The 55405-nt window shown below is 52.0% G+C and carries 65 protein-coding genes and 3 tRNA genes (1 of these 68 cut by a window edge); 43 read left to right on the top strand and 25 right to left on the bottom strand.

Annotation, left to right across the window (positions count from 1 at the left end; all coding sequences use genetic code 11):
- Both purM and BLP47_RS00335 read left to right on the top strand, forming a co-directional pair.
- Positions 1–981 carry the 3' portion of a phosphoribosylformylglycinamidine cyclo-ligase gene (gene purM, locus BLP47_RS00340; RefSeq protein WP_091849268.1) on the top strand. 126 nt of this gene lie to the left of the window's left edge, so only the last 981 of its 1107 coding nucleotides appear in the window; the start codon falls outside the window, past its left edge; the stop codon is at positions 979–981.
- The gene (locus BLP47_RS00335) at positions 971–1342 is read left to right on the top strand and encodes a hypothetical protein (RefSeq protein ID WP_091849267.1); all 372 of its coding nucleotides are present in this window, start codon (positions 971–973) and stop codon (positions 1340–1342) included. The genes purM and BLP47_RS00335 overlap by 11 nt, the downstream gene beginning before the upstream one ends.
- Before the next feature lie 274 nt (positions 1343–1616).
- On the opposite strand, the gene BLP47_RS00330 is transcribed toward BLP47_RS00335, so the two are convergent.
- From BLP47_RS00330 to BLP47_RS00295, 8 genes are all read right to left on the bottom strand, one after another.
- On the bottom strand, positions 1617–1841 hold the full coding sequence (locus BLP47_RS00330; RefSeq protein ID WP_091852741.1) for a DUF3073 domain-containing protein: 225 nt from the start codon (positions 1839–1841) through the stop codon (positions 1617–1619).
- Between the two features lie 72 nt (positions 1842–1913).
- Complete coding sequence (locus BLP47_RS00325; protein ID WP_091849266.1) at positions 1914–2264, bottom strand: CrcB family protein; 351 nt, start codon at positions 2262–2264, stop codon at positions 1914–1916.
- A complete protein-coding gene (locus BLP47_RS00320; RefSeq protein ID WP_091849265.1) occupies positions 2261–2644 on the bottom strand; it encodes a CrcB family protein in 384 nt (127 codons plus the stop codon). Before BLP47_RS00320 ends, BLP47_RS00325 begins: the two co-directional genes overlap by 4 nt.
- Before the next feature lie 64 nt (positions 2645–2708).
- Positions 2709–4355 carry an MFS transporter gene (locus BLP47_RS00315; protein ID WP_091849264.1) on the bottom strand — a complete coding sequence of 549 codons (1647 nt, stop codon included), beginning with the start codon at positions 4353–4355 and terminating at the stop codon, positions 2709–2711.
- Between the two features lie 24 nt (positions 4356–4379).
- Complete coding sequence (locus BLP47_RS00310) at positions 4380–5240, bottom strand: DMT family transporter (protein WP_091849263.1); 861 nt, start codon at positions 5238–5240, stop codon at positions 4380–4382.
- Between the two features lie 18 nt (positions 5241–5258).
- Positions 5259–5331: transfer RNA gene (locus BLP47_RS00305), tRNA-Phe, on the bottom strand.
- A gap of 39 nt (positions 5332–5370) precedes the next feature.
- Positions 5371–5444, bottom strand: a tRNA-Asp gene (locus tag BLP47_RS00300).
- A gap of 26 nt (positions 5445–5470) precedes the next feature.
- A tRNA-Glu gene (locus BLP47_RS00295) sits at positions 5471–5543 on the bottom strand.
- Between the two features lie 130 nt (positions 5544–5673).
- On the opposite strand from BLP47_RS00295, the gene BLP47_RS00290 reads away from it, so the two are divergent.
- Complete coding sequence (locus BLP47_RS00290) at positions 5674–6870, top strand: NlpC/P60 family protein (RefSeq protein WP_091849262.1); 1197 nt, start codon at positions 5674–5676, stop codon at positions 6868–6870.
- Between the two features lie 24 nt (positions 6871–6894).
- Here the strand turns inward: BLP47_RS00290 and BLP47_RS00285 are convergent, their stop codons facing one another.
- The 8 genes from BLP47_RS00285 to BLP47_RS00250 form a co-directional block, all read right to left on the bottom strand.
- Positions 6895–8118: a bifunctional alpha/beta hydrolase/OsmC family protein gene (locus tag BLP47_RS00285; protein WP_197672377.1), complete on the bottom strand. Its 1224-nt coding sequence runs from the start codon at positions 8116–8118 to the stop codon at positions 6895–6897.
- A gap of 8 nt (positions 8119–8126) precedes the next feature.
- On the bottom strand, positions 8127–8819 hold the full coding sequence (locus BLP47_RS00280) for a flavodoxin family protein (protein WP_091849260.1): 693 nt from the start codon (positions 8817–8819) through the stop codon (positions 8127–8129).
- A 136-nt stretch (positions 8820–8955) separates the two neighbouring features.
- A complete protein-coding gene (locus tag BLP47_RS00275; protein ID WP_091849258.1) occupies positions 8956–9489 on the bottom strand; it encodes a hypothetical protein in 534 nt (177 codons plus the stop codon).
- A gap of 84 nt (positions 9490–9573) precedes the next feature.
- Complete coding sequence (locus BLP47_RS00270; protein WP_091849256.1) at positions 9574–10428, bottom strand: cytochrome c biogenesis CcdA family protein; 855 nt, start codon at positions 10426–10428, stop codon at positions 9574–9576.
- On the bottom strand, positions 10429–10917 hold the full coding sequence (locus tag BLP47_RS00265; protein WP_157671246.1) for a redoxin domain-containing protein: 489 nt from the start codon (positions 10915–10917) through the stop codon (positions 10429–10431).
- Positions 10918–10924: 7 nt separating this feature from the next.
- Entirely contained in the window at positions 10925–12154 is a 1230-nt protein-coding gene (locus BLP47_RS00260; protein ID WP_091849249.1) for a YeeE/YedE family protein, read from the bottom strand.
- Positions 12154–13137: a sulfurtransferase gene (locus tag BLP47_RS00255; protein WP_091849248.1), complete on the bottom strand. Its 984-nt coding sequence runs from the start codon at positions 13135–13137 to the stop codon at positions 12154–12156. The genes BLP47_RS00260 and BLP47_RS00255 overlap by 1 nt, the downstream gene beginning before the upstream one ends.
- Positions 13138–13706: 569 nt before the next feature.
- Positions 13707–14186 carry an inorganic diphosphatase gene (locus tag BLP47_RS00250; RefSeq protein ID WP_091849247.1) on the bottom strand — a complete coding sequence of 160 codons (480 nt, stop codon included), beginning with the start codon at positions 14184–14186 and terminating at the stop codon, positions 13707–13709.
- A gap of 51 nt (positions 14187–14237) precedes the next feature.
- On the opposite strand from BLP47_RS00250, the gene tilS reads away from it, so the two are divergent.
- Genes tilS through BLP47_RS00170 form a run of 16 tightly spaced genes read left to right on the top strand, consistent with a single transcriptional unit; the run spans position 14238 to position 27849 of the window.
- A complete protein-coding gene (gene tilS / locus BLP47_RS00245; protein WP_091849246.1) occupies positions 14238–15242 on the top strand; it encodes a tRNA lysidine(34) synthetase TilS in 1005 nt (334 codons plus the stop codon).
- 1 nt (position 15243) lies between these two features.
- Positions 15244–15789 carry a hypoxanthine phosphoribosyltransferase gene (hpt, locus tag BLP47_RS00240; protein WP_091849245.1) on the top strand — a complete coding sequence of 182 codons (546 nt, stop codon included), beginning with the start codon at positions 15244–15246 and terminating at the stop codon, positions 15787–15789.
- Between the two features lie 30 nt (positions 15790–15819).
- Positions 15820–17802: an ATP-dependent zinc metalloprotease FtsH gene (ftsH, locus tag BLP47_RS00235; RefSeq protein WP_091852738.1), complete on the top strand. Its 1983-nt coding sequence runs from the start codon at positions 15820–15822 to the stop codon at positions 17800–17802.
- Positions 17792–18343 (top strand): GTP cyclohydrolase I FolE, encoded by a 552-nt coding sequence (folE, locus tag BLP47_RS00230; protein ID WP_091849244.1) that lies wholly within the window; start codon positions 17792–17794, stop codon positions 18341–18343. Before ftsH ends, folE begins: the two co-directional genes overlap by 11 nt.
- Before the next feature lie 2 nt (positions 18344–18345).
- A complete protein-coding gene (gene folP, locus BLP47_RS00225; RefSeq protein WP_091849238.1) occupies positions 18346–19182 on the top strand; it encodes a dihydropteroate synthase in 837 nt (278 codons plus the stop codon).
- Positions 19179–19541, top strand: a complete 363-nt coding sequence (gene folB / locus BLP47_RS00220) for a dihydroneopterin aldolase (protein WP_091849236.1) — start codon at positions 19179–19181, stop codon at positions 19539–19541. The genes folP and folB overlap by 4 nt, the downstream gene beginning before the upstream one ends.
- The gene (folK, locus tag BLP47_RS00215) at positions 19534–20022 is read left to right on the top strand and encodes a 2-amino-4-hydroxy-6-hydroxymethyldihydropteridine diphosphokinase (protein WP_249883341.1); all 489 of its coding nucleotides are present in this window, start codon (positions 19534–19536) and stop codon (positions 20020–20022) included. Before folB ends, folK begins: the two co-directional genes overlap by 8 nt.
- Positions 20019–20483 (top strand): DUF3180 domain-containing protein, encoded by a 465-nt coding sequence (locus tag BLP47_RS00210; RefSeq protein ID WP_091849232.1) that lies wholly within the window; start codon positions 20019–20021, stop codon positions 20481–20483. Before folK ends, BLP47_RS00210 begins: the two co-directional genes overlap by 4 nt.
- Positions 20480–21169, top strand: a complete 690-nt coding sequence (locus tag BLP47_RS00205) for a DUF2520 domain-containing protein (protein ID WP_091849230.1) — start codon at positions 20480–20482, stop codon at positions 21167–21169. The genes BLP47_RS00210 and BLP47_RS00205 overlap by 4 nt, the downstream gene beginning before the upstream one ends.
- Entirely contained in the window at positions 21169–22023 is an 855-nt protein-coding gene (gene panC / locus BLP47_RS00200; RefSeq protein ID WP_091849228.1) for a pantoate--beta-alanine ligase, read from the top strand. Before BLP47_RS00205 ends, panC begins: the two co-directional genes overlap by 1 nt.
- Positions 22020–23504: a lysine--tRNA ligase gene (gene lysS, locus BLP47_RS00195; RefSeq protein ID WP_091849226.1), complete on the top strand. Its 1485-nt coding sequence runs from the start codon at positions 22020–22022 to the stop codon at positions 23502–23504. Before panC ends, lysS begins: the two co-directional genes overlap by 4 nt.
- A gap of 10 nt (positions 23505–23514) precedes the next feature.
- Positions 23515–23700, top strand: coding sequence for a hypothetical protein (locus tag BLP47_RS00190; RefSeq protein WP_091849224.1), 186 nt, complete (start codon positions 23515–23517; stop codon positions 23698–23700).
- Positions 23701–23756: 56 nt separating this feature from the next.
- On the top strand, positions 23757–26213 hold the full coding sequence (locus tag BLP47_RS00185) for an ATP-dependent Clp protease ATP-binding subunit (RefSeq protein WP_091849222.1): 2457 nt from the start codon (positions 23757–23759) through the stop codon (positions 26211–26213).
- A gap of 3 nt (positions 26214–26216) precedes the next feature.
- Positions 26217–26726 carry a heme-binding protein gene (locus BLP47_RS00180; protein ID WP_091849220.1) on the top strand — a complete coding sequence of 170 codons (510 nt, stop codon included), beginning with the start codon at positions 26217–26219 and terminating at the stop codon, positions 26724–26726.
- Between the two features lie 18 nt (positions 26727–26744).
- Entirely contained in the window at positions 26745–27239 is a 495-nt protein-coding gene (locus tag BLP47_RS00175; RefSeq protein ID WP_091849219.1) for an amino-acid N-acetyltransferase, read from the top strand.
- A 19-nt stretch (positions 27240–27258) separates the two neighbouring features.
- A complete protein-coding gene (locus BLP47_RS00170) occupies positions 27259–27849 on the top strand; it encodes a hypothetical protein (protein ID WP_157671245.1) in 591 nt (196 codons plus the stop codon).
- On the opposite strand, the gene radA is transcribed toward BLP47_RS00170, so the two are convergent.
- Positions 27846–29156 (bottom strand): DNA repair protein RadA, encoded by a 1311-nt coding sequence (gene radA, locus BLP47_RS00165; protein ID WP_091849217.1) that lies wholly within the window; start codon positions 29154–29156, stop codon positions 27846–27848. The genes BLP47_RS00170 and radA overlap by 4 nt on opposite strands.
- A gap of 124 nt (positions 29157–29280) precedes the next feature.
- Between radA and BLP47_RS00160 the strand changes: the two genes are divergently transcribed.
- The 5 genes from BLP47_RS00160 (at position 29281) to BLP47_RS00140 (ending at position 31846) form a co-directional block, all read left to right on the top strand.
- A complete protein-coding gene (locus BLP47_RS00160; RefSeq protein WP_197672376.1) occupies positions 29281–29967 on the top strand; it encodes a CPBP family intramembrane glutamic endopeptidase in 687 nt (228 codons plus the stop codon).
- Between the two features lie 10 nt (positions 29968–29977).
- On the top strand, positions 29978–30802 hold the full coding sequence (gene proC, locus BLP47_RS00155; protein ID WP_157671244.1) for a pyrroline-5-carboxylate reductase: 825 nt from the start codon (positions 29978–29980) through the stop codon (positions 30800–30802).
- 10 nt (positions 30803–30812) lie between these two features.
- Positions 30813–31415: a metalloregulator ArsR/SmtB family transcription factor gene (locus tag BLP47_RS00150; RefSeq protein ID WP_091849213.1), complete on the top strand. Its 603-nt coding sequence runs from the start codon at positions 30813–30815 to the stop codon at positions 31413–31415.
- Positions 31415–31663 carry a 2TM domain-containing protein gene (locus tag BLP47_RS00145; RefSeq protein ID WP_091849212.1) on the top strand — a complete coding sequence of 83 codons (249 nt, stop codon included), beginning with the start codon at positions 31415–31417 and terminating at the stop codon, positions 31661–31663. Before BLP47_RS00150 ends, BLP47_RS00145 begins: the two co-directional genes overlap by 1 nt.
- Before the next feature lie 84 nt (positions 31664–31747).
- Complete coding sequence (locus BLP47_RS00140; protein WP_009882927.1) at positions 31748–31846, top strand: 30S ribosomal protein bS22; 99 nt, start codon at positions 31748–31750, stop codon at positions 31844–31846.
- A 40-nt stretch (positions 31847–31886) separates the two neighbouring features.
- Here BLP47_RS00140 and BLP47_RS00135 read toward each other — a convergent pair whose 3' ends face one another.
- Positions 31887–32594, bottom strand: coding sequence for an HAD family phosphatase (locus BLP47_RS00135; protein WP_091849211.1), 708 nt, complete (start codon positions 32592–32594; stop codon positions 31887–31889).
- Between the two features lie 43 nt (positions 32595–32637).
- Here BLP47_RS00135 and BLP47_RS00130 point away from each other — a divergent pair, with 43 nt between their 5' ends.
- The 3 genes from BLP47_RS00130 (at position 32638) to BLP47_RS00125 (ending at position 33829) form a co-directional block, all read left to right on the top strand.
- Positions 32638–32913, top strand: a complete 276-nt coding sequence (locus BLP47_RS00130) for a glutaredoxin family protein (protein ID WP_091849210.1) — start codon at positions 32638–32640, stop codon at positions 32911–32913.
- A 251-nt stretch (positions 32914–33164) separates the two neighbouring features.
- A complete protein-coding gene (locus tag BLP47_RS08355; RefSeq protein WP_157671243.1) occupies positions 33165–33335 on the top strand; it encodes a hypothetical protein in 171 nt (56 codons plus the stop codon).
- A 38-nt stretch (positions 33336–33373) separates the two neighbouring features.
- Positions 33374–33829, top strand: a complete 456-nt coding sequence (locus BLP47_RS00125; RefSeq protein ID WP_249883340.1) for a small multi-drug export protein — start codon at positions 33374–33376, stop codon at positions 33827–33829.
- A 5-nt stretch (positions 33830–33834) separates the two neighbouring features.
- Here BLP47_RS00125 and aspS read toward each other — a convergent pair whose 3' ends face one another.
- The gene (gene aspS, locus BLP47_RS00120) at positions 33835–35145 is read right to left on the bottom strand and encodes an aspartate--tRNA(Asn) ligase (RefSeq protein WP_091849209.1); all 1311 of its coding nucleotides are present in this window, start codon (positions 35143–35145) and stop codon (positions 33835–33837) included.
- Between the two features lie 57 nt (positions 35146–35202).
- On the opposite strand from aspS, the gene BLP47_RS00115 reads away from it, so the two are divergent.
- The 5 genes from BLP47_RS00115 to ccsB are packed head-to-tail and all read left to right on the top strand — an operon-like array spanning position 35203 to position 39541.
- Entirely contained in the window at positions 35203–35856 is a 654-nt protein-coding gene (locus BLP47_RS00115) for a histidine phosphatase family protein (RefSeq protein ID WP_091849208.1), read from the top strand.
- Positions 35853–36458, top strand: coding sequence for a TlpA disulfide reductase family protein (locus tag BLP47_RS00110; RefSeq protein WP_091849207.1), 606 nt, complete (start codon positions 35853–35855; stop codon positions 36456–36458). Before BLP47_RS00115 ends, BLP47_RS00110 begins: the two co-directional genes overlap by 4 nt.
- Positions 36455–37177, top strand: coding sequence for a cytochrome c biogenesis CcdA family protein (locus BLP47_RS00105; RefSeq protein ID WP_172807157.1), 723 nt, complete (start codon positions 36455–36457; stop codon positions 37175–37177). The genes BLP47_RS00110 and BLP47_RS00105 overlap by 4 nt, the downstream gene beginning before the upstream one ends.
- 43 nt (positions 37178–37220) lie before the next feature.
- Positions 37221–38663, top strand: coding sequence for a cytochrome c biogenesis protein ResB (locus BLP47_RS00100; protein ID WP_091849199.1), 1443 nt, complete (start codon positions 37221–37223; stop codon positions 38661–38663).
- A 2-nt stretch (positions 38664–38665) separates the two neighbouring features.
- Positions 38666–39541 carry a c-type cytochrome biogenesis protein CcsB gene (gene ccsB, locus BLP47_RS00095; protein ID WP_091849198.1) on the top strand — a complete coding sequence of 292 codons (876 nt, stop codon included), beginning with the start codon at positions 38666–38668 and terminating at the stop codon, positions 39539–39541.
- On the opposite strand, the gene BLP47_RS00090 is transcribed toward ccsB, so the two are convergent.
- On the bottom strand, positions 39536–40504 hold the full coding sequence (locus tag BLP47_RS00090) for an o-succinylbenzoate synthase (RefSeq protein WP_091849197.1): 969 nt from the start codon (positions 40502–40504) through the stop codon (positions 39536–39538). The genes ccsB and BLP47_RS00090 overlap by 6 nt on opposite strands.
- 17 nt (positions 40505–40521) lie before the next feature.
- On the opposite strand from BLP47_RS00090, the gene BLP47_RS00085 reads away from it, so the two are divergent.
- Genes BLP47_RS00085 through BLP47_RS00075 form a run of 3 tightly spaced genes read left to right on the top strand, consistent with a single transcriptional unit; the run spans position 40522 to position 43383 of the window.
- Positions 40522–41406: a 1,4-dihydroxy-2-naphthoyl-CoA synthase gene (locus BLP47_RS00085; protein ID WP_091849195.1), complete on the top strand. Its 885-nt coding sequence runs from the start codon at positions 40522–40524 to the stop codon at positions 41404–41406.
- A complete protein-coding gene (locus BLP47_RS00080; protein ID WP_091849194.1) occupies positions 41406–42488 on the top strand; it encodes an AMP-binding protein in 1083 nt (360 codons plus the stop codon). Before BLP47_RS00085 ends, BLP47_RS00080 begins: the two co-directional genes overlap by 1 nt.
- A gap of 10 nt (positions 42489–42498) precedes the next feature.
- On the top strand, positions 42499–43383 hold the full coding sequence (locus tag BLP47_RS00075; protein WP_091849193.1) for a 1,4-dihydroxy-2-naphthoate polyprenyltransferase: 885 nt from the start codon (positions 42499–42501) through the stop codon (positions 43381–43383).
- Here the strand turns inward: BLP47_RS00075 and BLP47_RS00070 are convergent.
- A complete protein-coding gene (locus BLP47_RS00070; RefSeq protein WP_091849192.1) occupies positions 43339–43638 on the bottom strand; it encodes a DUF4229 domain-containing protein in 300 nt (99 codons plus the stop codon). The two genes, BLP47_RS00075 and BLP47_RS00070, sit on opposite strands and share 45 nt — an antisense overlap.
- 41 nt (positions 43639–43679) lie before the next feature.
- On the opposite strand from BLP47_RS00070, the gene BLP47_RS00065 reads away from it, so the two are divergent.
- Both BLP47_RS00065 and menD read left to right on the top strand, forming a co-directional pair.
- On the top strand, positions 43680–43985 hold the full coding sequence (locus tag BLP47_RS00065; protein ID WP_091849191.1) for a PLD nuclease N-terminal domain-containing protein: 306 nt from the start codon (positions 43680–43682) through the stop codon (positions 43983–43985).
- On the top strand, positions 43982–45520 hold the full coding sequence (gene menD / locus BLP47_RS00060) for a 2-succinyl-5-enolpyruvyl-6-hydroxy-3-cyclohexene-1-carboxylic-acid synthase (protein WP_091849187.1): 1539 nt from the start codon (positions 43982–43984) through the stop codon (positions 45518–45520). Before BLP47_RS00065 ends, menD begins: the two co-directional genes overlap by 4 nt.
- On the opposite strand, the gene BLP47_RS00055 is transcribed toward menD, so the two are convergent.
- The gene (locus BLP47_RS00055) at positions 45517–46752 is read right to left on the bottom strand and encodes an isochorismate synthase MenF (protein WP_091849179.1); all 1236 of its coding nucleotides are present in this window, start codon (positions 46750–46752) and stop codon (positions 45517–45519) included. The two genes, menD and BLP47_RS00055, sit on opposite strands and share 4 nt — an antisense overlap.
- Before the next feature lie 57 nt (positions 46753–46809).
- Between BLP47_RS00055 and BLP47_RS00050 the strand changes: the two genes are divergently transcribed.
- The 6 genes from BLP47_RS00050 to manA are packed head-to-tail and all read left to right on the top strand — an operon-like array spanning position 46810 to position 52522.
- Positions 46810–47103 (top strand): hypothetical protein, encoded by a 294-nt coding sequence (locus BLP47_RS00050; protein ID WP_157671242.1) that lies wholly within the window; start codon positions 46810–46812, stop codon positions 47101–47103.
- A 9-nt stretch (positions 47104–47112) separates the two neighbouring features.
- On the top strand, positions 47113–47802 hold the full coding sequence (locus tag BLP47_RS00045; protein WP_091849168.1) for a class I SAM-dependent methyltransferase: 690 nt from the start codon (positions 47113–47115) through the stop codon (positions 47800–47802).
- Complete coding sequence (locus BLP47_RS00040; RefSeq protein WP_091849167.1) at positions 47802–48800, top strand: polyprenyl synthetase family protein; 999 nt, start codon at positions 47802–47804, stop codon at positions 48798–48800. Before BLP47_RS00045 ends, BLP47_RS00040 begins: the two co-directional genes overlap by 1 nt.
- Before the next feature lie 14 nt (positions 48801–48814).
- Positions 48815–50164, top strand: a complete 1350-nt coding sequence (locus tag BLP47_RS00035) for an FAD-dependent oxidoreductase (protein ID WP_091849166.1) — start codon at positions 48815–48817, stop codon at positions 50162–50164.
- 2 nt (positions 50165–50166) lie between these two features.
- Entirely contained in the window at positions 50167–51441 is a 1275-nt protein-coding gene (locus BLP47_RS00030; protein ID WP_091849155.1) for a hypothetical protein, read from the top strand.
- Between the two features lie 10 nt (positions 51442–51451).
- Positions 51452–52522 (top strand): mannose-6-phosphate isomerase, class I, encoded by a 1071-nt coding sequence (gene manA, locus BLP47_RS00025; RefSeq protein ID WP_157671241.1) that lies wholly within the window; start codon positions 51452–51454, stop codon positions 52520–52522.
- Here manA and BLP47_RS00020 read toward each other — a convergent pair.
- The 3 genes from BLP47_RS00020 to BLP47_RS08490 form a co-directional block, all read right to left on the bottom strand.
- The gene (locus BLP47_RS00020; RefSeq protein WP_091849144.1) at positions 52519–53007 is read right to left on the bottom strand and encodes a YajQ family cyclic di-GMP-binding protein; all 489 of its coding nucleotides are present in this window, start codon (positions 53005–53007) and stop codon (positions 52519–52521) included. The genes manA and BLP47_RS00020 overlap by 4 nt on opposite strands.
- A 9-nt stretch (positions 53008–53016) precedes the next feature.
- Positions 53017–54042: a LacI family DNA-binding transcriptional regulator gene (locus BLP47_RS00015; protein ID WP_091849143.1), complete on the bottom strand. Its 1026-nt coding sequence runs from the start codon at positions 54040–54042 to the stop codon at positions 53017–53019.
- Between the two features lie 110 nt (positions 54043–54152).
- The coding region (locus tag BLP47_RS08490) for a hypothetical protein (protein ID WP_197672375.1) at positions 54153–55405 on the bottom strand (1253 nt) is incomplete at its 5' end.

Genomic DNA, 55405 nt, shown 5'->3' with positions numbered 1-55405 from the left:
GGCATGATCGATGCCAAGTTCCTGAAAGATTTTGACCACCCAATTCTTGCTAGTTCAACCGATGGGGTCGGCACCAAGGTGGCTATCGCGCAAGCCATCGATAAGCACGACACCATTGGGCAGGATTTGGTCGGCATGGTGGTAGATGACATTGTGGTTATCGGCGCTCGCAGCTTATTTATGACTGATTACATCGCAACCGGAAAACTTGTGCCACAAAGAATCGCAGACATAGTTCGCGGTATTGCTGAAGCTTGCCAAGCGGTTGACGTGGCACTCATTGGTGGCGAAACAGCCGAGCACCCAGGGCTTTTAGAGCCCGATGAATACGATGTCGCGGGAGCTGCGGTTGGGGTTGTTGAAAAATCTAAACTCCTTGGAGCCGCAAGGGTTCAGGTCGGCGATGTGGTGCTGGGTCTTGAATCAAGCGGCCTGCACTCAAATGGATATTCTTTAGTGCGCAAGATTGTTGCGGATAAAAAATTTAGCTACGCCGATCATATCGATGAGTTTGCTACCACCTTGGGTGAGAAGCTCTTGGAGCCAACAAGGCTCTACACCGGAGTTCTAAACAAGATTCTGGCTGACCCGAGATTTGACAACCAGATCTCGACCATGAGCCACATCACCGGCGGCGGCATTGCCGCAAACCTCTCTCGGGTCCTACCCGATACGGTTTCGCTCGATGTCGATAGGGCCAGCTGGAACCCAGAGAGCGTGTTTCGAGTATTGGCTCAGTGGGGTGGTTATGAGCTCACTCAGCTTGAAGAGACCTGGAACCTAGGTTTAGGATTTGCCGTGGTGGTGCGCAAAGATTTCGCTCAGGAAATTTCAAGTGCGATTGCTAACTTAGGTATTCACACTTGGGAGCTTGGGGTAATCGAGCCAACCCCTAGCGATGCGGAGCTTCCGGGCTACACCTCAGAAGCCAAGGGCGTAAAGGGCGGCGCGGTTCGCTTGGTAGGTAATTATGAAAAATAAGTCCACGGCGGTAGTTGCAATTCTCGGCCTGTTATTAGCCTCGATAGCTTTTGTGTTGGGAGTGATTGGCGGGGCAAATAGCGCCGAGGTGGGTGTGGTTCGTGCCGAACCAAACCCGCTTTGTTTTGAAGACCCGAATCCCGACCAAGAGTCTGAGCAGCATGTTGCCACCAAGTTGGTCGCCTGCCAGGTGGTTGGCATGACCGCTCAGGCCGCCAGGGATTACATCGCCCAAAAAGAAATTACGGTGAGAATCGCTACTGAGGATGGTGAGTCATTCTCCATGACCGAGGACTATCGGTATGACCGCATCAATTTGGATTTATTAATTGGCGTGGTGGTTGGGGCCACTGCTTGGTAAATAGAGATTCCGATAGCCACCAAGTCCCTAGCTTCTTTTCACCCCTTTTGAGTCAAGCCACTCTTCTCGGGGGTTTAGCTTCACCCGCATGATTGCCTACGAAGCCGTTAGGTTTTTGACTCACTAGAGCATCTATCTACATATTTTGGCGGGTAGAAAAGCTGCGCTGGGTTTACCGTGTAGCTGGATTTCGACAGACAACAATCGGGCTTCATAGGCTGATTTTGGTCAGCTGGAAAAAGCGCTAAACGTGATTCTGTTTTGCACAAAAAACCTAGTCGTCCTCGTGTGCGACCTTGTCTTTTTCTACTTCGTCTTTTTCTACTTCTTCAGCTTCGTCATCATAAAGATCCGCCCACTTATCGATGTATTCAACATTGGCATCGGAGGATTTATGGCTCAGTTCAGCTTCGAGCGCAGAGTAATCGGTGGATGGGCTGAAGTACTTCAAATCGCGTGCGACTTTTGTGTTCTTAGCTTTTTGACGGCCACGCCCCATGGCGGACCCCCTTTTTCTCTTCTGGTCCAAGTGCTAACGCTCTCGGGGCAATCAATCTTGGCGCTAATGCTATCAGGCGAATCTAGCAACAACTATCAGTGCGGTCAGTGGAATAAGAAGATTTGTCAATAAAGTCAAAAGCGCCTGAGTTAGTCGCCCGCGATGGTAGAAAATAAAGGCCGCCTTTGAGACCGCTGAAAAGGTAGACAACCCCCCAGCCAGCCCCATTGATAAAGCGGTAAAGGTTTCAAGTGGGATGCTTGGAAGGCTCAAGAGCCAACCCAATAAAGTGGCTGCAAGAGTGTTGGTGAGGATCACGCCAAATGGCAAGGCCCCACCCCACTTTGTCAGCTGGACCCGCAACACGCTCCCCAAACCGCCAGCCAAGCCGACCAGGAGAACAGTAAAGAAGTTTATGTTCAAGCTCTAGCCTGTCTTCTTGAAAACCATTGACCCTGCCTAAAGCCGATGCCGTAGCTCAACAGCCCCGCAAAGAGCATCAGGGCAATCTGCCAGTTCAGCCCCTGGTTGTCGATAAAAAGAGTGATTCCACTCATCGTGGTGAACCCTCCAGAAAAACCCAAGCCCCAAAGATTTCTGCACCAAGGCGCCTGGAGTCCCGGATACCGAGCACTCAATCCTAAAAACCAAGAACCGGTGAGGTTCACAAATGCCAGTGCAAATATTTCTGCTTGAGCGAAGCTAAAGCTCGCTTCCATTGCCTCAAAGATTACATATCTGGCCATCGAACCAAGCGCACCACCCAAAAAGAGGTAGCCGAGCATGCGCACCTTGAATGACATCCTCTAAGAATACTTTGGAACCAAGCTAGCTATTTCGACAAACGATCAAACTGATTCCAGATTCTTAGGCCGGTGGGTTGGGTGGTGTTCGCTTTTTAGCGAGTGGCTTTCTCTCTGATCGCGAACCCAAATTAAACGTTGAAGCAAAGCCCAAGAATAAGAACCCAGCTGCCGCCCAGGCTGCCCACTTGGCACCATCGGTGAAAGCATCACCGGCAGCCTTAGTAACCTGAGCCGCCAGCTCCGCTGAAACCTGCTGCGCTAAGAGACCTTCCTCGAGGCTCGGGATTGCAGAACCGGCAGAATCAACCACTTTTTCAACAACTGAAGTGCTTTGAGATTGTGAAATGTCAATATCAGCTAGTCGGTTCTCCAGCGAGGCTTGAGTTCCGGTGAACAGTAGGGTGCCAAGCACTGCGATACCCAAGGCGGAACCAACCTGCCTTACGGTGGACTGTGATCCGGAGGCTTGACCCATGTTCTGCATTGGCACATCCACCATGATTACCCCGGTGAGCTGCGCGGTTGCGAGACCAATACCCAATCCGTAGACGAACAAGAACGGTGCAAGGACGCCCCAGCCAGTCTCGGCCGATGCGAAGATCGCGATGCCCGCAACACCAATTAGCTCGAGTAGCACTCCCAGCTGAACTGCTCTCGCCGCAGGCAGCTTGCCCGATAGAGCTCCACCGACACCGCTGGCCGCAAAGGCACCACCGGCAAGCCAAAGAAGCACAAGACCGGCAGACACTGGGCTTAGCCCGAGCACATTCTGAAGCCACAGTGGGATTGCGAATAGAATTCCAAATTCACCCATCGAAATAATCAATGCGGCAATCGAGCCGTTTCTAAACGAACCGATTTTAAACAGTGCCAAATCAAGCAGCACGTTCTTTTGTTGCTTTTCGCGGTGACGTTCCCAGAATACGAATATCACTGCGGTTACCAAGAAGATTGCGAGTGCGACTGGCACCGGCGATAGACCAGTCTCCTGCCAAGTGAATGAGCCGATTTGGAACTGGCTGTTCTGCTTCACTTCCCACCAGCCATAGACCCGGCCTTCGATAAGACCAAAAACCAACGTTGAGAACATCACAACAGAGATGGCCGCTCCAACAAGGTCGATTCCGCCCGATCGTTGAGGAGACTTAGATTCTTGAACAAATATCAAAAGCCCGACGAGAATCAGAACGCCAAGTGGCAGATTGATCATAAAAGCCCAACGCCAACTGAAGTCGGTGGCCAGCCAGCCACCCAGAACTGGCCCAACCGCCACCATGCCGCCGATTGTGGCCCCCCAAACAGCAAACGCGATGCCTCGCTCTTTGCCTTGGAATGTCGCGTTCACCAATGAAAGAGTGGTCGGCAGCACCATGGCGCCGCCGATACCTTGAATGACTCGGGCCAAAATCAGGGCCGAAGCTGAATCTGTGAGACCCGCCCAAACCGACGAAGCGATGAAAATCACGATACCGATCATCAATAGTCGTTTGCGACCAACCCGATCGGCAACCGACCCCCAAACCAGTAGCAGGGAGGCAAAGACCAAAACGTAGCTTTCTTGGACCCACTGCACCTCTGTCGAACTTAGTCCAAGGTCATTTATCAGAGCGGGGAAAATGGTGTTGACGATGGTGCCATCGATGATTACCAGTGAGATTGCAAGGGATATAAAAACAAGACCGATCCAGCGGTTTTTAGGGTTTGCCATTTGTGACCTGATTTCTTTTTAGTTTTAGCCAACAGCCAGAAGGACGCATGCCCCCAGGGCGATTCCAATACCAACCGCTTGCGAAAGCGCAATTCGTTCTTTTAAAACGATTCGCGCCAGCAAAATAGTTCCAACCGGATATAACGATGTCAACACTGCCGCGATGGCGAGCGCTCCCTGCCGGGTTGCCACCAAAAAAGCAATGTTTCCAATCACGTCACCAGTTCCAGCTAGAAAGATTAGTCCTATTAGCTTGAGATTTTTGATTTCAGTCTCAATAAACGGTTTTTTTCTGTTTCTAAGCCAAACTGCCACCAGGGCGCAGAACAGCAAAATTACACCCACGCTTCGCATCACCACCAAAGGACCGAGCCCGGAATCCTTAGCTGTGGCATCCAGAATCAAAAATATCCCAGAGAAGCTCAGCCCGGCGGCAACCGAATAGAGGGTCGCCCGAAGCGAGGGCAATCGAACCTTAGACCCCGGCACGAAAGCCACTAATACGACTGCGATCAGAATCAGCGCTATCGCCAATCCCGCAAAGGCGCTTAGCTTTTGACCCAACGAAACATCGACTATCACCGGCACAAGCGCGCTCAAGACGGCGGTGAATGGGCTGACTATTGATATCGGCCCGAGAGCCAGCGCTTGATAAAGACAACTGATGGCGATGGCAGAACAAATTCCCGCCATCACTCCTAGCCGCAGGGTTTCTGAGGAGAAATCAGAGCCGACAAAAAGTGAGGCAATGAGCGCGATTGCGAGACCAACACTGAAGGAGAAGACGGTTACGGTCAGGGCACGTACTTTTTTTGCGGCGAGTGCCCCTACGAAATCCGCATAGCCATAGGAAAAGGCGGATAGTAAACCAAAGATTATGGTCACTATCCGCCTTCCAATCTGTGGCTCCGACCGGCGTCGATCCGGTGACCTAACGATTTTCAGTCGTTCGCTCTACCTACTGAGCTACAGAGCCTGGAGAGTGATCCCCATTCGCAATATAAATAATGCGAAGCGACCCTGACGGGACTTGAACCCGCGACCTCCGCCGTGACAGGGCGGCGCGCTAACCAACTGCGCTACAGGGCCAGAACGGTACAACTAGCATCACCAAGTGACCCCAACGGGATTCGAACCCGTGCTACCGCCGTGAAAGGGCGGCGTCCTAGGCCACTAAACGATGGGGCCGGAAGCTGGCAACTCCAGAAGCACCGATGCAAACACTACTGGATTTTTGGCATGTTGTGCAACACAAACCTGACTCTCAGGTAATACTTGAGACTTTGTGTAGGATTTGGTGAGGAAAGTAGGTGCGCGGTTGTCTTCGGTAAATAAGGTTCTGGTCTCATTGGCCGGCCTTGGCGTCCTGATCAGCACCATCGCTCTATCCCCCGCCTACGGAGTTCCCGACTACCCCACCGCCGCCGAAGTGGCCACCGCCAAGGCCAATGTTCAAACCAAAAAACAGATGGTCACCCGCATTGAGGGAATTCTTGATGAACTGCAATCAGAAGCGGACGCTCTGGAAAAAGTAGCACTGGTAAAAAACGAGCAGTTCAACCAGGCCACTAAGTTAGTGAACGACATGTCTTCAAAGGTAACCGACCTGGAGCAAAAGGTTACTGAGGCTGCAGATGAGGCAACACTGGCCCAAGAACAGCTAGGCCAGATTGTGGCTCGAATGTATCGCCAGGGCACCAGCGGAAATACCTCTCTCGAACTCTTTTTCAACCCGGATAGCTCTGAGCAACTTTTATACCAGCTCGGCACACAGCGCATCATTGCCCAGCGAACCGACTCCATCTACCAGGCAGCTCTTGATAAGCAAGCTCAAGCCAAAGAGTTGGCCAATGAGTTATCGGCCGCTAGAACAGAACTGCAGGACCGAGAAGCGGGGGCCAAGAAGCTTTATCAAGAAGCTCAGGACGCCGCAAACGCGGTAATCTCCAAGGTAAATCAGTCTGAGCGCGAGCGAGCCAGCATGATGAATCAATTGGCCTCTTTGACCGATACCGCCTCGGATTTAGAACGCCAACGGCGCGAAGGTCTAGAGGCTGAGCGCAGACAGAACCTTGTGAAGGCAGCTCCGAGCGCCCCGGAGCTTTACAGCGTTGGAGATCCAGATTTTGCGAAGGTGGAAGCGGCAATCGCTTTTGCTTCTGAGCAGCTCGGAGAGCGCTACGTTCTTGGCGGGGCCGGGCCAAATGTTTGGGACTGCTCGGGTATCACAATGAAGAGCTACGCCTCAACTGGCGTGTATATCGGCTGGCACTCGGCAACTGCGCAATTTAACGTTCTTGCCAGCCAGGAAAAGTTAGTGCCATTCCAGCAGATTCAACGTGGCGATTTGATTTGGTGGACCCAGTCGAGTTCGTTTTCGGGAGATAAGTATCACGTAGCTATCTACTTGGGCGATGGGATGATGCTGGAATCTCCTAACCCGGCGAGAACAGTTCGCATTGTTCCAGTTCGCTACGGTGAAATCGTTCCTTACGCTGGCCGGCCTACCGCTTAGGTAATTCGGAAACTGAGTGCTCAGCTATGACATCGGGGGTCTGGCTTCCAAGCTGACATCGATAGTTTCGATCTGTGAAATGGCTTCAAGAGTCCCTTGAATAGGGCACTTATTTGCGATTGCGATCAGAGACTCTCGCTGTTCGGAAGTCAGCGGGCCGGTGAGCCTTATTTTTCTTAAAAAGTGAGAGTAGGTAGGTATACCTTCCGGGTCAACCTCCGCATGTCTTTTATCTTGAGTGACTTCTACGCTCACGCAAACTAGCGGAATCTTATTGCGCTTTGCATAGATCCGAATCGTGATGGAGGTGCAGGCACCAAGCGCTGCGGCGATCAGCTGATAGGGGGTCGGCCCGGTGTCCAGCCCACCAAAATCAGTGGGATAATCAGCTAACAAAGTGTGCTTTTGACCAAATAATATGTCTTGCTGAAACTTATCCGCTGCCACCTCTGAGACAAGCACAGGTCCGTCGCCCGAATTGGGAGAAGTTTTAGGAGTGCGCAGGTTTAGGTATCTAGAGGACCAGCTTGAAATAATGTCGGCTACATATTCGCTGTCCCTGACTTTTTTCAAAAGGTGGTCTGCGTCATCGAGTGACACAAAACTCTTGGGGTGCTGTGCGGCTCGGAAGATCTCCTCAGCATTTTCAATCCCGACGGTGTTATCCAATGGGGCATGCAGAATCAACAGCGCCGCCTTCATTTTTCGAACGCAGGTCAAAATTTCCGAGTCTTGAATGTCTTTTAGAAACTGCTCTTTTATGACAAATTCGCGATTTGCGAGGCTGACCTTCGCCTCTCCTTCACCCGCAATTTCTGCGATATGTCCCGCCAGCAGTTTTTCGAGATGTTTCGGGTTTGATGGAGCCCCGATTGTCACTACAGCTTGAATTTCAAAAAGCTCGCTAGCGACCTGAAGCACGGCAGCTCCGCCTAGGGAATGTCCAATCAGTAGGGTCGGCGCCATGCCGATGGATTTCAGATGCTCGATGGCTAATTTTAAATCCAGCACATTTGTCGAAAAGTTTGTGTCAGCAAAATTTCCGTGCGAGTGACCCAGGCCCGTGAAGTCGAAGCTCATCACCGCAATCCCATGGTGACTGAGCCGTGAAGTGATTCTTTTGACAGCCGGTATCTCTTTTGAGCAGGTGAAGCAGTGGGCAAAAACCGCAACCGCACTCAACTGACTATCGGGGTGAGAAATTCTTCCCGATAAAGTGCTTTTTGAACCCTGGAACGCAAAGTCCACGGGTCGCATTAGAGCGCAAACCCCGGGCGAATCCCGTTATCCCAATCGACCCGAGAATTGCCAAGTCTTGGGTAAGAATCGTTTGACTTGAGTAGCTGAGCTAGGTGCATTAAGTTCCAGCTCATGAACGTGGTGTTGCGGTTGGCAAATTCATTTTCTGGGCCACCGGAATCCTTGTCCATATAGCTCGGACCGGGCCCAATCCCCCCAATCCAGCCGGCATCTGCCTGGGGAGGGATTGTGTAACCAACGTGCTGCAGAGCGTAAAGGTTGCTCATTGCTGAGTGCTTCAGACCGTCTTCGTTACCTGAGAGCAGGGTCCCAGCAACTTTGCCGTAATAGCGGTACTGGCCTTTTTCGTTTATCTCCCCGCTCATCGCATAGAGCCGCTCAATCAACACTCGCATCGCAGAAGAGTTTTCACCAAGCCAAATTGGGCCTGCGACCACCAAAATATCAGCCTCAAGGAACTTCGGCCATAATTCCAACCAGTCGTCTTTTTCGTGGCCGTACTTTGTCATATCGGGAAATACACCGGCGGGAACCGTGTGGTCCACGAGCCTAAGTGTCTCAACCTGGACACCTTGAGATTCCATCACCCTGGCGCTGAGGTCTATCAAGCCTTGAGTATGAGAAAGCTCTGGCGAGAGCTTTAGAGTGCAATTAACGAATAAAGCCTTCAAATTGGTAAATGTACTCATTACCGCCCCCGGTCTAGTTCCGGCGATTTGTCCCAAAGGTTAGCGGTATTTGAAAATTTTTCTATCTGGCCCACTAACCATTTAGGGGCCGGATTTTTGAATGTAGCACCGAAGTCTGACAATAAGAAACGGCAATCTAGTTGGACAGCTGTCTGTGGGGTTTTTGGGAGCACATGGTGAGTGGCAAACTTCGGGCCAATTGTTGGGCCGGTGCTCGTGCACGCACCAAGTTCGCACAGTTCAAGCTGGCCCAAAGCGGAATTTTTCGTTTCCAAAGAGCCAGCCCTGACCCTATTGACGAAAGAGTCCTGGGCAGATTGGTTTTGTGCACAGGGGTCTTAATCGACTGGATATCTGCATTACCAAGGCCGCTGAGCAAGGCCTCGCGGAGTGATGCTTTGGTAGGCGACCCAACCATCCGCGACCCGTCATGGTAAACACGGCAGGCCAAGTCGATGGTCGGTTCCGCTCCCGGGACAACATCATTACCGTCGATCAGAATGGTGGGCGAACCGGCAAATCGATATTTGGCAGCCTCCTCCGGGGTGCGTATGAGAGTGAAGGTCGGGGTCAGATTGGTGAGTCCTAGCTCCTGGATCAACTCCTTTAAAACCGGACCTACTGATTCCCAATTTGGGCAGTCAGCGATGTGTAGCACTTGAATTTTCATTGTAATAATCCTTCGCTTGTCTTATTTGCCAAGCTGTCTAATGGATCACAAACATTTAGTTAGAGCTCACAACCCAATATTTGATTAGTCAAGAGGCGTTTTATGCTTTCGGCGTTTCAGAAAAGTGACTGTCAGCAAAATAGCTAGAGCGATAACAAGGAATGGCCATGGGCCGGTGGTTCCTGCAAAACTCGCCACCTGGCCCTGCAGCCTAGTCACCGCTTCGATGATCGGATTCTCAAAGTTAAATCCTTGGTAGAGCTGCAATTCATACCAGGCGTAGAGCAAGAAGTAGCTTCCGACGACAACCAAGAGCAAGGCGGTGCCCTTTTCAATTATTGGATAAGCCTGTCGGATTTTTTTGAGCACTGTTTGCTTGGCAGCAGCGGTTATGGTCGCTAAAACAAAGACAGTCGCAGCCATCCCCAGCGAGTAGCTAGTGAAAACGGCGAGAAGTTGGATCAAGTTTTGTTGCTGGACTGCCCCAGTAGTGATTGCCAAAAATGGCCCTATGGTGCAGGAGAGCGAAGCCAAAGCATAGGTAACTCCATATCCAAATTGAGTTACGAATGACCTGCCAGGAGCGATGTTCGGATTTAGAAATTTAGCCATAATGGGACTTTTGCCCCAAAGTAATAGGACTCCAAGAACAATCAGCACGAGCCCCATAAGCCCGGTAACAAAAGGCAGGCATTCCTGAATAGCGTAGGAAATTGGGAAAACCAGCAGTCCAATGGCGGCGAAGATCACAAGCAGCCCGAGGGAAAAAGCAACAGCAAACCTCACGGCCCGAAAATACGGGGCGGTGGCGGTTGCGCCGGGCTCCTCCTTGATAAGGATCATCGAGGTCAGATAGGCCGGTAATAAAGCAAAACCGCACGGGTTGAAGGTGGCAAGAATTCCTGCCGTCAAAGCCAGTGCGAGATTGATTTCGAGCAACTACTTGACCCAGTCAGCTAGCGCTTGCAAATCCCCTGCCGAGGTGGGTCCAATGTTTAGGCGTAATTCGCCTTGGCGATTTACCGCCACTAGGGAAGGTTGAATGGGAACCTGGAATGCAGACCAGAGAGCGCCAGTTTCATCGTTCAGATGGGTCAAGTACGCGGTGTTCGTGCGTTGGGTGAAAGCTGCCATTTCTTCGGAAGATCCATACCCGGCAATCCCAATAACCAATAAATCTGGATTGGCCTCTGTGAGGGCGACAATGTCTGCTGACTCCTGGGCACAAATCGCGCACCAGGGAGTCCAGAACCAAATCAGTGCCCCCCGATCTGCCAATTCAACGCTCGAGTAATTTTCCCCTGAAATAGTCTGAGCTGAAAACTCGGGAAGCTGGCCGCTATCTTTGCCCGGCAGGGTTGCAGCACAGCCTGCAAGTAATAGTGCCAGCGTGCTCATCGCAATCAATCGACTAATGTTTTTTCTCAACACGAGATTAGATCCTATTCAGTTTGAGTTTGACTCCGAGGAAGGTTCCTAAAAAGGCGAAGACCAGAAAGATCCAACCGGATATGGCGAAACTTTGAGTGCCGGTAAGAAGGACTCCCACCGTGCACCCGAGCGCGGTGAAAGATCCCCAGCCGAGCATAACTCCGCCCAGTAGGGCCGTCCCTGAGTTGGCAATCGTGATTGATTCGAAGCCGAATCTATTACTCGCTATCGCCGCCGCGAGTGCCGCGATAAACAGACCTAAAATTAGCCAGCCATTATTAGTGATTATTTCACCCACCACCGCAATACAGCCGGCAAAAGTATCCATTCCTTCCAATGTCTCAGGGCGGATGTTCAGATTGGATGCGAGATTTTGACTCCAGGAGTTGATTTGCCTAGTAGTGCCAAGCGGTTCCACTTGCAGATATGCCGCGACTCCCACCAAGCCCACTATCGATCCAGTGGCCCAGGGTGTCCAGCGTTTTTTCAAAAGGTTATCCCGGAGCTGAGTTGGGGTTGCAGAGGCTTGGGCAATTGCCTTATTTTCTTTGGGGTCTGCCCGTTTTAGCGCTAGGTAAATCAGAATCCCAAGCACTAAAAGAGTCAAAAGCAGTGCCCCACCGTAGCCAAGATAGCTGGGCAACCAAATAGTGGGTGCGGCACTGATAGTGAGGTTATAAAGCGGGTTCCAGCTTTGATAGGCGAGGAAGAATCCGATTACGGTGCCCAATAAGGCAACAATCGCGCGCAGCGACCCTTCGGCCAAGCGATATATGTGGCCAGAGATACAAGCACCAGAAAGCGCCATGCCTAGTCCAAACACGAATGCTGCAACTACCAAGGCGATGCTCACCGGACCAATGTGGGCTCCAGTTGGAAGCCCCCTGGCGGGATCAGCCTGAAAGATTCCGAAAAGCACGGTGTAACCGATTGCTCCGACCCCGATTGCGGTATAGATAGCAAGCAGCCCAGAGTTGTAATTTCTATCTATTGCGTCACGCCAGATACAGAAGAAACAAAAGCGACCACGTTCAAACGCAATTCCCAGTGCAGCCCCTAGAACCAATGAGATCGAGGCCTGGGAACCAAAGTCTTCACTAGCGGCTAACCAGGTGGCCAGCCAGACTAAAAAGCCAATCAGCCCAAGGGCAACTAGTGATCGAACGCTATCGGCTTTGGTCCAAACTGGCCCAGTCCTTTCGGGACTGGCCAGTTCAGCCTGCTGGGTCGCCATTAGGCCCCAGCCGATTCAATTGGGACGTTTTCGGCGTTGCCATATTCGGTCCATGAACCGTCGTAATTCTTCACGTTCTCAAACCCGAGAACCTGGGTCAATGCAAACCAGGAAGCGCTAGCCAGCAGCCCGGTTCCGCAATACAGAATGATTTCTTTGTCTGAGGTGACGCCTATCGCCTCATAGGTTTCGGCTATGTTGGCGGCATCAAGGTAGGTATTTTCTTCGGTGAAGAGGCTGAAACTGAACAGGCTCTCAGCACTAGGAACGTGACCATCGAAAGTGGCACCGGACTCAACCTCGCCCAGGTAAGACTCGAGTGACCGATTGTCAACAATCAGGGTGTTGTCAGAGTCCCCGGTCTTCGCCGCAACAACTACCTCTTCGATAAAGGCCCTCAGGTTCAAATTGGGCTCACCAGGTGAAAAGTCCCCTGAACTAAAAGTTGGAACCTGCAATGAAAGCTCCCCTCCGGTTGCCTCCCAGTTCGCGAGACCGCCATCTAAAAGCCTGACGTTATTGAATCCATAAATCTTAAAGACCCAAACCGCCCAGGTGGCATAGAGCTGGTGGGTCTCCCCATAGACCACAATCTTGGAATTCTGGTTGATACCCAAATCGCGGCCAACAGTTTCGAAACTGGCCCTTCCGACTATTCCTCGATCAGCACCACCGGTGAGTCCAGTGGCCCAATCGAGCTTCCGTGCCGAAGGAATGTGGCCTCTTTCATAGACCCCCTCCTCAGCAGCAATATGCAAAATTACGAGATCGGGGTCCGTTGCATTGGCCTCGAGCCAATCCCGAGAAACCAAGCCTTGATTAGTGATTGTGGTGGTGACTCCCGGCTCATACTCGCTTGCGACCTCCGCAACGCTCGAGCTATTTGGTGCGCTGGTGTTTGAAGTGGCGGCACAGCCCGAAAGTGTGGTGAGGGAAATGACCAAGAGGCCTAGCAGCTTGGAAGAGTTCTTGAAGGTGGTCATTTATTTCGTCTTTCGATTATTGGAAAGTTGATGAGTCACCTGAAGGCTATGAAGGCTGGCACTGGGCCACAAGTTGGCGGGTAACAAAACAACACAGAAGGAAACAATTGGAAACTATTGAACCCTTCAGGCTGCAGCATTAAGTGAGCTCACATCAAATTCATCTAGACACCGGGGATATGAAGCTTTTGAGCCGGGCGCATGTCAGCTGCATCGAAAGTGGCTTTTTCGCTCCTTGAGGCGACTCTAGTTATCTGAGAATTTTTGGTTGGCCATTATTAATTGCCTTGGTGGATCTTTAGGATTCAGCCGCAGTGATAGAAAAAGTGGCAGCCCAAGGAGCATGCCTGCGACGAGACTGCGAGGCCCCAGATCATGAAAAAAGCCGGGCCCCCAAATCCATGGTGGTCTCAGTCGCCTCCGCTAAAAATTGCATGCCCAGCACCAGCCAAAATAATGTCGCAAACGATTTTGAAAGAGACTTAGTCATTTCCGGAAATCGCAGATCATCGGCGGCTAGAAAAGTTCAACGGTAATTGGAGTTTGCCCGCACTCTGGCTGGGTTGGAGCTAGTGCGTATAGCTTGCGTAGGCCGCGTCGATGACCTTTTGAGTCGCCTTTAGCTCTTCCCAGCCTTGAATCTTGACCCACTTATTTGGCTCTAGGTCTTTGTAGTGAGTAAAAAAGTGCTCAATCTCGTTTTTAGTTTGAGCGGGAACGTCGCCTAGGTCTTTGATGTGAGACCAGCGTGGATCTTTGGCGGGAACACAGAGGACTTTTTCATCCACTCCACCATCGTCTTCCATCACCAGCATGCCAACTGCTCGAACCTTGACACCAACCCCCGGGTAGAGGGGGTATTCGAGCAGAACCAAGGCATCTAGAGGGTCGCCATCGCCACCGAGAGTGTTTTCGAAATAGCCGTAATCGGTTGGATAAACAAAGCCAGTGAACAACACTCGGTCTAAAAACACTCTGCCGGTCTCGTGGTCAATTTCGTATTTATTTCTTGAACCGCGCGGTATCTCAATCACTACGTCGTAACTCAATGCAACTCCTCAATAGGCTTATGGGCAACAGATTATCGAATTTGGGACCCAATGGAACTTAGACCTCGCCTGACCCCGGCAATAGCCGATGTCAGGCGCGCTGTTCGTGAGACTCTTTCGAAACTTAATCTTGTCGCTGGCGACACTATTTTAGTTGCGGTTTCTGGTGGTGGTGACTCTCTGGCGCTGGCCAGTGCCACCATATTCGAGGCGAACAAACTAAAACTTAACGTAGCTGCAGCAATAATCGATCACGGTCTGCAGCAGAACTCTGATGTGGTGGCCCAAAATACTAAGCAAGTGTGCAAAGCCCTTGGCCTAGAGCCGGTTCTGGTCTCGAGAGTCTCGGTTACCCAAGCTGGAGCGGGCTTAGAGGCGGCTGCAAGAAATGCTCGGTATCGAGAATTAGAAAATATTCGAGTGCAGCTTTATGCCAGTTACATTTTTTTGGGCCATAACCAGGGGGATCAGGCCGAGACGGTGTTGCTCGGTTTAGTTAGAGGCTCTGGGCTAAGTGCAATCTCTGGGATGCGCGAGATTGATGAGGAGCGGAAACTGATTCGGCCGCTTCTGGGTTTGACCCGCAGTCTGCTTCGACAAAGTGTGCTCGATCAGGGCCTAGAGATTTGGGATGACCCGCAGAATTTGGATGAGGATTTCACGCGGGTCAAAGCTCGCAGAATTTTAGCGGAGCTTGAGGTTGAGCTTGCCCCGGGTATTGCAGAATCGCTTTCCAGGACCGCGCTTTTGGTGCAGGAGTCGGAGGACTATTTACTCAACCAGGCCAATCAGCTGATGCTGCAGGTAATGACTGATGGGGGTTATGCGATCGAGTTGCTAGCAAAAGCTCAGATTGGGCTAAGGCGCAAGACGCTCCACTTGATTGCTTTAGCCAACGGAGCGAAGAGCCTGTCTCGTTCGCAAGTGCTTGAAATGGATGCGTTGGTTACAAACTGGCACGGACAGAAACCGCTGAGTCTTTCTGGCATTACAGTAGAGCGGGTAAATAATCAGCTAGTTTTGCTACCCGGCAAGCCATTGAACCCAGGAGCCTAAAGTGCACCTCGCCCATAAAGACATCACCAAAGTTTTGGCCTCCAAGGAGCAAATCCAAACCCGAATCCAAGAGCTTGCGATCCACATCGATGAGTTCTATCAAGACAAGAACGTGCTGCTACTGGGAATCTTGAAGGGGGCTGTGCCATTCATGGCCGATCTATCAAGGGCCATGCAGATTCCGAGCAGCCAAGACTGGATGGCGGTTTCCTCCTACGGCTCTGGCACCGTGTCTTCAGGGGTGGTTCGAATTCTCAAAGACCTTGATACCGATATTAAAGACCGCCATGTTTTGATAGTCGAAGACATAATTGACTCTGGGCTAACACTTTCTTGGCTCACAGCCAATCTTGCAGCTCGTGAGGCAAAGTCTGTAGAGATAGTCGCTCTTTTGCGCAAGCCCGAGGCCGCCAAGGTGAAGATTGATGTCAGATGGGTGGGGTTTGATATTCCAAACGAATTTGTGGTGGGCTATGGGCTCGACTACAACGAGCAGTATCGATCACTAGATGGCGTTGGAGTGCTGGCGCCTTCTGTTTACAGTTAATCCAAATTGAAAGGGGCGGCGAAGCCACCCATGAAGGTTAAAAAGTTTCTACGCGGACCCTGGATATGGGTCGCACTTGCCTTGACGGTAGTTTTCATCGGCACCTCATTGGCCACCGCCGATCGTTTCACCAAGGTTGACACCGAGGTCGGTCTAGATCTGATTTCTTCGGGTCAGGCCAAATCGGTCACCATCTTGGATGGCAACCAAAGGGTTGATGTGGTCCTAACTTCGACTAATGCCGAATATGGAAATCAGATTCAGTTCTACTTTGTCTCGGGTCGCGCCTCGGCGGTTGCCGAGATTGTTGCAGCTGCCCCAATTAGTGATGGCTGGACCGATGAGGTTCCATCAACCCCTTGGCCGCTGGCCCTATTGGGTTCGCTCTTACCATTCATTATCATTTTGGCGCTCTTCTGGTTCTTGATGAGCACCATGTCGGGTGGCGGCCGCGGGGTTATGAACTTCGGTAAATCAAAAGCCAAGATGGTCACTAAAGAGACCTCGAATGTCACCTTCGCCGATGTTGCAGGGATTGACGAGGCCATGGAAGAGCTTGTTGAGATTAAGGATTTTCTAAAAGACCCGGAAAAATTCCAAGCCATGGGCGCCAAGATTCCCAAGGGAGTTTTGTTATACGGCCCACCGGGAACCGGTAAAACCCTCGTAGCCAAAGCGGTAGCCGGCGAAGCCGGCGTGCCATTCTTCTCAATCTCTGGCTCTGATTTTGTCGAGATGTTTGTCGGTGTCGGCGCCTCAAGGGTGAGGGACCTATTCGAGCAGGCTAAGCAAGCATCACCGGCAATTATCTTTGTTGATGAGATTGATGCTGTTGGACGTCACCGCGGCACCGGCATCGGGGGCGGCAACGATGAGCGCGAGCAGACTTTGAACCAGCTCTTGGTTGAGATGGATGGCTTTGACACCAATACCAATGTGATTTTGATTGCTGCAACCAACCGGCCAGACGTTTTGGATCCCGCCCTTTTGAGACCCGGCCGCTTTGACCGCCAGGTTGGGGTTAGCGCCCCGGACCTAAAGGGTCGCGAGCAGATTCTGAAGGTGCACTCCAAGAACAAGCCCTTGGCGGATGATGTGAATCTAGAAGTGATTGCTAGAAGGACTCCCGGGTTCACGGGTGCCGATTTGGCCAACGTGCTAAACGAGTCAGCTCTTTTGGCTGCCCGATTGAACCGCACCGAGATCAACGACGAGGTCATAGACGAGGCCATCGACCGAGTAATCGGAGGACCTCAAAAGAAGTCCACCCTGATGCAGGATAAAGAGCGCCTCATCACCGCCTATCACGAGGCCGGTCACGGTTTAGTGGCGGGCGCCCTAAACCACTCCGATCCGGTTACCAAGATCACGATTTTGCCAAGAGGCCGAGCTTTGGGTTACACCATGGTGATGCCGATGGAGGATCGCTACTCAATCACCCGCAATCAGCTCCTAGATCAGATTGCTTGGGCAATGGGTGGCCGCATCGCAGAGGAAATCGTCTTCAAGGATCCGACTACCGGAGCGTCAAATGACTTTGAGAAGGCTACAAATATTGCCCGAACCATGGTGACCAAATACGGCATGAGTTCCAAAATTGGCGCGATTACTTTGGGCAGTGGCAACTCAGAACCCTTTTTGGGTCGCGAGCTCGCGACCCAGCACGCGTATTCGAACGAGATGGCACAGCAGGTAGATAACGAGGTGCGGGCCATTTTGGAAAACGCTTTGAATGAAGCGCATCAAGCCATCACACTCAATAGGGCCGTTTTGGACAAGCTTGCCAAGTCACTTTTGGAGCAGGAGACCCTGAACCAAGAAGAAATTATGAAGATCTTCAAGACGGTTAAAAAGCTACCGGAACGCACCGTTTGGCGGTCATCAACAAAACGTTCAGTAACTGCCAAGGGCCCAATTTCAGTGCCCAAGCGCAAAGCCATTCAGCTCGAGGTGCACCCTGAAAAGCCAAAGCCAGAAAAGCCAACCGAAGAGACTCCGCTAGATGCAAAGTGATCGAATCCGCGCTGCGGTTAGAGAGTTACTTATTGCTATTGGTGAAGACCCCGATCGCGAAGCACTTAGGTCAACCCCCGAAAAAGTAGCCCAGAGCTACGAGGCTTTTTTCAAGGGGATTGGCAAAGATCCGCTGAGCGCTTTTGGCGAGCTATTTGAGACTGAAAAGAATGAGACGGTAATTCTTAAGGACATCGAGTTGGTCTCAATTTGTGAACATCATCTTTTGCCCTTCACCGGCGTGGCGCATGTTGCTTATCTTCCAAACGGCAAACTTGCCGGCCTGGGGCGACTGGCCAATGTGGTTGAGATTTTGGCCGCTAGGCCGCAACTGCAAGAACACTTAACAAACCAAATAACCCAAGCAATCTCTGATGGCTTGAATGCCCAGGGTGTAATTGTTGTGGTTGAGGCCAGGCACCAGTGCGTCGCGTCGCGGGGAGCAAGACAGCCTGCGGTGAACACAATCACTATGAGTTCGCTTGGAGTGTTTGCTGACCCGGTATATCGTGCCGAGGTCATGGGTCTGATAAACAAATAATCATGAAGACCTTCGCCCGGCCCCTGGTGATGGGCGTGATTAATATCACCCCCGATTCCTTTAGCGATGGTGGTGAATTTCTCGACGCGGATTATGCTCTGGCACAGGCGAGATTACTCATGAGCCAGGGCGCTCAGATTCTCGATATCGGGGGCGAATCAACTAGACCCGGAGCCATTCGAATTTCCCCGGACATAGAGCAGCAGCGCATTTTGCCGGTGCTTAGATTATTTAAGGAAAAACTTAATATTTTGATTTCGGTTGACACCATGAACTCTGAAACTGCCAAGTTGGCAATCGCCGCTGGTGCCGATTTCATCAACGATGTCTCCGGCGGGTTGGCCGACCCCGAAATGTTTAGAGCCGTAGCCAAAAGCGATGCGAGGTATGTCCTGAGCCACTGGCGCGGCAACTCAAGCGTGATGGATCAAATGGGTCAGTATCAAAACATCGCAAAAGAGGTTGTGTCAGAGCTTGCGGAGCAGGTCGCCATCGCGGTGGCCGCTGGCATCTCTCGGGAGCGCATCATCGTTGACCCCGGGCTCGGTTTTGCCAAGGACATAAAGCAGAACTGGGAGCTGGTTTCAAGACTCGATGAGCTTGAGGCGCTGGACTTGCCTATCTTGGTGGGGGCCTCAAGAAAAAGGTTTCTGGCCAATGCGCTTGATGAGACTGATCCGGCCGCGGTGTCGAATCCCCGCCGCGACGTGGCCACGGCCGTGCTGACGGCGCTATTGCTGCAACGAAAGCTCTGGGGAGTTAGGGTTCATAATGTTGAGACCACCATGGATGCAATCAAAGTTGTAGAGGCGCTGAGAAACTCGGAGGTTCAAAAGTGATTTACACAATCAACCTTGTGGGCCTTAGAGTGCATGCTTATCACGGGGTTTTGCCCCACGAGACTGCCTACGGGCAAGAGTTTTTGATTGATTGCAATTACCTCATCGAGGCACAATCTGAAGATGAGTTAACCTCGACGGTTTCCTACGCGGCTATCGCGGACCTGTTGGTGATCACCGCCACCAGCAACACTTATCAGCTATTAGAAACCCTGGCATATCAGTTGTTGGCCGCGGTTTTGGCCCACAGCCCCAAAATAACTCGGGCCGGGATTACCGTGCACAAGCCAATGGCACCGATTGACCATGAGTTTCAGGATGTTTCGGTTTCGGTGTCAGGTGACCGTGGTGTTGACTAGGGCGATTCTCGCGCTCGGTGGAAACCTTGGAGATATCCACAAGAATCTTCTTAGTGCGATCTCGACCCTGGGGGAAAACCCCGATCTAAGAGTCAATAAAGTTTCGAGCTTCTACGCTTCAAACGCTCTCACTCTCGATGGAATTGATAAAACCAAACCCGATTACCTCAATGCTGTTATCGAGGTGTCAACCACTTTGGATCCTCAGCAGCTCTTGGCGTTTTGCAACCAGGTTGAGTTGGGTTTAGGGCGCGTCCGTCAAGAGCGCTGGGCCTCCAGAACAATCGACATCGACATCATTACCTTTGGCGAAGAATTGATTGCGACCGAATCGCTCTCAATACCTCACCCGAGAGCCTTTGAGCGAGCCTTTGTATTGGTGCCCTGGGCACAGATTGATTCTGAAGCGAGCCTTTCGGGGCACGGCAAGGTTTTGGATTTAGCAAACTCGCTCAAAGACCAAGTCTGGATTTTCGCATGAAGATTTTGACCATTTTGGCCTGGGGGGTAGTTGGTGCCGCACTTGGCTTTAGTGCTAGTGAGTTGTCCGAGGCCTTGGGGTTTGGCTATCCAGTAAGTCCGAATACTCTTTTAGTGACACTGCCCTTTATTGGGGTAGCTATTTACTTTTTATCGCTACCGATATTTCGTTACCGTAAGGCCCTGGAAAAGGCCCAGACGAAGCCGGTAGAAAGACCGAACCCTTTTTATGCGGTCAGAGTTTTGGTTTTAGCCAGGGCAATCATCCTGACCGCGGCGGGTTTTTTAGGCTGGCACCTGGGAGGCTTGATCTGGCTTTTCACCTTCTCTAATGCGCCCTCGCAATTGGTGACACCCGCGATTATTGGGCTGGCAGGATCGCTAATAATGTTGCTCGCCGGCTACCTGGCAGAGTTTAATTGTCGTGCACCAAAGAATAATGACGATGAGGTTGAAGATTGAAAATAGGCATCATTGGCGACGAGCCGGCCGGGCCGGTACTAGCCAAGGCTTGGGCAGCAGCTGGCCACGAAATAGTAGGAGCCTGGGTCGAGTCACCCATAGCGATTGAACGCATCGAGACGCTGTTGCCAGATGTGCCAATCGCTTCGATGCTCGCGGTTGCCGAGGACTCCGACCTGGTTTTGCTTGCGGTACCCAATAGTGATATCGAATTAGTTTGTGATGGTATCGCGGGCTTCGGGTTATTTGGTCCCAAAAAGTTGGTGGTGCACCTGTCGCCACTTGCGGGAATCGGCTTGCTTGGGTCGGCCGCCATTCAGGGTGCGGTGCCCATTGCCTTGCATCCGGTGATGCACTTCACCGGCACCACAATGGACCTGCAGGTTTTGAAAAACACTTCGGTCGCAGTTTCGGCTCCCGAGGTCTTGCTGCCGATAGCTCAGGCGTTGGCAATTGAACTTGGAGCCGAGCCGATAGTGGTTTCAAATGACCAACGCGCTGCCTATGCCGAGGCCTTTGGTGTGGCGAGCGGGTTCTCCTCCCTTGTGGTGGGCCAGGCAATCGGTATCCTCGAAGCAGCCGGGATGGAAAATCCCGCCAGACTAATTGCTCCAGTTGTTCGCGCTGCAGTCGAGCAAGCCTTGGCACAAGGGGCGCTAAGAATCGATCCGAAGGATTTTCTCTAATGCAACTTATTCAAAACGGTAGGGATCTGACCCAAGCGGTAGCTCAAGCGCGCTCACTGGGTAAAAAGATCGGCTTCGTGCCGACCATGGGCGCCCTTCACCAGGGGCATATGGCCCTGGTGAAAAAGGCCGAGGAGACCTGCGACTTCGTGGTGGTTTCGGCGTTTGTAAACCCCCTGCAATTTGGTGAGGGGGAGGGATTCGAGGATTACCCGAGGACCATCTCGGTAGACGCGCGGCTGGTTACCGACCAGGGAGCTGATGTTTTATTCGCACCGGGGGTCAATGATGTCTACCCCAAGGATGTTGAGATAAAAAAGCTCATCGCTGGGCCGATTGGTCAGGCTTTTGAGGGAACCATTCGCCCGGGGCACTTTGATGGGATGCTCACGGTAGTTTCTCGACTATTCGATATGGTCACCCCGGATCAGGTCTTTTTCGGTGAGAAAGACGCTCAGCAGGTGGCTCTGGTGGCGAAGCTGCTGCGCGATCAAATAGTTTCAGGGGAGCGATCCCCAATAAAGTTGGTGGTGTGCGACACGGTGCGAGATGCTGATGGGTTGGCACTTTCCAGTCGAAACCGAAGGCTATCCAAGGACCAGCTGGAAGTGGCTAAAACTATCTACCCGGCACTTCTTGCAGGCTCCAGAGCTGGACCCTCTGCGGCTAAAATTACGGATGCGGCGAAAGCCAAGCTGGACCCTGCGGCTAAACTTGAGTACCTAGAGCTAGTAGACCCGCAGAGTTTTACACCGGTCCCTAGCACTTTGCCAACTCCAACCAGATTGATAATCTCGGTGCGGGTTGGGGAGATTCGACTGATTGACAACCTACTGATTGACGGGACCGAATGAGCGATTTAGAGCCAGAGGTTGATGACCTGCCCGAGCAGATTGCGATTCGTTTGGCAAAGCGTTTAAGGCTCAATGAGATCTCCAGCGCTTACCCGGTTACGCTCCCGATAACTAACACCATAGAGGCAATAAAGGCTCACTATCCAAACTTGGAGGCCGATATCTCGACCGGGGACCAAGTCGGGCTTGCGGGTCGAATCATGTTTTTGCGCAACACTGGAAAGCTTTGTTTTGCGACATTGCAGTCGGGTACCGGTGAGCGGATTCAGGCGATGATTAGCCTCGATCGGATCGGGCAAGAGCAATTGGATCTCTGGAAAGAGTTGGTTGATTTAGGAGATCACGTTTTTGTTCAGGGTGAGGTAATCACCTCAAAGCGTGGCGAACTTTCTGTCCTAGCAAGTCAATGGCTGATGGCCACCAAGACCATCAGGCCGCTGCCGAATTTGCATAATGACCTGGGCGAGGAGTTTCGCTCCAGGCACCGCTACATAGATTTGATTGTGCGTGAGAGGGCTCGTGAGGTGGTGAAGATTCGCTCAGAGGTGATGCAGTCCTTACGCCTCACCTTCGCGAATCGGGCTTTTATGGAGGTTGAGACCCCCATGCTTCAGACCATGCACGGTGGCGCATCGGCCCGGCCATTCAAGACTCACTCGAATGCTTTTGACACCGAGCTATTTCTAAGGATTGCCCCAGAGCTGTTTTTGAAGCGTGCTGTAGTTGGAGGCCTAGAGCGGGTTTTTGAGATCAACCGAAACTTTCGAAATGAGGGTGCCGACCGAACCCACTCGCCAGAGTTTGCGATGCTCGAAAGCTATGAAGCATATGGGGATTACAACACCATGGCGGATTTGACTCAAGAGTTAATTCAAAACGCGGCGATGGATGTTTTTGGCACCCACAAAGTGGAGCTGGAGGATGGCTCGATCAGCGACCTCAGCGGCCAGTGGCCGAGAATCTCGATGTTCGAGTCGCTCTCAGTAGCCGCTGGAGTGGTTATTACACCTTCTACTCCGATAGCGGAGCTAAAGGCGCTTGCCAAGGCGGCTGACATTGAAATCGAGCACCCGCTGCACGGCAAGTATGTCGAGGAGCTTTGGGAGCACTTTGTGAAGCCCGGCCTTGAGAATCCGACTTTCGTCATCGACTTTCCAGTTGATACTTCCCCATTGACTCGGGGTCACAGAAGCAAAGCGGGCGTGGTTGAAAAGTGGGATCTTTATATTCGAGGCTACGAGCAGGCCACCGGCTACTCCGAGTTGGTTGACCCGGTAGTTCAGCGCGAGAGGTTTATCGCGCAAATGGAGCTCGGGGCCACCGGCGACCCTGAGGCAATGAAGCTCGATGAGGAGTTTCTCAAAGCACTGGAATTCGGTATGCCGCCATCGGGCGGAATGGGGCTAGGCATTGACCGGTTGTTGATGACACTAACCGGGCTTGGAATAAGGGACACCATTTTGTTCCCGCTGGTGAAATAGGGAAGGCAACATGTCATTTTTAGAAGTGCTAATCGACGTAACCGTCTCGCTTATCCCGCCCGCTTTTATGGGAGTCCTGTTTTGGCTAATGATGCGCTCAATTCTGAGGGCCGATAAGGGTGAGCGGGATAGCTATAACGAAATTGAAGCCGAAGAGCGCGCAAAGCGCGCTAACGCCTTGGGCGAACAGCCCTAGATTTCGCTCTCGGTCGGACTTAGCATTTCCACTATAAGAATTTTGGAGGTGCAAACTTGTTCGAGAAATTTACTGACAAGGCTCGTCGTGTTGTAGTGCTTGCCCAGGAAGAGGCAAAGCTACTGAACCACAACTACATCGGAACCGAGCACATTCTGCTCGGGCTGATTCACGAGGGTGAGGGAGTTGCCGCAAAGGCGCTCGAGGCCCTTGGCATCAACCTAGAGCAGGTCCGCGAGCAGGTTCAAGAGATTATCGGTCAGGGCCAGCAGGCCCCAAGTGGTCACATTCCTTTCACTCCGCGAGCCAAAAAGGTCCTAGAGCTCTCGCTGCGCGAAGCACTTCAGCTCGGCCACAGCTACATCGGAACCGAGCACCTACTGCTGGGTCTGATTCGTGAAGGCGAGGGTGTTGCCGCCCAAGTCTTGACTAAATTAGGCGCCGATACCAATAAGGTGCGCCAGCAGGTTATCCAGCTATTGAGTGGCTACCAGGGCAAAGAGGCAGTTTCAGTGGGTGGCGAATCTGCCCCACAGCCAAAGGGCTCGCAGATTTTGGACCAGTACGGTCGCAACCTGACTCACGCGGCAGCTGATGGCAAGTTGGACCCGGTGGTTGGTAGAGAGCGCGAGATTGAGCGCGTCATGCAGATTCTTTCTAGGCGCACCAAAAACAACCCCATCTTGATTGGTGAGCCCGGCGTAGGAAAGACCGCTGTGGTTGAAGGTTTGGCTCAGGCTATCGTCGCGGGCAATGTGCCAGAGACGCTTAGGGGTAAGCAGGTCTACACCCTAGACATGGGTTCACTGATTGCAGGGTCGCGCTATCGTGGTGATTTTGAGGAACGACTCAAGAAGGTCACCAAGGAGATTCGCACTCGCGGAGACATCATTACTTTCATAGATGAGATTCACACCCTTGTGGGTGCCGGTGCTGCAGAGGGTGCAATAGATGCAGCTTCTATCTTGAAGCCGATGTTGGCCCGTGGTGAGCTGCAGACTATTGGTGCAACCACTTTGGACGAATACCGAAAGCACTTTGAAAAAGATGCCGCTTTGGTTCGTCGTTTCCAGTCAGTTCAGGTCGAAGAGCCAACTCCTGCGATGGCAATCAACATCTTGAAGGGATTGCGCGATCGCTACGAAGCCCACCACAAGGTTTCCATTACCGATGGTGCAATCATCGCGGCCGTTGGAATGTCAGATCGCTATGTTTCGGATCGCTTTTTGCCAGATAAGGCAATCGACCTAATCGACGAGGCCGGCGCTCGCATGCGCCTCAGCTTCCTCTCAGCACCTCCTGAACTAAAGGAGATGGAAGAGAAGGTCGCAACTGTAAAAAAGGCCAAAGAGCAGGCAATCGCCGATCAGGATTTCGAATTAGCAGCCTCCAAGCGCGATGAGGAAAAGAAGCTCATCGCCGAAAAAGCGCGAATGGAAAAAGAGTTCCGCGAGGGCAGGATTGACACCCCGGGCATTGTTGACGAGGGCTTGATTGCTGAAGTGCTTGCTCAAGCCACCGGAATACCAGTTTTCCGCTTATCTGAAGAAGAAGGCGCGAAGCTGATTTTCATGGAGCAGGAACTGCACCAGCGCGTTGTTGGGCAGGACATCGCAATCGGCGCTTTGGCTAAGACCATTCGCCGTCAACGCGCGGGACTCAAGGACCCAAAGCGACCTTCGGGCTCATTTATCTTCGCTGGCCCAACCGGTGTTGGTAAGACCGAATTGGCAAAAGCACTGGCCGAGTTCCTGTTCGATGACGAGGATGCCCTGGTAGCACTCGACATGTCCGAGTACAGCGAGAAGCACACCGTTTCGAGACTATTCGGAGCCCCTCCAGGCTTTGTTGGTTACGACGAGGGTGGTCAACTAACCGAGAAGATTCGCCGCAAGCCTTTCTCGGTGGTGCTTTTCGATGAGATCGAGAAGGCCCACCCAGACATCTTCAACTCGCTGTTGCAGATTCTAGAAGAGGGTCGCCTAACCGATGGTCAGGGACGCGTGGTGGACTTTAAAAACACCATCATCATCATGACTACCAACCTAGGTACTCGAGAGATCACTCGAGGAACACTTGGTTTCACCCTTGAGGGCGACTCCAACAACGACTACGACCAGATGAAGGCCCGAGTCCTTGAGGAACTGAAGAAGAACTTCAGGCCCGAGTTTCTCAACCGAGTCGACGAAGTAATCGTGTTCCCTCAACTATCGCGTTCGGAATTGATGCAGATCGTTGATCTGTTCGTGAAGCGCTTGCAGCTTCGCCTGGATGACCGTGAACTCAAATTGATCTTGACCACCTCGGCGAAGGAGCGTCTAATTGAGATTGGTTACGAGCCAGCCTTTGGGGCACGGCCACTAAGAAGGGTTGTGCAACGAGAAATCGAAGATGCTATCTCTGAGCGCATCCTCACCGGAGACATCCAGCGTTCTCAGGACATTCTGGTTGATTTCCTCGAGGGTGAATTTAGCTTCGTGGTTACCTCAAATGAGCCAGAGGTAGTGATTTAGAGCTTGACTGAGATTCAGAAATACGAGGTCGTTGAGGCTAGTCACGGATTTGAAATCCGTGACTACGCCCCATTCATCACGGTTTCGACTTTTGAATCAGGTGGCGTTGTATCGGCCGGGTATTCGGCCTTTGGGAAATTGGCTGGGTTTATTTTTGGCGGAAATCTCGAGTCCAAGAACATTGCCATGACCTCGCCAGTGACTAATGTCGAGGTTGATGGCGGCTTTGAGGTCTCCTTCGTAATGCCCAGCGACATGTCTCTCAAGGACATGCCAACACCCAAAACCGAGAACCTTAAAATAACCGAACATCCGGGTGCAAGGTATGCCGCTATCACTTTTAGCGGAGCTCCCAGCGATGCGGGTTTCAGAACAAAGGCGAAAAAGCTCAAAGAGCTGCTGGAGAAGCAAAACCTGAAGACAAAAGCCGAGCCAATCTTTGCTCGCTACGATGGCCCGTGGACTCCTTTTTTCAAACGCCGAAATGAAGTGCTATTCGCTCTGAGCGACTAATTGCCCCATACTTATTCGATGCTTTCGATCAGACCCGCCCGCACCTCCGACGTGATAAGTATCACTCAAATAGCCCAGCCCCTGATTGACTCGCGCGTACTTTTGGGCAAAGAGCTGGTCGAAATCTATGAGTCAATTCAAGAGTTTGTGGTGGCGGAAGTTGATTCCCAAGTGGTCGGCTTTGGGGCGCTGCACGTTATGTGGGAGGACTTAGCTGAGGTTCGCACATTAGCTGTGTTGGAAAATTCCATGCGACGTGGGATCGGGGCCGCGATGCTAAATGAACTCATAGAGCGAGCCAAGACACTTGGAGTCAGCAGGGTTTTCTGCCTGACCTTTGAAACCGAGTTTTTTCAGAAGCACGGCTTTATCGAAATTTCTAATATCCCGGTTGATCCAGAAACTTATGCAGAGCTGGTGCGCTCGCATGATGATGGAGTCGCAGAGTTTCTGGATTTGGCAAGAGTTAAGCAGAACACGCTTGGAAACTCACGAATGCTTCGGCACCTGTAACTAGATTTACAGTATGAGCTTGACTGATAAACAAATCTTTGCCCGCAGGCGCACACTGGCCCTAATTGTTTTTGCGCTGGTTGTGGCACTGATTTGGGGTGTTTCCGGCCTTTTTGCTGGATCTGGCGACCCAGTGGCTCAGCCCAGTGAATCTGTGACAAAGGATGCTGAGCCAATTTTGGAACTGGTGGAGTGCGCTCCCGGGGTAGTTTTGATAGAGGCTTTTATTGGAACTGAAGCCGGTGAAGAACGGAACTCCTATGCGGCTTCGGCAAATCCAGCCCTTTGGTACTCTGCGACCAACACCGGTATTGCGGATTGTCTTTTTAACGTTGGGGCCAGGGTTACCTTCTTCACAATTACTTCGGGAGAAGAAACCTACTGGAGCTCGAGGGATTGCAACCGGACCGGTCTGATTGACTCGACAGTCACCCTCAAGGCCAATCAGCCTTTGAAATCGGAACCCTCAGTTTGGCTCAAGGTTCGATCCTCTAGCGAAGGCTGTGGAGAGGGGCAACCAGCGGTGCCAACCGGGGGTGCATCCTTTTTCATAAAAGCCGAGGTCAATGGAGTTATCTCCCAGAACAGCCAGCAATTTATCTTGAATTAGCCAATGGCTAGTCTGATCGCTGCTTTGAGTTGACTGGAAGAAGAGTCAATGATGGTTTTGTGCCCAAGCCGAGACGCTTCGTTGGCACGCTGCTTACCGTTTGTCACCCCACGAATCTCCCCCGAAAGGCTGATTTCTCCGAAGGCGGCGGTGCCATGGGGAACCGGCTTGTCCGTAACCGCCGAGGCGAGCGCGATGGCGATTGCGAGGTCTGCAGCCGGTTCGGTAATCTTCATCCCGCCAACGGTAGACACGTAAACATCTTTATCCATAAGCGAGATTCCCGCACGTCGTTCCAGCACCGCTAATAGCATGGCGACCCTCGAGGAGTCGACGCCGTTGGTGACTCTTCTTGGCTGCGGGGAGTTGGTCTTCACCACAAGAGCCTGGATTTCGGCAATTAGGGATCTTCTTCCCTCCACGGTGACCGTTATGCAACTGCCTGAAACTAAATTCTGCGAGCCAGAGACGAATAGTTGGCTCGGGTCCGGAACCTCGGAAATGCCCTCACTTGTCATTTCAAAACAGCCAACCTCGTCGGTTGGACCGAATCGGTTCTTCAGGGTCCTGATGAACCTCAGTGAGGTTTGACGATCCCCTTCGAAGTGGCACACCACATCAACTAGGTGCTCGAGGACTCTCGGGCCCGCAATCGAACCGTCTTTTGTTACGTGACCTACGAGCATCAGCGGGACGGAGTTTGCCTTGGCAAGCCGAATCAAATTGGAGGCGACCTCCCTTACCTGGGCGGGCATTCCGGCTGCCCCATCTATTTCTGCAGAGGAAACGGTTTGAACCGAATCCACGATCACCAAATCAGGCTGCACCGCTGCAAATTGACCCAATACCGCCGAAAGGTCTGTCTCGCTCGCTAAATACAGAGTGTCAACCAGGGCGTTGGTGCGCTGGGCTCTAAGTCTGACTTGACCGGCAGATTCTTCGGCTGAGACATAGAGCACCTTGGATCCTGTTTTTGCCAAGCGAGCGGCCACTTCAAGTAGTAGCGTGCTTTTACCAACCCCGGGTTCTCCGGAGAGCAGGATGGTGGCTCCTGCAACAAGGCCGCCACCAAGCACCCGATCAAATTCTGAAACTCCGGTCGGCCGGTGACCCTGAGCGTCTTCTGGAATCTGAGTGATCGGTCTTGCGATTTGGTTATTGGAGATTCGCGCTGCTTTTACCTCTTTGGGCGCGCTGGTCGACTCTGTGAGAGTGTCCCAGCCCTGGCATTCGCCACACTGACCCACCCACTTATAGGTGGTCCAGCCACATTCGCTGCAGCGGAATTCGGACTTTATTTTGGCCATCTGATAAAACTACCCCCTTGCACCAACACCTAAACTTTGACTCAGCAAGAATGTGGAGAACTAGAGCGTGGATAGCCCTTTGAATCTGAGAAACCATAAGCACGAACTGCTTCTGGTGCTTTTCGTGTCACTAGGCGCGAGCGCCATCTATTCAGTGCTGAGTCTCTTGAGAAAGCTGAACTCATCTGTCGGGTTGGCCGGGAGTGTCACAACCATTAACCAGCCACTGGCGCAGAACCCCTGGTTAGATCTGGTGAGTCAGATCGCTTCGATCACCCTGTCTTTGGTGCCGGTTTTGCTGGCGCTTTATTTTCTGAGACTCGATCAAATCAACATTGGTGCAATTCCCAGGCCGAAGGATTTTGGGATTGCGGCTTTGATTGCGGCTGGAATCGGGATTCCCGGAATCGGGCTTTATTGGCTCGCATTGGAATTTGGCTTAACTTCTCAAATTATCCCATCCGCCCTGGCTGATAACTGGTGGAGCATTCCAGTTTTGGTGCTGGCTGCGCTTCGAGCGGGGCTGCAAGAAGAAATCATCATGTTGGGGTTTTTCATTGGGAAGCTCAAATTGATAAACCCCAGGTATTCCATGGCGGTGCTGATTATCGCCTCAAGCTTGATTCGGGGCACTTATCACCTTTATCAGGGGTTCTCTGGATTCTTGGGTAATTTTTTGATGGGGCTGTTATTCGGGTGGGTGTTTTATAAAACCGGCAGGGTGGCCCCCTTGATAATCGCCCACACTCTAATGAACGTTGTGGTGTTCATCGGCTACCCGATAGCCGCCCCCTACCTATTCGGCACCTAAGCTTGAGATCGTGGAAAAACTAAGAGTTTGTTTTTTAGGAACCGGGTCTATGGGCTCGGCGGTACTAGAGGGCTTGCTGGCTAGCGGCCATTCCAAAGTGCTGGTCTCTGCCACCACTAGATCCGAGGCGAGCGCGAAAAAGTTTAGAGACATGGGCATCAGCGCTATGGCCACTGAAACGGTAGAGGAAGCTAATCAGCTGATGGCCGGGGATGCCGACCTAATTATTTTGGGCGTGAAGCCGTATTTGATTTCCCAGGTGCTCGAAGAAATTCAGGGTGAGATTGGTAAAAATGCCGTCATCATCTCCATGGCGGGTGGCATAACCCTCGAGACCATGGCCAAAGGTGTGCCGGAAAATCCGAATTTGATTCGTTCCATGCCAAACACTCCAGCATTAGTCGGTATGGGCGTCACGGCGGTGGCGGCCGCCTCGACCGCGTCACAGGCCGCGATTGATGCGGCCATGGAGTTGTTTTCAAAGGTCGGGGAAACAATTCTTGTCGAAGAAAAGATGATCAACCCACTCAGTGCCATTTCCGGCTCCGGCCCGGGTTGGGTGTTTTACATTATTGAGCAGTGGGAAAAAATAGCTATTGAGCAGGGCTTTTCCCAAAGTGATGCCAAGACTCTTGTGAGGAACACGTTCTGGGGTTCGCTGGAACTTCTAAAGACTTCAGGCGAAGAACCCGCTGAGCTAAGGCGGAAAGTAACCAGCCCGAAAGGAACCACCGAAAGAATCATTGAGACCTTCGATGGTGCTGATCTGAAGGGCATTTTCTCAGCCGGTTTAGCGGCTGCAGTTAGAAGAGCAGAAGAAATAGCGAAGGGGTAGGGTTAGAAACATGGCAGATATCTTTGAGGCAGTTGCGGATCCAACTCGCAGGCAGTTACTTGAAACACTTTTGGGTTCTCACCTTGTTGGCGGCACCGGAGAACTTACGGTCACCGAACTTGTGGAACGAACCGGAATCGGTCAGCCGACGGTCTCCAAGCACCTAAAGACACTTCGCGAGGTCGGCTTAGTGTCGGCTCGCGAGGAGGGTCAGAAGCGCTTTTATTCGGTCACCCCAGAACCACTGGAGGCAATCGAAGATTGGATGATCAACTTTCTATCGCTAGGTTTTGACTCCGACCAAGCAGAAGACGACCTGGCACACAACCTTTCGAGCGCTGGCGAAAAGCTAGGCCACTGGATAACCGAGCGCTCCAGTTTTCTCACCGAGGCGCTTCGTCAAAGAGTAGAAGAGCTCGAGATAGACATTGATCCGAAAGACCTCGGTCATCGACTCGGCCGCAAGCTAGCCGAAGCCCGGGTCGAAACCGAAAAGTCCGTGAAGGACTTCGAGAAGCTTGCCCGCCAAAAGGTCGAAGAGGTTGTCGAAGAAGTTAAGTCCGAAGCGACGCACTTTGCCCAGGAGGTAAAGCAGAAGGTCTCAAGAAAATAGTGGCCCAGCTAGATTCTGAACTCAGGGCGTATGCTAAAAAGCAGCTCAAAAACAAACAAGAATTTCGGGTCTACCTCAGGGTCTACTTAGCGGTAGTTGCCCTCACCGCCACCATTTGGTTTTTGACTAGCCCAGGCAGTTATTTTTGGCCGATCTGGGTTATTTTTGGCATGGGCATCGGCGCAGTTTTCATGGGACTAGAGGCCTATGGCAAGTTGGGGAATAAGCCAATCCGATGCCGATATTGATGCAGAGGTTGAGCGCCTTGGGCGTAAGCAGTAGACTCTAGAAATTGCCCGCTTGGGCATTCCAAAAAGTTTTGTGAGGTTTTCGTGGGTTCAGTTATCAAGAAGCGCCGCAAGCGTATGTCAAAGAAGAAGCACCGCAAGCAACTTCGTAAGACTCGCCACCAGCGTCGCAACAAGAAGTAAGACTTTTCAAAACCCCGCCCTCGGCGGGGTTTTGCTTTAACTACCCTTTGAGGTCACGTTTTTTAAAACGCATGATTTCCCAGCCTGCCGCCTCTGCGTGACGCTTGAGGGTGGAATCCGGGTTCACTGCAACCGCATGGCCAACTAGGGATAATAAAGGCAGGTCGTTCACGCTGTCGGAATAGGCGTAGGAGCCCTTGAGGCTGATGCCCCGCTCTTTGGCTAGCTTCTCTGCGGCTTTGCGCTTGGCTTGGCCGTGGAGCGGCTCACCGACGAGCTCCCCGGTGAGTAGGCCGTCTTTATGGCCAACTATTGTTCCCAAGGCCCCGGTGAGGCCCAGGTCTTTGACAATCGCCTCGGCTATCTCTACCGGGGCTGCGGTTAGAAGCCAAACCTCTCTTCCCTGGGCTAGGTGTTCCAAAGCAGCTTGGACAGTCTCTGGCCAGAGTCTTGGTTTGATGTCTTTGATGTAGACCTCGTCGATTAGGTCCATCAACTCTTTAATTGGGTGACCCTTGGTCAGAGCCAAGGCGCGATCTTTAAAACTAGAAAGGGTGTTGTTTTTCTCGCCCCTGCGAATGAACATCATTTGCTCGAAAGCAAAGCTCCAGATATCGCGACGTTTGATTGCGCCGCCCCTAAAGGCTCGCTTTCCAAAAATGATTGGTGTTGAGCCTCGCACCAGGGTGTTGTCAACGTCGAAAAACGCTGCTTCCAGCTTGGGTTTTTTCTGCTCATTCTCCGACACCGCCCTAGTCTATGACCCAAGATGGGGGACCTAGGCTTGAGCCATGATTGTTCCAATTCATTTAGTGCTAATCGGCCGCCAGGGCTGCCACTTATGCGAAGACGCCCAAAACGTCCTCGCACAGGTCATAGCTCGTTTTGCCCACGAGCATCCGGGCGTGGAATACGTTGTCGAAGACCTAGACATCGATCAAGATGAAAATTTGCGGGATAAATACGCCGAGGAGATTCCGGTGCTGTTGCTAAACGGCAGGGCGGCTGGGATGTGGCGATTAGATGCCGACCGGGTTTATGAACTGATTTTGAAAGAACTGATTTAGTCAACCAACGGCTTCACATTTCTCCCGTCTCTCTAAATAGCTATAGCTGACGGAGTGAGGAATGTGATTGGCGCTGAACCTTTTTTAATGGAGGTTCGCATTCCAGCCGGATGGCTTTTGCAAAGGCGGGAAGTAAGTCTTGAAAAAGACGAGAATTCAGCTGAAATCGGGATCACTCAGACTAAGTTCGAAGATCAGCCTGGGGGCTTTTAGTTGCCACCGAAATTTAGCGGTTCAATCAACTTGAAGCTGTGGCAGCAGCTGAGGCCAAGCAGTCACTCAGGGCAACGGGGTTTGCCAATGGCTACCTAGATATATTGATTGCCGAGCACGCCATTGGCATCGGGGCTGCGTTGGTAACCAATAACACTAAGCACTTTGAGAATGTCCCGGGGCCTAGCTTGGCGAACTGGGTTCAGTAGTTTGCTACCCTTGGAATTCAATCCACCAGAAGGGCCGAATGTTTATTGATATAGAGCAGCTGGGTTTTCTCGGTGTATTCATAGCGGGAGCGATTCCTTGGTTCGAAGCAATTGTTGTGGTCCCGATAGGTATTTTGATCGGCCTGAATCCTACGCTTACGGTTTTGTTTGCAGTGCTTGGGAACGCTCTAACAATCTTTCTATTCGCATTTCTAGGTGACAGGATTAGAGCCTGGATGCTGGCGCGTCGAGTAAAGGCGGGCAAGCAGGGAGAATCGAAGCGCTTCATAAAGGCGCAGCAATCCTTTGATAAATGGGGCATCTACGGCATGGCCGCCCTGGGCCCGGTTGTTATTGGAACTCAGTTTGCAGCAGCTATTTCGGTGGCAGCGGGCGTAAAGCCCCTCAAGACTTCGATTGTCATAAGCGTTGCGACTTTGTTGTGGGCGGGCGGTATAGCTTTAGCTATGGTCCTCTTTGGCGCTGGAACTTAGTAGCACTAAGGAGTCAAGCGGTTTGGTCCGCGGAATAAGAAGCTGGCTTCGCGAATGTTCGGCAGATCCAGCAGCAGCATTACAACCCTTGTGAGCCCCATACCGAAACCACCGTGGGCCGGGGCGCCGTAGCGGAAGAAGTCTAGGTAAAAACCAAGGCTTTCAAGCTCCAAACCCTTCTCAAGAATCTGCTTTTCCAAAACCTCAACCCGGTGCTCACGCTGGGCACCGGTAGTGATCTCAGTGCCCTTGAAAACTAGGTCATAACTCTTTGTAAGACTGTCGTCGTCCTCGTGGCGCATGTGATAAAAAGGGCGAATATTCTTCGGGTAGTCGGTCAAAAAGACAAACTCGTGGCCCAGTTCTTCTGCGACATGGGCGGCAATCTGGCGCTCGCCCTCAGGGTCTAAATCGCCATCTTGGCGAGGAACTTTATAGCCACGCTTCTCAACAATCTGGTGTGCCTCGGCTAACGGGATTCTTGGGAAAGGAATGGTCGGCACCTTTATGTCGATGCCGTAAAGCTTTTCGATTTCTGCACCAAACTTTTCTTTCACCTTTGCGATTGCGCGTGACAAAAGCTGCTCCTGGAACGCCATGACATCCTGATGGCTATCGATCCAGCTCATCTCCATGTCCACTGAGACAAACTCGGTGGCGTGCCTTGAGGTGAAGGATGGGTCAGCTCGGAAGACTGAGCCAATCTCGAATATCTTGCCAAGGCCTGCGCTCATAGCCATCTGCTTATAAAACTGCGGGCTCTGCGCTAGGTATGCGTGGGTGTCAAAGTACTCGAGCTTGAATAGCTCAGCATGAGATTCCGAAGGAGAGCCCATCAGCTTGGGGGAGTGAATCTCAATGAAGTCGTTTTCTAGCCAAATTTCACGCCAGGTTTGCTCGAGGGTGGTCTGGATTCGCAGCATCAGGTTTAGCTCTGGGCGCCGCATGTCCAAGAATCTCCAGTCCAGGCGCTTATCTATTGAGGTGTCCTCGGCGATTGGGCTATCAGGTAGTGATTGGGAGACAAGAGTTAGATCGGTCAAAAGAATCTCAATGCCACCGAGCTTCACACGCTCATCGTGCTTGAGGTTGCCTTCAATCTCGACAAAAGAGCCGCTGGCAAGTGAGGATACTAAGTCCGCCAGAGCATCCTCATCTTGTGGTCTCGGGTAGGTGACCTGAACACTGCCCGATTCATCGCGGATGATGATGAACTGAATCCGCTTTTGATCCCTGAGGGTCTCCACCCAGCCACCAATTTTGACCGGACCGTCTTCGAGGGTCTGCAGTTGAGAAATGAGTGAGCGGTTTTGCATCGGATTCCTTAGAGATTGCGGTATTTACCCAAGTTTAGCGAGGGTAAACTTTTTGGTATGCCCGCTTCTCGACTCCATCTAGTGCGCCACGGCGAAGTTTTTAATCCCGAAGGCGTGCTTTACGAGCGAATTGATGGCTTTGGACTAAGCGAACTTGGCGAACAAATGGCCCAAGCGGCAGCCGATTCGCTGGTGGCATCCGGGCGCTCCGTTAGAAAATTAATCGCCTCGCCTTTATTGCGAGCTCAGCAATCAGCAATGCCGATTGCTGAGGCTTTTGGCTTGGATCCAGTTCTCGATGAGCGTGTGATTGAGCCTTGGAATGAATTTCGGGGTCTCAAGATCGGCGCCAGGGCAGTACTCAAGCGCCCCAGCCTTGCCCTGAAACTTCTCAACCCTTCTAAGCCCAGCTGGGGTGAGCCGTTTGTGGATATTTCGGCACGCATGCTGGATTCTGTTTTAGAGAATGGTTCGACCGATTTGCCGGGCGATGTTGTGATTGTTTCCCATCAACTTCCCATCTGGATGCTTTACCGTTCTACTCAAGGCTTGGCTCTGCCCCACGATCCAAGATCAAGGCGCTGCTCGCTTTCTTCGATCACTTCTTTTGAATTTAGGGATGACAAATTGGTTGAGGTTGACTACCGGGAACCAGGTGTTGAGTTCGCCAGTTCCATCGAAAAGGACGCAATTGATGGCGGTGCGGTATGAAGCGTGAAACCGCAAGAGCCCTGTCTATTGGGCTGGTGGTTATGCTGGTCGGCTCTCTGGCGCTCAGCCTAATGGGCTGCACCCAAGACCCTTTGGCCGAGCAATTTCGCTCCGGAGACAATAAGAACTACATCGCGGGAGACGGCACGGTTACCGAATATTCCCTCGGTTCAAGGCCCGGGTTTGAACCTTTTTCGGGTGTTACCGAGTCGGGTGGTCAGCTTGATTCGGCTGCCTTTGCTGGTCAAGTAATTGTGATGAATTGGTGGTATTCGGCTTGCGCGCCCTGCAGAGCGGAGGCACCGGATCTGGCTGCACTAAGCGAAGAGTTCAAGGATGAGGGGGTTCAGTTCATCGGGGTGAATGTTAGGGACACTGCTGCAACCGCATTGGCTTTCGATCGCAACTTCGGCATCACCTTTCCCTCACTGATGGATGCCCAAACCGGATCGGTCTCGCTGGCGTTTTCGGGGATAGTTAGCCCGCAGGCTGTGCCAACCACGTTGGTGATTGATAAACAAGGCAAGGTAACCGCAAGAATTTTGGGCAAAATCGAGGCTTCGATCTTGCGCACACTGATAAAAACTGCGGTGGCAGAGTGAGCCCAGGCGAGGTCATTCTTTCCGGGTCGATGCTTCTTGCGATGCCATTGGCGCTTCTAGCCGGTGTGATTAGCTTTTTGAGCCCCTGCGTCTTACCTCTGGTGCCTGGCTATCTGGGTTACGTGGCAGGTAATGCTGCCCCTAAATCCAGGGTGATGCTTGGAGCTACTTTATTTGTGCTTGGTTTCACCACCGTGTTTGTTTCTCTTGGAGTTGTGGCGGGAACAGCCGGCCTATTATTCATCACCAGAAATCCTTGGGTGCAGGCCCTTTTGGGATTGTTAGTGATAATTCTGGGCCTGGTGATGATCGGAAGATTCGGCTTCATGCAGCGCACCTTCAAACTTCCAATATCCCCAAAGACGGGGCTTTGGGGAGCGCCGCTTCTGGGAGTAGTTTTCGCGCTCGGATGGACGCCTTGCATCGGACCGACCCTAGCTGCAGTGCTGGTGATGGCTTCTGATTCGGGGGACCCAGCAAGGGGAGCAATCTTGGCCACAATTTACTCACTTGGGATGGGGATACCCTTTATTTTGATAGCTGCTGGCTTTGGCTGGGCCACCAAGTCGGTTGATTTTCTAAAACGGCACCTAAGGGCACTGAATCTTTTCGGCGGTGGCCTATTGATTGTGATTGGAGTCTTGATTGCTACTGGTTTGTGGAGTCAGCTCATGACCTGGTTTCTGGGGGTGACAAGTGGCTTCCAGCTTATTCTCTAAGTTATCGTTTTGGCCCAGGTGGTTTTGGCGGCAGCTAATCAGCATGCGCAATGCGCTATTTTTACTACTACTTTTGGCGGTCGCAGCGGTTCCCGGTTCGGTCTATCCACAAAGAAGCGCCGACCCCAATGGCGTGAAAGAGTTCTTTGATCGAGAACCAGAGTTCGCTCGGGTCCTGGATGGTCTTCAGCTTTTCGATGTCTATACATCGGCTTGGTTTTCGGCTATCTACATCCTGCTGTTTGTCTCTTTGGTGGGCTGTGTTGTGCCACGAACCAAGGTGCACTTTGACGCCATGCGTGCCAAGCCAGTAAAAACCCCGACCAATCTCAAGCGCATGACAATTCATTATGAGCTTGCCGGCAATCCCGAACTTGCGATTCAAAAAGCCCAAAAAGTGCTGAAGTCTATGCGCTATAAGACCCAGGTTCAGGGCAACAGTGTTTCGAGTGAAAAGGGTTATCTCAAGGAGACCGGTAACTTGGTTTTTCACTTCAGCCTGGTTGGGGTCTTGATCGCAGTAGGTGTTGGTGGCGGGTTGAGTTTCAACGGCCAGCGGGTTTTGGTGGAAGGTGAAACCTTTGTTAATAACCTAGCCAGCTACGACAGCTTTTCTCCAGGGCCTTTATTTGATGAATCCGAACTCAAGCCCTTCTCGCTCACGCTCGATGACTTCAATGTGCTCTACGACCTGAATAACGTAGCGAACATCGGCCAGCCGATTGACTTCATTGCCACGGCTACCACCACCGTGGGTGAGGAAACAAGCACTGACGAGATACGAGTGAATTACCCATTAGCCGCTCCCGGGGTGAATGTCTTTTTGACCGGTAATGGTTTTGCCCCGGTGATTACGGTCAGAGACGGCAATGGCGACGTTGCTTATTCTGGGCCGGTAATTTTCTTGCCGCAGGATTCAAATATGACCTCGCTCGGAGTGATTAAGGCTCCCGATGCCAACCCTGACCAAATCGGCATCATTGCTTTTTTCTACCCGACCGCCGGAGAGTTGGATAACGGTGCATACACCTCAATTTATCCTGACCCACTCTCCCCGCTTCTTACGATGAATGTTTATAAGGGCGACCTTGGGCTAGATTCTGGAATTCCACGAAACGTCTACGCGCTTGACACTTCGAGCCTTGAGACTTTGGCCAGTCGAGAAGGACCAAATGACCCAATCATGCTGACCGTTGGGGAATCCAAGGACCTTCCCGGTGGTTTGGGTTCAGTGAGCTTTGATGGGTTATTGCGATTTGCATCGATTGATTTTGCGTATAACCCGGGCGGACTGTGGGTGTTGTTATTCTCACTTTTGGCGCTGGGCTCGCTGACCCTTTCGCTCTTATGGCCACGCAGGAGAGTCTGGGTGCGCGTGAATCAAGACGGAGTCATCGAAATGGCAGCACTTGCCAAAGGCGATGACCAAAGACTTGAGCAAGCCACCATGGAAATCAAGAAACGACTAGAAAAAGAGATTGCCTAAAAATGACGCCAGTGATTGTTCTAAACGAGCCGCTATCTCAGGTCTCGCTGCTTTTGGTTTCCTCCGCGATGGCTTTTATCGCGGTCGCGCTCCTGCTCTTCTCCTTTCAGCTGGCTCAGCTATCTAAAGTCGAGGGTGTTGTCCCGGTTAGCAAGTTGGAAAGAACTGGGTTTGTAGTCCTGATTTTTGGAACCGTTGTGCTCGGTATCGGAGTCGTTTTGCGCGGCGTTGCCGCAGGCCGCGTGCCCTGGGCGAATATGTATGAATTCGCAATTTCAACCGCGTTTCTAATTCTGGTGGTTTACCTCAGTGCCATGAAAATCAAGGATTTAAGGTTCATCGCAACTTTCATCTCTGGCTTTATATTGGTAATCCTTTTCGCAGCGGTTTCGCTTTTCTATGTGGAAGTGAAAACCCTGATGCCGGCACTGCAAAGCTACTGGTTGGTTATTCACGTAGTCGTTGCGGTATTGGCCACCGGCTTTTTCACGGTCGCCGCCGGGCTTCACATCGCCTATTTGGTCAAGGCCTCTAATCGCGCTAAAAACCTGATGGATCGATTCCCATCGCTTGAGGTTCTGGAGCGTTTGGCGTATCGGTTTAATGTGGTCGGGTTTGTTCAGTGGAGCTTCACTTTGATTGCTGGCGCAATTTGGGCAGAGCGAGCCTGGCACCGCTACTGGGGCTGGGACACCAAAGAGGTTTGGACATTCATTATCTGGACCCTCTACGCCGGTTATTTGCACGCCATGGCGACTCGTGGCTGGAATGGCAAGCGGGCCGCCTGGCTCGGGTTGATTGCGTTTTTCGCCGTAATCTTCAACTTCACAATCGTGAACCTTTTCTTCAAGGGTCTTCACGTTTACTCGGGTCTATAGAAGCTCTAAACAGCGCTCTAGGCGTTTAATCCAAAACTCTTCGCGATCCTTTGGTGCTCGGTATTTTTCGAGCATTTCTGAATCGATCTCGGGGACATCGAATTCGAGGAATCCGTTTTGGGTTCTAAGTGGATTCTTCACAATGTCCCCAGCCATTAGGTTTAGCGTCCCAAGCCCGCAAGGGTAATTGAGGGTTGGGATTGATGCGGCCAGTGCCAAGCCTTGCGCAATTCCGATGGAGGATTCCAGTGCGGAGCTCACCACAATCTCCAAGCCGGATTTATTGGCAATTTCTAGCGCCTTTTCTACACCACCCATAGGAGCCACCTTGATGACAGCTATGTCACATGCCCCAAGTCTGGCTACCTCTAGTGGATCTTGGGCCTTTCGAATTGACTCATCTGCCGCAATCTTTACCTCAAGATCGGCTTTAGCTATGAGGTCATGAAGCTCGACCATTTCTGGAATTGTGGCTACCGGTTGTTCGAGGTATTCGAGGTTCGAGCCCGCCATCAGCTTTGCTAGTTCGAGGGCTTGGGCAACTGAGTAGCCCCCATTGGCATCTATTCGGAATTTGGCAGTTGGGTAGAGCTCGCGAACCTTGTGGATTCTTTCTAAATCTTGGGAGAAATCCTGACCCGTTTCTGCGACCTTTATTTTTACCGATTCAAAATCTCCGAAGCCCTGCAAAACCCTCTCGACTTGATCGGCGGATACTGCCGGGAGAGTTGCATTAATTGGAATCTTTGATCTGATGGCTTTTGGTAAAGGGTCATTGGCCCAGCTCAAGGAGCTCTTTAGCCAAATAGCTGACTCTTGATCTTCATATTCTAAAAATGGGGAGAATTCCGAGAAGCGCTCAGATCCTCTGAAGATCAACATTTCCCTAAAGGCCAAGCCTCTGAAAGTGGTCAGCATTGGAATTCTCACAACGGCTATATCCGTTATCAGGTCTTGCGGCATCCGATTAGTCTATGGGTATGTCTTTTGAGGTTTCTGAGATTTTTGATGCCCCCAGCTGGGTAGTGGTCCCAGGTTTCGAGCAGCTGATCGATATCAGCTATCACCGACACGAATCACTCGGTTTGGTTCGAATTGGTTTTTCTCGCCCCGAGGTTAGAAATGCTTTTCGCCCGCAAACGGTAGATGAGCTATACAGGGCTCTTGACCACGCGCGCATGCAATCCGATGTCGGCGTTGTGCTACTGACTGGAAATGGTCCTAGCGCAAAGGATGGCGGTTGGGCTTTTTGCTCGGGGGGAGACCAGCGGGTTCGCGGCAAGGACGGTTATGAATATGGGGATCAGTCCTCGGGTCGCTTGCATATCCTCGAGGTGCAGCGGCTGATTAGGTTTATGCCTAAAGTCGTGATAGCTCTAGTTTCTGGTTGGGCGGCTGGCGGCGGGCACTCCTTGAATGTGGTTTGCGATCTTTCAATCGCATCCAAGGAGCACGGTAAATTCAAGCAAACCGATGCCGATGTCGGTTCCTTTGATGCCGGTTATGGATCGGCCTATTTGGCAAGGCAAACGGGTCAGAAATTCGCCCGAGAGATCTTCTTTTTGGGCCGTGAATACGATGCGCAACGCGCGTTGGAGATGGGTGTAGTCAACGCCGTGGTGCCGCATAAAGATTTAGAGACGACCGGTATTGAGTGGGCTAAGGAGATTCTAGGTAAGTCACCCACTGCAATTCGCATGCTGAAGTATGCCTTTAACGCTGTTGATGACGGCTTGGTTGGTCAGCAACTGTTTGCCGGCGAAGCAACTCGCTTGGCCTATGGCACCGATGAGGCCCAGGAAGGCAAGAACGCCTTTTTAGAAAAGCGCAAACCAGACTGGTCAGATTACCCCTGGCATTTCTAATGAAGCCGTTGCGTCTTGTGGCAGCGAACGATACGTTCGCTGCGCTGAATCTGATGATTGATGTTTTGGCTGATAAGTGTGCAGTTTTTATAACGGCTCCTGAGACCAATGGTGTGATGCCAGAGCTTCAGGGCTTGCCAGATCAGGTTGAAGATGGCGCCGCGTTGATTGTTGAAAGCTCGGGATCAACCGGTGTCCCAAAGCGAATCGAACTTTCGAAAAAGGCCCTGCTGGCGAGCGCCAACGCATCGGCAGAGCGACTTGGAGGTCACGGTCAGTGGCTTCTGGCGTTGCCAATCAATTTTGTGGCCGGAAGCAACATCCTGATTCGCTCGATTATTGCCGAGACCCAGCCCGTCATGATGAACACAAGGGTGCCCTTCACCTCCGAGGCTTTTATCCTTCATGCTGGACAGCTAAATCATGAGCGTAGATACAGCTCACTGGTGCCAGTTCAGCTCTCCAAACTTCTTACCCACGCCAAGTTGGATGAGTATGCGTTGAGGACGCTCAGAGGCTTTAGCGCGCTTCTGGTGGGGGGTCAGGCGCCGAACCTCAAAGAGGTTGCGGAATTCAAGGAGCTGGGTGTGAACGTGGTTGTGAGTTACGGGATGGCCGAGACTGCCGGGGGCTGCGTTTACGATCAGCTGCCACTACAGGGCGTAGAGATCTCTATTGAAAAGGGCCTGATAGCAGTCGCGGGTGACATGCTGGCGAATAACCTTGGGGATAAGTTCCTGACGAGTGATTTGGGGAGTTTCGAAGCTGGTCGACTTGAGGTTTTGGGGCGAGCGGATCGGGTAATTATTTCTGGTGGGCTGAAGGTCTCGCTTGATTCAATCGAACAGCGCTTATTAGCCGAACCCGGAGTCACTGAAATATCCGCCGAGCCCTTAAACACCTTATGGGGGCAGTCGGTTGGCATTGTTTATGTGGGGTTCAAAGAATTAGATTTATCTTTTTTGGAGACCGAATTCTCCAAGGCCGCTAAGCCTTCGAAGGTAGTTCGCCTGGAATCTTTACCCAGGCTTATTTCTGGAAAACCAGACCATTTGGCGATTCAATCGCTTTTAGCGAACTAGCATTTAGCCGATGTCACAGATAAAGATTTGGATCACCGGCGCCCGAGTGCGCACCTTGCCGCTAGCCATTGCCCCGGTATTGCTGGGTAGCGCCACCGCCTCCACAGTGGATCGGTTTGATTTGGGCTTGACAATTTTGGCTCTGGTGGTTGCCCTAGCTCTGCAGATTGGCGTGAACTACGCGAATGATTACTCAGATGGCATTCGTGGAACCGACGATAATCGAGTCGGACCCAAGCGCATCACGGCTTCAAAGAGTGCAAGGCCGGTTGCTGTGCGAAATGCGGCGTTCATCTTCTTTGGAATTGCGGCACTCGCGGGTCTGGCAATAATCATTATTTCGGGGCAGTACTTCTTGGTTTTCATCGGGCTATTAGCAATTCTGGCGGCCTGGTATTACACCGGGGGCAAGTCCCCCTACGGCTATGCCGGGCTGGGCGAAGTAGTGGTTTTTGTGTTCTTTGGTTTGGTTGCAACCATCGGAACTAATTTTGTTCAAACCGGATTTATTGACCCGCTGGCAGTCATGCTCGGAGTCGCATCCGGTCTTTATGCCACGGCAGTTTTGCTGGTAAATAACATTCGCGATATCGAAACCGATAAAAAATCTGGCAAGGTGACTCTTGCCGTCAGGCTGGGTGAAAAGACTTCTAAGCGTATTTTCGTGGCCATGATTTGGTTTCCGGTTTTGGTGAACCTGCTTTTAATTAGCTTCTACCCGGCGACGATTTTTGCACTTTTCAATCAGGCGCTGGTGATTCCGGCAACTTTCATTCTGCTAACTGCGAAAACTCCAAAAGAGCTGATAACCGTTTTGAAGCTCACTAGCTTTGCCGGTTTTGGTTATGGACTACTTATCGCCTTTGGTATCTTTTTCGTCAGCCTTAGTATCTGAATCGACGATGTCATTCTCTAGATCGCTCTCGGCATCGTCGTAGCTACCCTTTGGGTTGCGGGCTAGCTTCTTTGAGACCGCCTGACTCATGGCATTTCGCTGCTTATCCAAGAACAAAAGAGAAATCGCAAAAGAGACCCCGGCTGCAATAATTGCTGCTACATATGTGTTGAAACCAAGGGCTACAAAACCCCAAAAAAAGGCGACGAATAGTCCGAGTCGGATGAGGGTGTAGCTGAACCAAGGGTTAATCACACATTTAGTGTAGAGCGAGAGGCTGAACTAGGGTTGAGAGTATGACAAGACTGGCATTAATAACACTTGCATTTTTGGTGATCTGGATGGTCTTCACGACCGTGTTCGCGATTAGCGCCGAGAAGAACGAAGTAAGGGCCCTGCCCAAGTGGGCCTGGATTATTCTGTGCGTGGCTGTTCCATTCTTCGGAGGGCTCTTGTACCTGATGGTTGGAAGACCCTTGGGCAAAGATACCGGAGGCCCAAAGGGCAAGGGCAAGACCATTGCCCCGGACGATGACCCAAACTTTTTAAGAGACATCAATCGCTTTTTGAAAAAGCGCAATGACGACAATGACCCTAAGTGACCCAAAGCTTTTCTCAGGAGCTTTCAGCAAGCGTTCTAGCTGAACTGGTAGCGGGGGGAGTTACTAACTTTTACCTAGCCCCCGGGGCCAGAAGTCAGTCTCTAGCCATTGCCGCCGGACAGTTGGCTCAGGCCCATGAAATTAGCTTGACAGTGGTTTTGGACGAGCGTTCGATGGGATTTGTGGCACTTGGTAGGGCGCTCGCTACCGGCACCCCATCTGTTTTGATAGTGACAAGTGGAACCGCCGTAGCGAATCTCCACCCCGCAGTGCTTGAAGCACACCACAGCGGTGTGCCGCTGATCTTGCTAACCGCTGATCGCCCTTCGAGGCTGCGTGGCACAGGGGCAAATCAAACAACCAATCAGGTGGGGATTTTTGCCGACGCGGTGAGAGCCTGCATCGATATCCCCGCGCCAACCAAGCACCATGTTCCGAACGTGTCGGAGCTAATGCGTGAGCTAGTGGCAGCGAGCCTGGGCGCCAGCCACGAGGCCGCAATAGCGGGGCCAGTTCAACTCAATTTGCAATACGATGAGCCGCTTTCAGGAGCTGAGCCGACCGCTGTTGGTGTCCTCAGGGGGATTGCAAGAAGAGCACTCCCAGTCCAAAAGCGGCACGATAACGTCTCAGAGATATCGGTGGGTGACGGCTGCGTTGTGATTGCAGGAGCCGGGGCCGGGGCAAGGGCACAGGAGTTTGCCGAAGCTGCGAAGCTGCCTCTTTTTGCGGAACCGTCTTCGAGGGCTCGGTTCGGCGAAAACATGATTGTCAACTACCAGGACCTTTTGGGCACTGAGTTATTTGACCGCATAAATAAGGTAATTGTTTTTGGCAAGCCCACTCTTTCCAGGCCAATTATGCGACTGATCAAAAACACCGAAGTGTGGGTGGTGAAAGATAAATCCCACGGACACTTCAATGCCGGCCTCAACGCCTTGGGTTTCTCCGATTCGGCGGTGCCCAAGGGCGAAGCATCAGCCGACTGGCTGGAGTCTTTTAGCCAAGCCGACATTCCTGCAACCGGAACCAGGGCCGAGATTGCAAAGACGCTTTGGGATGAAACCCAAAAGGACGAGCAGCTGCTATTTGCCGCCTCGGAGTTGATTCGCCAAGCGGATAAGGCGGTGACTGCGAAGGAGATCAAGGCTTTTTCTAATCGAGGACTGTCCGGTATTGACGGCACGATCTCGACTGGTTTGGGCTTAGCTCAGGCGGGGTTTAAGACCCGAGTGCTTTTGGGTGATCTGGCCCTGTTGCACGATGTTGGCGGCCTGAATCTTTCGGGTTTTAAAAACCTTGATCTGCAACTTATTATCGGAAACGATAACGGCGGTGAGATATTTGGAAAACTCGAAATGGCGAATCTGATTGACCTAGATCAATTCGACTTGCTCTTTCGCACCCCGCAGCGGGTCGACCTTGGGGCGCTCGCCGCCGCCTACGGCTGGCAATACTTCAAGATTTCAAAGGCCCAAGACCTGAAGCCATTGCTTTCACTGGGTGGGTTTGTGCTGATCGAGGTTTCGCTCTAAGAATCGAAAGCGTATCTCACGGCGCGAAACTTGAGCTCGGTTTCCTCTAGCTCTGCTTGTGGGTCAGACCCAGCAACAATCCCGCAACCGGCGATTGCCCTGATCTGGTTTTCTTCAATAATTCCACCGCGTAGCGCAATTGCTAGTTCGCCACTTCCATCCGATGCCAGCCAGCCCACCGGTCCCGCATAACCACCGCGATCGAAAGGTTCTAATTCTGCGATCAGGTCTTGAGCAAGTTTTCTTGGTGTGCCTGCAACTGCGGCGGTTGGGTGAAGCTGAGCCACGATGTCCAGTAGTGAGGTCTTCTCCCTGAGCTTGCCAGTCACATCGGTGGCAAGGTGCCAGAGGTCCGGCAACGCTAAAGAAAACGGCTCGTTGTCCCTGGTGATTTGCTCGCAAAATGGATCCAGTTTTTCGAGCAGTGAATCAACTGCGAAGGCGTGCTCCTGCTTGTTTTTAATCGAGTGAGCTAGGCCTTCGGCTATCGCGCGATCAACATCAGGGTCGGTGCCGCGAGCTGCGGTGCCAGCCAGCACTCGAGCTGAAACCTCACCCGATTCGGCTCTGAGTAATAATTCGGGGGAGGCCCCAAACACCTCACCGACTGCATAGGTCCAGCAGTGTGGATATCGGGCTGAAAGTCTATTGAGGGCTTTTGATAAATCGGGGGAGCCAGAGATGGGCATTACTAAATCCCGGCTCAACACCACCTTGGCTAAATCGCTGTCCGAAATTTGCTCAACTGCAAGTTCGACCGATTTCAGAAAACCGCTGCTTGACTGGCTTCCTTCTACTAATTTGCCCTCGGGGGCAAAGAGCGCGGTTGAAAGTTCGGGTGAGTCAGTCTCAACAAGGGTTTGAAAGGCGATTCCCTCTCTAATTACGGTTAGGCGTCTAGGGATAATGAGAACACTTGGGCGTTGGCTGAGTGGCGAAAAAGTGATCGAGGTGAAGGCCACTAACCCGCTGCCGGCAAGTTTCACCTCATCATCTATTTGAGCGGCTTCGCAAAGGGCCTTCCAGGCACTGGAAAGCTCTTGGATTCTGTGTTCCCCAGTCGCAGAGATTACGTGGGCCACACCCTCGCCAATTAGCTGCGAGCCGCTTCTTAGAAACACCGATTTGCCGGCGAGTTCAAGCACTGGGGCGTGCTTAAGCGCGGTGGTTTTCACCTTCAATCGCATTTCTTGTCCTTTTTGCTCTGGATTTGCTGAGACATTACTAACCATGTCGCATCCTTGGGCATTTCAACCTATCCTGAAATAATTCTAAATCAGGAGCTCAAATTGATCACGCGGATTATTGCAACGCTGTTACTCGGCTTTGCGATATCCGCACCCTTGGCCGAGGGGTCAGAACACAACGAGCAGGTGATTCCCCCAACCGTCTATGAACAACAGGGCAATTCCACAGTTTCCGATCCGATCTTGATGGAAGACATCGTTATCACTCACCGCACCCCTGCAGACGAGTTTGCCAATGCAATCACCCCGCTGGTCCTAACGCTGGGATTTGGCTCGATTGGATTGGTGGTCTACACCTTGGTAAACAAGGAAAAACAACGGGGGCTCCCCGATTAGACTTGCCTAGTGAGCAAGGCAGACCTAAACAAAAAACCCGCAGAAGTAGCTGCGATGTTTGACGATGTAGCGGTGAGTTACGACAAAACAAACGACCTACTTTCTTTTGGGCAAGCCCGTCTCTGGCGCAAGGCCGTAGCGGATGCTGTGAATGCTCAAAGCGGCCAAGCTGTTTTGGACATCGCCGCTGGAACCGGGACCTCTTCGATGGCTTTTCTCAAGCCGGGTGTCCGAGTCGTGGCGGCTGATTTCTCAAAGGGCATGCAAGCCGAGGGTAAAAAGCGGTTCCCAGAACTTGAATTCGTTTTTGCGGATGCCATGAAATTGCCCTTTGCGGATAAAGAGTTTGATGCGGTGACGATATCTTTCGGGCTTCGAAATGTGGAGAACCACAAGGTTGCTCTCGGTGAGTTTTATCGAGTTCTAAAACCGGGTGGCAAGTTGGTGGTTTGTGAGTTCTCCTACGTGCCGGGCATTCTTGGGCCTTTTTATAGATTTTATTTGGCGAAGGTGTTGCCGATTTTTTCTCGAGTTTTTTCTAAAACCCCAGAGGCTTATAACTATTTAGCCGATTCGATTGCGGCTTGGCCGAAGCAGGCGGTGCTCAAAAAGGACATCGAGGCTGTTGGATTCAAAGAAGTAACTTATAAAAACCTGACTCTAGGCATAGTTTGCATGCACCAGGGGTTGAAGAGCTGATGGGCAATTCACTTCCAAAACAACTGCGGCTGGTTTCTGATCGCAAGCTGCTAAAAGATCTCGAAGCACGCATGGTCGAAGTCGAGGCTCGCATCATCGCGGCCACCACCTCGGCGGATGCCCTGGTGACTGAGATGTCCTCTCATCTAGCCAAGGCCGGCGGCAAAAGAATGCGCCCGGGTTTGGTTCTTCTAACGGCTCAGCTTGGCGACCCGGATGCTCCTGAGGTTGTGGACGCAGCCGTTGTCATGGAAGTTACTCACCTGGCGACTCTCTATCACGATGACGTGATGGACCAGGCTTCCACTAGGCGTGGGGTCGACACCGCGCATTTGGTTTGGGGCAATAACGTCGCCATTCTTACCGGAGACCTATTATTCGCCAGGGCTTCAAACATTGTTGCATCGCTTGGCCAAGAGGCCCTCACCATGCAGGCCCAAGTCTTTGAGCAGTTGGTGCTGGGTCAGCTGAACGAGACTATTGGGCCCCGAGAGGGCCAAGATCCGCTGGCTCATTATCTAGACGTGTTGCGAGATAAAACCGGCTCCCTTATTGCGCTATCCGCCAGACTCGGTGCACTTCTCTCGGGAGCCGATGCGAGCTACCAGCAACCGCTGCAGGCTTTTGGTGAACGTATCGGTGTTGCCTTTCAGCTGGTAGATGACATTATCGATATCCAGTCCACCACGGAGCAATCCGGCAAGGTCTCGGGAACCGATCTTTTGGCCGGTGTCCCAACGCTGCCAGTATTTTTATTGGAGAACCACAAAGACAAAGAATCAGTTGAGTTGCTTCAACTGATCAAATCTGGTCTCTCCGCGCAAAACCTGCCGGAAGTGTTAGAGAAATTGCGAGCACATGTTGTGATGGACGAAGCTCAAACGGAGACTCAGCGCTGGGCCGATCAGGCGGTAGCTGCGATTTCAGGATTACCAGCTGGTTCGGTCAAGTCTGCCCTCGAGGCATTCGCGGCCGCTGTTGTTGAGCGCCAGGGATAGGTTAGGAAAACATTTTGTCAAAGCTTCGCCTTGCCGTAATCGGGTCAGGACCCGCCGGTATTTACGCATCCGATCTGATTTTAAAGTCCGAGAAAGACTTTGAAGTTTCTATTGATCTTTTTGATTCATTGCCAGCTCCCTACGGGTTAGTGCGCTACGGAGTTGCTCCGGATCACCCGAGAATTAAGGGAATTATCAAAGCGCTTTACGAGGTCTTGGACCGCGGGGATATCCAATTCTTTGGCAATGTGACCTACGGGGTGGACATTAGCTTGGATGAGCTTAAGGATCATTACCACGCTGTTATTTTTGCCACCGGAGCCATCAAGGATGCCGCACTTAATGTTCCCGGGGTAGATCTTGCCGGTAGTTACGGTGCCGCCGATTTTGTGAACTGGTACGACGCTCACCCGGATTTCCCACTGGATTGGCCGCTAGATGCCAGCCAGATAGCTGTAATCGGTAACGGCAATGTCGCCCTAGACGTTGCACGGATGCTAATCAAGCGTCCCGAGGATCTCTTGGCAACCGATATTCCTAGCCATGTTTATGAGAATCTCAAGAAATCGCCAGTCACCGACGTGCATGTTTTCGGCAGGAGGGGCCCAGCCCAGGTTAAGTTCTCGCCACTTGAGCTTCGCGAGGCACTGCACCTAGAGGGTGTCGAGGCAATTGTTTATGAAGATGACTTCCAGTATGACCAAGGTTCGATGACCGCGATCGAATCGAGCAATCAAGTTCGCGTCATGGTTAAGACCCTCGAAGGCCTCAAGGAAAATAAACAAGATCCCCAAAAGCGCAGGTTGCACCTGCACTTTTTCTCCTCTCCGACCAGGGTTCTGGATTCGCAGGGCCGGGTTTCGGGACTTGAGATAGAGCGCACCAAGCTGGACGGCACGGGCAACGTTGTGCCAACCGGGGAGTTCGAAACTTTCCCAATTCAAGCCCTTTACAGGGCGGTCGGTTATTACGGGTCGCCGCTCGCGGAATTACCTTTCGATGAGAAAAAAGGCATCATTCCAAACGATGGTGGTCGAGTATTAGATGACGCCGGCTTGCAGATCCCGGGAATCTATTGCACCGGCTGGATCAAGCGCGGGCCGGTAGGGCTCATTGGCCACACCAAGGCCGATGCAATCGAGACCATTGGTCACGTTATTGACGATAAGCCGATGTGGCTAAAACCCTCTAGGCCGGGGGAATCCCAGATTATTGAGACTCTAAACAAAAAAGCTGTTAGGTTTGTGGGCTGGCCGGGTTGGCTCAAGATAGATTCGACTGAAAGATCCCTTGGTGAGAATCAGGGCCGAGAGCGCATCAAGCTATTTGATCGCTCAGAAATGCTAGATATTTCAGAGAGCTAGGGATGGCAAAACTTACCGCAGCAAGGCTACGTAAATCACAGATTGCGATGCTGGCGACCTTCATCTTCATGGGTCACGCAGCGCTTTCCTCGGTGGCCTGGGTTCCGGAGTACATCGACCGTCTGGGCGTTTCATTCGCCGAGTGGGGAACAATCATTGGGTTCGGAATTATCGGATCAATCGCCCCTTTGTTTTTTGCCTCGCGTCTGATTATGCGCTTTAGTTCGAGGATGATTATCCGTTGGGGCATCTATGGCGGAATGGTGATGTTGGTCTTGTTGGGCCTTTCCACAGAGCCGGCAATTTGGTTTTTTATAAACATGGGGTTCAACTTCTTCATGTCTTTGGTGGGCGTGGCTGTTAACTCCCACGCGGTTTTGATTCAGAAGCAAATAAAGATTAATGTGATGGGTCGCTTCCACGCGGGCTGGGCGGTTGGCGCCGTGGCGGCAGCAATCTCCGGTGGTCTTTCGACAGTATTTCTGAGTCTGGAAGTCTTTTTAGTAGCGGTAGCAATCATCACTCTGGTGGTGTTTGAGTTCTGCTATCGCTGGCTTTTGAATGGCCAAGAAGATGGCCACATCGAAGAAAAGGCGCTGGTGGTTAAGCGCAAGTTCTACCAGTTTCCGCCCCAGTTGGCCCTGCTGGCCCTCGGTATGTTTTTTGGAGTCTTTCCCGAGGTTGTAATTATTGACTGGGCCGCCGTGTTTGCTAGAGATATTTTGAATCTCGATTTGGCGCTGCGTTCAATCCCCTTCGCAACCTTTATGTCGGGCATGATCATCGGGAGACTCTCACTGACCCGCTGGGCAAAGCGTTTTCCCCCAAATCTAATTGCCTCTAGAGGAGCATTCATTGCGGCCGGAGCTTTTGCTGTGACGGCCTTGGTTGCGGCTCCTCTGGCCGCCATCAATCAGTATCTGGGTCTCGCGGTAAGTGGAGCGCTCTGGCTGATAGCCGGGTTGGGCCTATCTTCCTTGGCTCCGGTGTTTTCTTCCGCGGCCGGGCACATCCCCGGGGTCTCCACCTCCTGGGCGCTCTCGAGCATTAGCCTTTTCAGTTCCTCTGTCACGGTGTTGGCCAAGACTTTGATGGGCGCCTTGGCTCAAGGCGTGGGTCTCCCGCTGGCATTCTTTTTCCCAATTACTTTGGCAATTGGCGCCGGGTTTATTGCCGCAACATTCGCCAAGCAGGCTAGGCGCAGCGAGTTGGCGGATGCAGCTCCGCCTACCGGACCCATTTCGGTGATCATCGTGGATGAGGAAGGTAGGGCCTAGTTTGACTTTGTTGAGAATTAAAAACGAGCCCATGGCATACGCCTGGGGCGCAAGTGAACTACTTTCTGATCTTTTGGGTATTGAAACCCCAGATCATCCGATAGCCGAAGTGTGGTTCGGCACTCATAAGAGTTCTTTGACCATGGTGTCGGACTCGGCTAATGGTTCGCTTTTAGACCGGGTCGGTGAGCTCCCATACCTTGTGAAGTTTTTGGCTGCGGCCCAACCACTTTCAATTCAGGCGCACCCAGCTAGGGATCGAGCCAGGATGCAGTTTGCTAATAACCACAAGTCTTATTCCGATGCCAACCATAAGCCCGAGCTTTTGATTGCGATAACCGAGTTTCGGGCGCTGTGTGGCTTTCGACCGCTTCCCGAGATAGAAGCGGATCTGAGGCTGCTAGCAGCTGCATCAACTCCGCTGGCAGGGCTATGGGGAGCCTTTGAGGCTGCCGGCATTGAAGCCGCTATGCGTTGGATCTACGATGCCCCAGCTTCGGCGGTATTGCAGCTTGTTGCCAACTGCACCGTGTTGGGCCGCAAGAGAGCTCGGTTGATTGAGGACTTGTTTCACCAGCACCCATCTGATGCCGGAATCTTAGTTTCGGTCCTGATGAATCTTGTTGCCCTTAGACCTGGCGAGGCAATCTTTTTACCCGCTGGCAACATCCACGCATATCTTGAAGGCATGGGGGTGGAGGTGATGGCCGCCAGTGACAACGTGTTGCGCGGCGGCTTGACCCAAAAGCCAGTTGATGTTCGGGAGCTAATGCAAATTTTAGATTTTCAGAGCCTAATTGAGCCGCGTGTTTCTCAGCAAAAATTGGCTCAGGGGCTTCATCGGTTCGGGGTGGAAATTCCAGATTTCAATGTTTATCGGGTTGAGCCTAGTTCGTCGAATCTCCTGGTGGATATCCAACTAAATGGCTCTGCGATTGTGGTCTGCGTCTCGGGTGAACTTAATATTTCAACATCTCAGGATGAAAGCCTGACTCTGCGTAAGGGCCAGGCCGGTTACTTGGGGGATGCGAGACTATTTTCGGTGGTTGGCTCCGGAACTGGCTATCTGGCCATGGGCTAGCGAAAGTTGGTGAACTGGACGTCGATATCCAGTTTCGAAGACTTCAACAGCGCCATGGTGTCCTGCAGGTCATCCCTAGATTTAGAGCTGACTCTAAGTTCGTCTCCTTGAATGATTGGCTTCACGCCCTTGGGGCCTTCGTCTCGGATAATCTTTGAGATCTTTTTGGCTTGTTCTTGGTCGATGCCGCTTTTGAGGCTCATCTCCATGCGGTATTCCTTGCCCGAGGCGTAGGGTTCTCCAACATCAAGGGACTTCAAAGAGATGCCGCGCTTGATTAGCTTGGTTTCAAAGACATCTAAAACAGCCTTGGCCCGCTCTGGGGAGTTGGCTTTGATCATGATCTTTTCGCCGCTGTTGGAAATCTCAGCACCAGTTCCCTTGAAATCGTAGCGTTGCTCGACTTCTTTGGAGGTTTGGTTCAGAGCGTTATCCGCTTCTTGCTTATCTACTTTGGATACGATGTCGAATGTTGAATCAGCCATGCCCAAAGTCTAACTAGAACGCTTGGCAGTTGAGGAGCGAACCAAAAGCTCTATGGGCCACTGATTCACTTGCTCAAAATTCAGGAGTTGTTTCGGGTCCTCAGATTCAATGATGTCCACGATCATGTTTGCCCCCTTGACTCCTTGAGCACTGGGTCTTTGTTCAATAGTGGACAGGCCATAAAACTCTCCAAGCGGGTGCCCATCCATGCCAATTACGGATATATCTTGGGGAACACGATAACCCAAGTCTCTGGCTGCTTGAATTGCCCCAAAGCCCATCTCGTCCGAGGCGCAGAAGATCGCAGTTGGAGCGTTTCTTGGATCACCAAGCATTTGCTTGGCAGCGTGATACCCGCCGGGAACCGTGAAGTCAGCCTCCGCCATCCACTGCGGATGGAAGTCTAAATTGGCATCCAGCAAAGCCTCGTGATATCCAGTCTTACGCAAGTACGGCTGGTGAAAATCCATCTCAGTAGCAGGTGTTCCCGAGATCATCCCGATCTCGGTATGGCCGAGGGAAATCAAGTGTTGAGTTGCCAATCGTCCTGCGCCCTCGTCGTCTATCGCTAAGGATCGAGCCCCTGGAATTGGGCCACCAATTCCAATGATCGGCTTGTTTATCTCGCTTAGTCGGCTGAGCTCTTGGGGTGAAAGCTTTACCGCCACGGTCAAGACGCCATCAACTCGCTTTCTTAGCACGAGGTCTTCAAAGATTCTTCGACGGTGAGTTTCTCCTCCGGAGAGGTTATAGAGAGTCACGTCATAGCCTCTGGCCACCAAGGCATTGACCGCATTTTCCAACAGGTTGGAAAAATACCAGCGGTCAATAAACGGCATCACCACCCCAATGTTCTTGGATCTTCCGGTGGCGAGGCTGTAAGCCGAGGATGATGCCACGTAGCCAAGCTCCTGCGCGGCCTTGAGGACCTTTTCACGAGCTCGGGCTGAAACGTGGGCTTTGCCGTTAAGTGCCCTGGACACCGTGGCTGTGGAGACGCCAGCCCGCTGCGCTACTTCAATAATTCCTACCATTTGTAAAAATTGTAAAGCTTTCCAAATGGATTTGTCTGATTTTCTGGGCCTTACTCGAGTTCAGCGAGGAAAATAAACAGCTCATCCGCAGCCAGGCGGGAAACTCACGACTACTTAGTGGTGAGATAAACCGTTTGAATTAGAACCTTGTCTACGAATATGCGCACGGCGCAGTCCACCCCGAAGCCGACCTTCTCTGCCCAGCGAAAGAGGTTGTGAGTGACTGCCGGGATAGATGGAACGATTACCCAGTCTTTGCCAATCTTGGCGCTAAGACGGTGTCCTTCATAGCCGAGTGTGTAGACAACAACGAAACCCTTGAATGATCCGACGGTGACTTTCCTCAGAGATGAGGTTGAGTCATCGGCGCCAGATGAGAATGGGTCACCGACGTCAGAAGACGAGCCGGCGCCAGATAGGGACAGGTCCCCGACATAAACGAGGCGCTTTTCAACAATGTTGTTTTCCAAAGTTCTCGGGTCGGAATCACCATCGAAGCTCGCAGTGATTGTTCCAGTGCCATGGTCGTTTTCACCAATGTCAACCCTGAAGCTAGCAAAACCAGCGGCATCTAAATTCAATGGAATCGATGACGGTGTCCCCGGGCCGGAGTAACTCAATGAAAATGTCCCAGTGGCAGAGGTCTGGACTCTGTTGCCAAAGACATCTTTTAATTGAATTGCAACTACGAAACTAGAATCCTTGGCTATTTGAGGCGCCTCAATAACGAGTTGGGTTCCGGTCCCTTCTTGGGCATCGTCGAATGTCAGCACTTTGGCTGTCGTCTTAGATCCACTTCTTATGACTACAATTTGCTCGCCAGCAAAATTTGAACGGACCTGGACTGAGTACTCGCCGGTGTCTGAGCTAGTTACAGTGATCGAGCCCACTGCGAAGTTTTGTCTCAATGACTCGCTTGGCGCTCCTGTGGAAAAGAGAAGTCCTGGCGCGCTGATTTGCACCGTCCCACCGGGAATAACCTGCCCTGCTGCGTTAGTCAGGACACCAGTCAGTGTGAAGTATTCAAAGGCGTGATATCTGGGAAGCTCGGACGCTCCCAAATCGCGAGCATCGAATGCCTTTGCCTGAACTAGCTCAATCTTTGGGCTTGCGTCTGAGCCAGCGCTTCTGGCGGTAACTGTGACTTTGGCTGGAATCGAGTCAAATCTCACGGCCACAACTGGAGAAGAGGGGCCTTGGATTATCCCGGGGAGATTCACAATAGTCCCTTGGGTCTCACCAGAACCAGAACCAGAACCAGAACCAGAACCAGAACCAGAACCAGAACCAGAACCAGAACCAGAACCAGAACCAGAACCAGAACCAGAACCAGAACCAGAACCAGAACCAGAACCAGAACCAG

It is taken from the genome of Candidatus Aquiluna sp. UB-MaderosW2red (assembly GCF_900100865.1).
Taxonomy (GTDB): domain Bacteria; phylum Actinomycetota; class Actinomycetes; order Actinomycetales; family Microbacteriaceae; genus Aquiluna.
The sequence above is the reverse complement of the archived record's forward strand: the minus strand, read 5'-3'. Positions and strand labels throughout refer to the sequence as shown.

Bases quoted from the DNA above. Each gene is read 5' to 3' on its own strand.
- BLP47_RS00335 (WP_091849267.1), top strand. From the start codon at position 971: ATGAAAAATAAGTCCACGGCGGTAGTTGCAATTCTCGGCCTGTTATTA.
- BLP47_RS00330 (WP_091852741.1), bottom strand. From the start codon at position 1,841: ATGGGGCGTGGCCGTCAAAAAGCTAAGAACACAAAAGTCGCACGCGAT.
- BLP47_RS00320 (WP_091849265.1), bottom strand. From the start codon at position 2,644: ATGTCATTCAAGGTGCGCATGCTCGGCTACCTCTTTTTGGGTGGTGCG.
- BLP47_RS00315 (WP_091849264.1), bottom strand. From the start codon at position 4,355: ATGGCAAACCCTAAAAACCGCTGGATCGGTCTTGTTTTTATATCCCTT.
- BLP47_RS00280 (WP_091849260.1), bottom strand. From the start codon at position 8,819: ATGAGTACATTTACCAATTTGAAGGCTTTATTCGTTAATTGCACTCTA.
- BLP47_RS00275 (WP_091849258.1), bottom strand. From the start codon at position 9,489: ATGAAAATTCAAGTGCTACACATCGCTGACTGCCCAAATTGGGAATCA.
- BLP47_RS00260 (WP_091849249.1), bottom strand. From the start codon at position 12,154: ATGGCGACCCAGCAGGCTGAACTGGCCAGTCCCGAAAGGACTGGGCCA.
- BLP47_RS00255 (WP_091849248.1), bottom strand. From the start codon at position 13,137: ATGACCACCTTCAAGAACTCTTCCAAGCTGCTAGGCCTCTTGGTCATT.
- tilS (WP_091849246.1), top strand. From the start codon at position 14,238: ATGGAACTTAGACCTCGCCTGACCCCGGCAATAGCCGATGTCAGGCGC.
- ftsH (WP_091852738.1), top strand. From the start codon at position 15,820: ATGAAGGTTAAAAAGTTTCTACGCGGACCCTGGATATGGGTCGCACTT.
- folE (WP_091849244.1), top strand. From the start codon at position 17,792: ATGCAAAGTGATCGAATCCGCGCTGCGGTTAGAGAGTTACTTATTGCT.
- folP (WP_091849238.1), top strand. From the start codon at position 18,346: ATGAAGACCTTCGCCCGGCCCCTGGTGATGGGCGTGATTAATATCACC.
- BLP47_RS00210 (WP_091849232.1), top strand. From the start codon at position 20,019: ATGAAGATTTTGACCATTTTGGCCTGGGGGGTAGTTGGTGCCGCACTT.
- panC (WP_091849228.1), top strand. From the start codon at position 21,169: ATGCAACTTATTCAAAACGGTAGGGATCTGACCCAAGCGGTAGCTCAA.
- lysS (WP_091849226.1), top strand. From the start codon at position 22,020: ATGAGCGATTTAGAGCCAGAGGTTGATGACCTGCCCGAGCAGATTGCG.
- BLP47_RS00190 (WP_091849224.1), top strand. From the start codon at position 23,515: ATGTCATTTTTAGAAGTGCTAATCGACGTAACCGTCTCGCTTATCCCG.
- BLP47_RS00175 (WP_091849219.1), top strand. From the start codon at position 26,745: ATGCTTTCGATCAGACCCGCCCGCACCTCCGACGTGATAAGTATCACT.
- radA (WP_091849217.1), bottom strand. From the start codon at position 29,156: ATGGCCAAAATAAAGTCCGAATTCCGCTGCAGCGAATGTGGCTGGACC.
- BLP47_RS00150 (WP_091849213.1), top strand. From the start codon at position 30,813: ATGGCAGATATCTTTGAGGCAGTTGCGGATCCAACTCGCAGGCAGTTA.
- BLP47_RS00130 (WP_091849210.1), top strand. From the start codon at position 32,638: ATGATTGTTCCAATTCATTTAGTGCTAATCGGCCGCCAGGGCTGCCAC.
- BLP47_RS00125 (WP_249883340.1), top strand. From the start codon at position 33,374: ATGTTTATTGATATAGAGCAGCTGGGTTTTCTCGGTGTATTCATAGCG.
- aspS (WP_091849209.1), bottom strand. From the start codon at position 35,145: ATGCAAAACCGCTCACTCATTTCTCAACTGCAGACCCTCGAAGACGGT.
- BLP47_RS00115 (WP_091849208.1), top strand. From the start codon at position 35,203: ATGCCCGCTTCTCGACTCCATCTAGTGCGCCACGGCGAAGTTTTTAAT.
- BLP47_RS00110 (WP_091849207.1), top strand. From the start codon at position 35,853: ATGAAGCGTGAAACCGCAAGAGCCCTGTCTATTGGGCTGGTGGTTATG.
- BLP47_RS00100 (WP_091849199.1), top strand. From the start codon at position 37,221: ATGCGCAATGCGCTATTTTTACTACTACTTTTGGCGGTCGCAGCGGTT.
- ccsB (WP_091849198.1), top strand. From the start codon at position 38,666: ATGACGCCAGTGATTGTTCTAAACGAGCCGCTATCTCAGGTCTCGCTG.
- BLP47_RS00090 (WP_091849197.1), bottom strand. From the start codon at position 40,504: ATGCCGCAAGACCTGATAACGGATATAGCCGTTGTGAGAATTCCAATG.
- BLP47_RS00085 (WP_091849195.1), top strand. From the start codon at position 40,522: ATGTCTTTTGAGGTTTCTGAGATTTTTGATGCCCCCAGCTGGGTAGTG.
- BLP47_RS00080 (WP_091849194.1), top strand. From the start codon at position 41,406: ATGAAGCCGTTGCGTCTTGTGGCAGCGAACGATACGTTCGCTGCGCTG.
- BLP47_RS00075 (WP_091849193.1), top strand. From the start codon at position 42,499: ATGTCACAGATAAAGATTTGGATCACCGGCGCCCGAGTGCGCACCTTG.
- BLP47_RS00065 (WP_091849191.1), top strand. From the start codon at position 43,680: ATGACAAGACTGGCATTAATAACACTTGCATTTTTGGTGATCTGGATG.
- BLP47_RS00055 (WP_091849179.1), bottom strand. From the start codon at position 46,752: ATGGTTAGTAATGTCTCAGCAAATCCAGAGCAAAAAGGACAAGAAATG.
- BLP47_RS00040 (WP_091849167.1), top strand. From the start codon at position 47,802: ATGGGCAATTCACTTCCAAAACAACTGCGGCTGGTTTCTGATCGCAAG.
- BLP47_RS00030 (WP_091849155.1), top strand. From the start codon at position 50,167: ATGGCAAAACTTACCGCAGCAAGGCTACGTAAATCACAGATTGCGATG.
- BLP47_RS00020 (WP_091849144.1), bottom strand. From the start codon at position 53,007: ATGGCTGATTCAACATTCGACATCGTATCCAAAGTAGATAAGCAAGAA.
- BLP47_RS00015 (WP_091849143.1), bottom strand. From the start codon at position 54,042: ATGGTAGGAATTATTGAAGTAGCGCAGCGGGCTGGCGTCTCCACAGCC.